This window comes from Streptomyces sp. NPDC058864 (genome assembly GCF_042742985.1).
GTDB lineage: Bacteria > Actinomycetota > Actinomycetes > Streptomycetales > Streptomycetaceae > Actinacidiphila.
Window position 1 is genome coordinate 1 of the sequence record NZ_JBHYMQ010000033.1, and the last position, 54360, is coordinate 54360.

The 54360-nt window shown below is 72.7% G+C and carries 56 protein-coding genes and 2 pseudogenes (1 of these 58 only partly in view); 28 read left to right on the forward strand and 30 right to left on the reverse strand.

Annotated elements, in window-relative coordinates; genetic code table 11:
* A partial coding sequence (locus tag ACFW3D_RS23800; protein WP_500506794.1) for a serine/threonine-protein kinase occupies positions 1-950 on the reverse strand: 950 nt, incomplete at its 3' end.
* 379 nt (positions 951-1329) lie between these two features.
* Between ACFW3D_RS23800 and ACFW3D_RS23805 the strand changes: the two genes are divergently transcribed.
* Positions 1330-2994, forward strand: coding sequence for an ABC-F family ATP-binding cassette domain-containing protein (locus ACFW3D_RS23805; RefSeq protein WP_500506796.1), 1665 nt, complete (start codon positions 1330-1332; stop codon positions 2992-2994).
* 48 nt (positions 2995-3042) lie between these two features.
* Here the strand turns inward: ACFW3D_RS23805 and ACFW3D_RS23810 are convergent, their stop codons facing one another.
* The 4 genes from ACFW3D_RS23810 to ACFW3D_RS23825 all read right to left on the reverse strand — a co-directional run bounded on the left by ACFW3D_RS23810 (position 3043) and on the right by ACFW3D_RS23825 (position 8057).
* On the reverse strand, positions 3043-4506 hold the full coding sequence (locus ACFW3D_RS23810) for an amidase family protein (protein ID WP_500506798.1): 1464 nt from the start codon (positions 4504-4506) through the stop codon (positions 3043-3045).
* A 220-nt stretch (positions 4507-4726) separates the two neighbouring features.
* Positions 4727-5944, reverse strand: coding sequence for a phospholipase D-like domain-containing protein (locus tag ACFW3D_RS23815; protein ID WP_500506800.1), 1218 nt, complete (start codon positions 5942-5944; stop codon positions 4727-4729).
* A gap of 105 nt (positions 5945-6049) precedes the next feature.
* A complete protein-coding gene (locus ACFW3D_RS23820; protein WP_500506802.1) occupies positions 6050-6577 on the reverse strand; it encodes a DoxX family protein in 528 nt (175 codons plus the stop codon).
* A 28-nt stretch (positions 6578-6605) separates the two neighbouring features.
* Positions 6606-8057: an amidohydrolase family protein gene (locus ACFW3D_RS23825; protein ID WP_500506804.1), complete on the reverse strand. Its 1452-nt coding sequence runs from the start codon at positions 8055-8057 to the stop codon at positions 6606-6608.
* Positions 8058-8313: 256 nt separating this feature from the next.
* On the opposite strand from ACFW3D_RS23825, the gene ACFW3D_RS23830 reads away from it, so the two are divergent.
* From ACFW3D_RS23830 to ACFW3D_RS23840, 3 genes are read left to right on the forward strand one after another with little or no spacing between them, the layout of a single operon-like run.
* The gene (locus tag ACFW3D_RS23830) at positions 8314-9504 is read left to right on the forward strand and encodes a CaiB/BaiF CoA transferase family protein (protein WP_500506806.1); all 1191 of its coding nucleotides are present in this window, start codon (positions 8314-8316) and stop codon (positions 9502-9504) included.
* Entirely contained in the window at positions 9497-10324 is an 828-nt protein-coding gene (locus ACFW3D_RS23835; RefSeq protein WP_500506808.1) for a citryl-CoA lyase, read from the forward strand. Before ACFW3D_RS23830 ends, ACFW3D_RS23835 begins: the two co-directional genes overlap by 8 nt.
* Positions 10325-10326: 2 nt before the next feature.
* Positions 10327-11184 (forward strand): dioxygenase family protein, encoded by an 858-nt coding sequence (locus ACFW3D_RS23840; protein ID WP_500506810.1) that lies wholly within the window; start codon positions 10327-10329, stop codon positions 11182-11184.
* A 74-nt stretch (positions 11185-11258) separates the two neighbouring features.
* On the opposite strand, the gene ACFW3D_RS23845 is transcribed toward ACFW3D_RS23840, so the two are convergent.
* Complete coding sequence (locus ACFW3D_RS23845) at positions 11259-12098, reverse strand: IclR family transcriptional regulator domain-containing protein (protein WP_500506812.1); 840 nt, start codon at positions 12096-12098, stop codon at positions 11259-11261.
* A gap of 519 nt (positions 12099-12617) precedes the next feature.
* Between ACFW3D_RS23845 and ACFW3D_RS23850 the strand changes: the two genes are divergently transcribed.
* On the forward strand, positions 12618-13469 hold the full coding sequence (locus ACFW3D_RS23850) for a formate/nitrite transporter family protein (protein WP_500506814.1): 852 nt from the start codon (positions 12618-12620) through the stop codon (positions 13467-13469).
* Between the two features lie 56 nt (positions 13470-13525).
* Here the strand turns inward: ACFW3D_RS23850 and ACFW3D_RS23855 are convergent, their stop codons facing one another.
* Positions 13526-14452 (reverse strand): pirin family protein, encoded by a 927-nt coding sequence (locus tag ACFW3D_RS23855; RefSeq protein ID WP_500506816.1) that lies wholly within the window; start codon positions 14450-14452, stop codon positions 13526-13528.
* Between the two features lie 125 nt (positions 14453-14577).
* Between ACFW3D_RS23855 and ACFW3D_RS23860 the strand changes: the two genes are divergently transcribed.
* Entirely contained in the window at positions 14578-15066 is a 489-nt protein-coding gene (locus ACFW3D_RS23860) for a carboxymuconolactone decarboxylase family protein (protein WP_500506818.1), read from the forward strand.
* A gap of 74 nt (positions 15067-15140) precedes the next feature.
* Here the strand turns inward: ACFW3D_RS23860 and ACFW3D_RS23865 are convergent, their stop codons facing one another.
* Positions 15141-16163, reverse strand: a complete 1023-nt coding sequence (locus ACFW3D_RS23865) for an aldo/keto reductase (protein WP_500506820.1) — start codon at positions 16161-16163, stop codon at positions 15141-15143.
* Between the two features lie 176 nt (positions 16164-16339).
* Between ACFW3D_RS23865 and ACFW3D_RS23870 the strand changes: the two genes are divergently transcribed.
* The 3 genes from ACFW3D_RS23870 (at position 16340) to ACFW3D_RS23880 (ending at position 17822) form a co-directional block, all read left to right on the forward strand.
* Positions 16340-16966 (forward strand): TetR/AcrR family transcriptional regulator, encoded by a 627-nt coding sequence (locus ACFW3D_RS23870; RefSeq protein ID WP_500506822.1) that lies wholly within the window; start codon positions 16340-16342, stop codon positions 16964-16966.
* 130 nt (positions 16967-17096) lie between these two features.
* Positions 17097-17306 carry a DUF2180 family protein gene (locus ACFW3D_RS23875; protein ID WP_500506824.1) on the forward strand — a complete coding sequence of 70 codons (210 nt, stop codon included), beginning with the start codon at positions 17097-17099 and terminating at the stop codon, positions 17304-17306.
* Positions 17307-17384: 78 nt separating this feature from the next.
* A complete protein-coding gene (locus tag ACFW3D_RS23880; protein WP_500506945.1) occupies positions 17385-17822 on the forward strand; it encodes a Fur family transcriptional regulator in 438 nt (145 codons plus the stop codon).
* A gap of 88 nt (positions 17823-17910) precedes the next feature.
* Here the strand turns inward: ACFW3D_RS23880 and ACFW3D_RS23885 are convergent, their stop codons facing one another.
* Positions 17911-18669: a DeoR/GlpR family DNA-binding transcription regulator gene (locus ACFW3D_RS23885; protein ID WP_500506826.1), complete on the reverse strand. Its 759-nt coding sequence runs from the start codon at positions 18667-18669 to the stop codon at positions 17911-17913.
* Between the two features lie 73 nt (positions 18670-18742).
* Between ACFW3D_RS23885 and ACFW3D_RS23890 the strand changes: the two are divergent.
* Together ACFW3D_RS23890 and ACFW3D_RS23895 are read left to right on the forward strand one after the other, a co-directional pair.
* A pseudogene (locus tag ACFW3D_RS23890) lies at positions 18743-19929 on the forward strand (MFS transporter).
* Entirely contained in the window at positions 19926-20687 is a 762-nt protein-coding gene (locus ACFW3D_RS23895) for an alpha/beta hydrolase (protein ID WP_500506828.1), read from the forward strand. Before ACFW3D_RS23890 ends, ACFW3D_RS23895 begins: the two are co-directional and overlap by 4 nt.
* Positions 20688-20706: 19 nt before the next feature.
* On the opposite strand, the gene ACFW3D_RS23900 is transcribed toward ACFW3D_RS23895, so the two are convergent.
* Positions 20707-21687 carry a D-cysteine desulfhydrase family protein gene (locus ACFW3D_RS23900; RefSeq protein WP_500506830.1) on the reverse strand — a complete coding sequence of 327 codons (981 nt, stop codon included), beginning with the start codon at positions 21685-21687 and terminating at the stop codon, positions 20707-20709.
* 175 nt (positions 21688-21862) lie between these two features.
* On the opposite strand from ACFW3D_RS23900, the gene ACFW3D_RS23905 reads away from it, so the two are divergent.
* Positions 21863-22255, forward strand: a complete 393-nt coding sequence (locus tag ACFW3D_RS23905) for an SRPBCC family protein (protein ID WP_500506832.1) — start codon at positions 21863-21865, stop codon at positions 22253-22255.
* Positions 22256-22509: 254 nt separating this feature from the next.
* Entirely contained in the window at positions 22510-23349 is an 840-nt protein-coding gene (locus tag ACFW3D_RS23910) for a helix-turn-helix transcriptional regulator (RefSeq protein ID WP_500506834.1), read from the forward strand.
* Here the strand turns inward: ACFW3D_RS23910 and ACFW3D_RS23915 are convergent.
* The 4 genes from ACFW3D_RS23915 to ACFW3D_RS23930 form a co-directional block, all read right to left on the reverse strand.
* The gene (locus ACFW3D_RS23915) at positions 23339-23917 is read right to left on the reverse strand and encodes a chloramphenicol phosphotransferase CPT family protein (protein WP_500506836.1); all 579 of its coding nucleotides are present in this window, start codon (positions 23915-23917) and stop codon (positions 23339-23341) included. The genes ACFW3D_RS23910 and ACFW3D_RS23915 overlap by 11 nt on opposite strands.
* 48 nt (positions 23918-23965) lie before the next feature.
* On the reverse strand, positions 23966-24112 hold the full coding sequence (locus tag ACFW3D_RS23920; protein ID WP_500506838.1) for a hypothetical protein: 147 nt from the start codon (positions 24110-24112) through the stop codon (positions 23966-23968).
* Positions 24113-24322: 210 nt separating this feature from the next.
* On the reverse strand, positions 24323-24592 hold the full coding sequence (locus ACFW3D_RS23925) for a hypothetical protein (protein WP_500506840.1): 270 nt from the start codon (positions 24590-24592) through the stop codon (positions 24323-24325).
* A gap of 147 nt (positions 24593-24739) precedes the next feature.
* Positions 24740-25354: a TetR/AcrR family transcriptional regulator gene (locus tag ACFW3D_RS23930; RefSeq protein WP_500506842.1), complete on the reverse strand. Its 615-nt coding sequence runs from the start codon at positions 25352-25354 to the stop codon at positions 24740-24742.
* Positions 25355-25486: 132 nt separating this feature from the next.
* Here ACFW3D_RS23930 and ACFW3D_RS23935 point away from each other — a divergent pair, with 132 nt between their 5' ends.
* Positions 25487-26047 carry an ester cyclase gene (locus tag ACFW3D_RS23935; RefSeq protein ID WP_500506844.1) on the forward strand — a complete coding sequence of 187 codons (561 nt, stop codon included), beginning with the start codon at positions 25487-25489 and terminating at the stop codon, positions 26045-26047.
* 78 nt (positions 26048-26125) lie between these two features.
* On the opposite strand, the gene ACFW3D_RS23940 is transcribed toward ACFW3D_RS23935, so the two are convergent.
* Together ACFW3D_RS23940 and ACFW3D_RS23945 are read right to left on the reverse strand one after the other, a co-directional pair.
* Positions 26126-26695: a TetR/AcrR family transcriptional regulator gene (locus tag ACFW3D_RS23940; RefSeq protein WP_500506846.1), complete on the reverse strand. Its 570-nt coding sequence runs from the start codon at positions 26693-26695 to the stop codon at positions 26126-26128.
* A 5-nt stretch (positions 26696-26700) separates the two neighbouring features.
* Positions 26701-28107, reverse strand: a complete 1407-nt coding sequence (locus ACFW3D_RS23945) for an amidase (protein ID WP_500506848.1) — start codon at positions 28105-28107, stop codon at positions 26701-26703.
* A gap of 55 nt (positions 28108-28162) precedes the next feature.
* On the opposite strand from ACFW3D_RS23945, the gene ACFW3D_RS23950 reads away from it, so the two are divergent.
* A complete protein-coding gene (locus tag ACFW3D_RS23950) occupies positions 28163-28957 on the forward strand; it encodes an SDR family NAD(P)-dependent oxidoreductase (RefSeq protein ID WP_500506850.1) in 795 nt (264 codons plus the stop codon).
* A gap of 58 nt (positions 28958-29015) precedes the next feature.
* On the opposite strand, the gene ACFW3D_RS23955 is transcribed toward ACFW3D_RS23950, so the two are convergent.
* The 5 genes from ACFW3D_RS23955 to ACFW3D_RS23975 all read right to left on the reverse strand — a co-directional run bounded on the left by ACFW3D_RS23955 (position 29016) and on the right by ACFW3D_RS23975 (position 34037).
* Positions 29016-29993 (reverse strand): ABC transporter permease, encoded by a 978-nt coding sequence (locus ACFW3D_RS23955; protein ID WP_500506852.1) that lies wholly within the window; start codon positions 29991-29993, stop codon positions 29016-29018.
* A 175-nt stretch (positions 29994-30168) separates the two neighbouring features.
* Entirely contained in the window at positions 30169-31113 is a 945-nt protein-coding gene (locus tag ACFW3D_RS23960) for a MerR family transcriptional regulator (protein WP_500506854.1), read from the reverse strand.
* Between the two features lie 33 nt (positions 31114-31146).
* Entirely contained in the window at positions 31147-32796 is a 1650-nt protein-coding gene (locus tag ACFW3D_RS23965; protein ID WP_500506856.1) for an FAD-dependent oxidoreductase, read from the reverse strand.
* Positions 32793-33452 carry a DUF5987 family protein gene (locus tag ACFW3D_RS23970; protein WP_500506858.1) on the reverse strand — a complete coding sequence of 220 codons (660 nt, stop codon included), beginning with the start codon at positions 33450-33452 and terminating at the stop codon, positions 32793-32795. Before ACFW3D_RS23970 ends, ACFW3D_RS23965 begins: the two co-directional genes overlap by 4 nt.
* A 3-nt stretch (positions 33453-33455) precedes the next feature.
* Entirely contained in the window at positions 33456-34037 is a 582-nt protein-coding gene (locus ACFW3D_RS23975; RefSeq protein WP_500506860.1) for a hypothetical protein, read from the reverse strand.
* A 195-nt stretch (positions 34038-34232) separates the two neighbouring features.
* Between ACFW3D_RS23975 and ACFW3D_RS23980 the strand changes: the two genes are divergently transcribed.
* Positions 34233-34925: a FadR/GntR family transcriptional regulator gene (locus ACFW3D_RS23980; protein ID WP_500506862.1), complete on the forward strand. Its 693-nt coding sequence runs from the start codon at positions 34233-34235 to the stop codon at positions 34923-34925.
* A gap of 94 nt (positions 34926-35019) precedes the next feature.
* On the opposite strand, the gene ACFW3D_RS23985 is transcribed toward ACFW3D_RS23980, so the two are convergent.
* The gene (locus tag ACFW3D_RS23985; protein WP_500506864.1) at positions 35020-35757 is read right to left on the reverse strand and encodes an SDR family NAD(P)-dependent oxidoreductase; all 738 of its coding nucleotides are present in this window, start codon (positions 35755-35757) and stop codon (positions 35020-35022) included.
* 135 nt (positions 35758-35892) lie between these two features.
* On the opposite strand from ACFW3D_RS23985, the gene ACFW3D_RS23990 reads away from it, so the two are divergent.
* The 5 genes from ACFW3D_RS23990 to ACFW3D_RS24010 all read left to right on the forward strand — a co-directional run bounded on the left by ACFW3D_RS23990 (position 35893) and on the right by ACFW3D_RS24010 (position 41132).
* Positions 35893-36534, forward strand: a complete 642-nt coding sequence (locus ACFW3D_RS23990) for a TetR/AcrR family transcriptional regulator (RefSeq protein ID WP_500506866.1) — start codon at positions 35893-35895, stop codon at positions 36532-36534.
* A gap of 158 nt (positions 36535-36692) precedes the next feature.
* A complete protein-coding gene (locus ACFW3D_RS23995; RefSeq protein WP_500506868.1) occupies positions 36693-37214 on the forward strand; it encodes an SRPBCC family protein in 522 nt (173 codons plus the stop codon).
* Positions 37215-37264: 50 nt separating this feature from the next.
* Complete coding sequence (locus tag ACFW3D_RS24000; RefSeq protein ID WP_500506870.1) at positions 37265-37783, forward strand: YrhB domain-containing protein; 519 nt, start codon at positions 37265-37267, stop codon at positions 37781-37783.
* Between the two features lie 269 nt (positions 37784-38052).
* Positions 38053-38796, forward strand: coding sequence for an HAD family hydrolase (locus ACFW3D_RS24005; RefSeq protein ID WP_500506872.1), 744 nt, complete (start codon positions 38053-38055; stop codon positions 38794-38796).
* Positions 38793-41132, forward strand: a complete 2340-nt coding sequence (locus tag ACFW3D_RS24010; RefSeq protein ID WP_500506874.1) for a glycoside hydrolase family 65 protein — start codon at positions 38793-38795, stop codon at positions 41130-41132. The genes ACFW3D_RS24005 and ACFW3D_RS24010 overlap by 4 nt, the downstream gene beginning before the upstream one ends.
* A 76-nt stretch (positions 41133-41208) precedes the next feature.
* On the opposite strand, the gene ACFW3D_RS24015 is transcribed toward ACFW3D_RS24010, so the two are convergent.
* Entirely contained in the window at positions 41209-42210 is a 1002-nt protein-coding gene (locus ACFW3D_RS24015) for an LLM class oxidoreductase (protein ID WP_500506877.1), read from the reverse strand.
* 80 nt (positions 42211-42290) lie between these two features.
* Positions 42291-43505: an MFS transporter gene (locus ACFW3D_RS24020; protein WP_500506879.1), complete on the reverse strand. Its 1215-nt coding sequence runs from the start codon at positions 43503-43505 to the stop codon at positions 42291-42293.
* Positions 43506-43671: 166 nt separating this feature from the next.
* Here ACFW3D_RS24020 and ACFW3D_RS24025 point away from each other — a divergent pair, with 166 nt between their 5' ends.
* Positions 43672-44142 carry a MarR family winged helix-turn-helix transcriptional regulator gene (locus ACFW3D_RS24025; RefSeq protein WP_500506881.1) on the forward strand — a complete coding sequence of 157 codons (471 nt, stop codon included), beginning with the start codon at positions 43672-43674 and terminating at the stop codon, positions 44140-44142.
* Between the two features lie 168 nt (positions 44143-44310).
* Entirely contained in the window at positions 44311-45138 is an 828-nt protein-coding gene (locus ACFW3D_RS24030) for an aldo/keto reductase (protein ID WP_500506883.1), read from the forward strand.
* Positions 45139-45249: 111 nt separating this feature from the next.
* Here the strand turns inward: ACFW3D_RS24030 and ACFW3D_RS24035 are convergent, their stop codons facing one another.
* Positions 45250-46113: an alpha/beta fold hydrolase gene (locus ACFW3D_RS24035; RefSeq protein ID WP_500506885.1), complete on the reverse strand. Its 864-nt coding sequence runs from the start codon at positions 46111-46113 to the stop codon at positions 45250-45252.
* A gap of 39 nt (positions 46114-46152) precedes the next feature.
* The gene (locus ACFW3D_RS24040) at positions 46153-46545 is read right to left on the reverse strand and encodes a hypothetical protein (protein ID WP_500506887.1); all 393 of its coding nucleotides are present in this window, start codon (positions 46543-46545) and stop codon (positions 46153-46155) included.
* A 157-nt stretch (positions 46546-46702) separates the two neighbouring features.
* Here ACFW3D_RS24040 and ACFW3D_RS24045 point away from each other — a divergent pair.
* Positions 46703-47010 (forward strand): annotated as a pseudogene (locus tag ACFW3D_RS24045) (SDR family NAD(P)-dependent oxidoreductase); the annotation flags it as partial.
* A gap of 13 nt (positions 47011-47023) precedes the next feature.
* Here ACFW3D_RS24045 and ACFW3D_RS24050 read toward each other — a convergent pair.
* The gene (locus ACFW3D_RS24050; RefSeq protein ID WP_500506889.1) at positions 47024-47362 is read right to left on the reverse strand and encodes a putative quinol monooxygenase; all 339 of its coding nucleotides are present in this window, start codon (positions 47360-47362) and stop codon (positions 47024-47026) included.
* Between the two features lie 142 nt (positions 47363-47504).
* On the opposite strand from ACFW3D_RS24050, the gene ACFW3D_RS24055 reads away from it, so the two are divergent.
* A complete protein-coding gene (locus tag ACFW3D_RS24055; RefSeq protein ID WP_500506892.1) occupies positions 47505-49847 on the forward strand; it encodes an FdhF/YdeP family oxidoreductase in 2343 nt (780 codons plus the stop codon).
* A 72-nt stretch (positions 49848-49919) separates the two neighbouring features.
* On the opposite strand, the gene ACFW3D_RS24060 is transcribed toward ACFW3D_RS24055, so the two are convergent.
* Together ACFW3D_RS24060 and ACFW3D_RS24065 are read right to left on the reverse strand one after the other, a co-directional pair.
* Positions 49920-50339 (reverse strand): SRPBCC family protein, encoded by a 420-nt coding sequence (locus ACFW3D_RS24060; RefSeq protein ID WP_500506894.1) that lies wholly within the window; start codon positions 50337-50339, stop codon positions 49920-49922.
* 42 nt (positions 50340-50381) lie between these two features.
* Positions 50382-51392, reverse strand: coding sequence for an aldo/keto reductase (locus tag ACFW3D_RS24065; protein WP_500506896.1), 1011 nt, complete (start codon positions 51390-51392; stop codon positions 50382-50384).
* A 333-nt stretch (positions 51393-51725) separates the two neighbouring features.
* Here ACFW3D_RS24065 and ACFW3D_RS24070 point away from each other — a divergent pair, with 333 nt between their 5' ends.
* Together ACFW3D_RS24070 and ACFW3D_RS24075 are read left to right on the forward strand one after the other, a co-directional pair.
* Positions 51726-52829, forward strand: coding sequence for an NADH:flavin oxidoreductase/NADH oxidase (locus ACFW3D_RS24070; protein WP_500506897.1), 1104 nt, complete (start codon positions 51726-51728; stop codon positions 52827-52829).
* 142 nt (positions 52830-52971) lie between these two features.
* A complete protein-coding gene (locus ACFW3D_RS24075) occupies positions 52972-53550 on the forward strand; it encodes a GNAT family N-acetyltransferase (RefSeq protein WP_500506899.1) in 579 nt (192 codons plus the stop codon).
* Between the two features lie 24 nt (positions 53551-53574).
* Here the strand turns inward: ACFW3D_RS24075 and ACFW3D_RS24080 are convergent, their stop codons facing one another.
* Entirely contained in the window at positions 53575-54171 is a 597-nt protein-coding gene (locus tag ACFW3D_RS24080; protein WP_500506900.1) for an SMI1/KNR4 family protein, read from the reverse strand.
* Positions 54172-54303: 132 nt separating this feature from the next.
* On the opposite strand from ACFW3D_RS24080, the gene ACFW3D_RS24085 reads away from it, so the two are divergent.
* Positions 54304-54360: the beginning of a hypothetical protein gene (locus tag ACFW3D_RS24085; protein ID WP_500506901.1), read on the forward strand. It continues 462 nt past the right edge of the window; only the first 57 of its 519 coding nucleotides appear in the window; it begins with the start codon at positions 54304-54306; its stop codon lies off the right edge, out of view.

The window sequence follows — 54360 nt, forward strand, 5'->3', positions numbered from 1 at the left end:
GCCCGGGGCGTCACCCGGGTCACCTGGTCGTCCGGGGTGCTCCCCCGCGCGTCCGCCTCGTCCCGCTCGGTCGCGGCGGCCCGCAGGGCACCCACGAACTCCAGACAGGAGTCGTGACGGTCCTCGGGGACCTTCGCGAGCGCCTTGGCCATGACGTCGTCCATGGCCGCAGGGATGTCCGGCCGCCGCTCGGTGAGGGGTGGCGGCTGGTCGTACTGGTGCGCCCACAGCAGCGCCATGTCCTCCTCGCGCTCGAAGGGCAGGCCCCCTGTCAGGCTCTCGTAGACGACGCAGGCGAGGCTGTAGAGATCGCAGCGGCCGTCCACCGGGCGCCCGGAGATCTGCTCCGGCGCCACGTAGTCCAGGGTGCCGACGAACTCACCGACGGTGGTGAACCCGGTCAGTGACAGCGATTTCTTCGTCAGCCCGAAATCCGTCAGGTAGACGTGCTCGGGGTGGTCGCTGTCGGTGCCCTTGGCGACGAGCACGTTCCCCGGTTTCACGTCGCGGTGCACCAGGTCGTGCTCGTGCGCCGCGTCCAGCGCGGAGGCAACCTGGCCGGCGATGCGCAGGGCCGTCGTGACGGGCAGTGGACCGTCACGGTCGAACAGCGCCCGCAGGTCGAGGCCCGAGACGTAACGCATCGCGATGTAGAGGACACCGTCGGTCTCCCCGGCCTCGAATATCGGCACGATGTGGGGGTGGTCGATCGCGGCCGCCACCCGTGACTCGTGGGTGAAGCGGCGGCGGAAGGTGTCGTTGCGGGCCAGCTCGGGGGCGAGCAGTTTCAGCGCAACCGTGCGGTCGAGCCGGAGGTCCCGGGCGCAGTACACCACGGCCATGCCGCCGCGGCCGATCTCCCGCTCCACGCGGTAACCGGCGATCTGGGCCCCGATGAGCCCGGAGGACCGCCCGGCGTACACGCTCACGTCATGCGGAATCGAATTCATCGCGTACCACCGCCACGCGGCCGGACGTCGGAGAACTTTCCCCGCTCCTTTTCTGCAGTCTATCGACCGGGCCCCGGCACTTCGCGGCCACGCGTTTCCCCGGCGGGCTGAGGTACAGTTCCCGGGTCCTGTCGTCTCCGATAGAGGTGGACGTTGCTCATCTGAGGTCCGCGATCATCGCGCGCACGGCCCCGCCGCCGTACGCCGGTCACGCCGCAGCCGGCCTTTCCGCCGCCCGTGACCCCGCGCGCATGCGACCTCGGTGCACGAGCCGTCCCCGTTCCCGGTGGACCGCACCCTTCCCCGTCCCGGCACGGTCGCCGCGTGGTGCTCGCACACGAAGCCCGCCATCCCTGCGCCTGCGACTGCGAGGACCATCATGTCCACCCCCATCACCGTGACCGGCCCGTCCCTGGGCTGCTCCGCCCTGTCCTTCCGGTGGCCGGACGGCACACCCGTGGTCGACGGGCTCTCGCTGACCGTCGGCCGCGGCCGCACCGGGCTGGTCGGTGCCAACGGCACCGGCAAGTCCACCCTGCTGAAGCTGCTGGCCGGCCGGCTGCGGCCCACCCGGGGGTCGGTGACCGTCGGCGGCAGCCTCGCCTACCTGCCCCAGGACGTCACCCTGGACACCGCGCTCCGCGTCGACCAGGCCCTCGGCATCGCGGAGCGGCGCGCCGCCCTGCGGGCCATCGAGGCGGGGGACGTCGGCGAGGAGCACTTCGAGACCGTCGGCGACGACTGGGACGTCGAGGAACGCGCCCTGGCGACGCTTGGCTCCCTGGGGCTCGGCGGCCTCGGACTGGACCGCACCGTCGGCCGGATGTCCGGCGGCGAGACGGTCCTGCTGCGGCTCGCCGCACTGCTGCTGCGCCGCCCCGACGTCCTCCTGCTCGACGAACCCACCAACAACCTCGACCTCTTCGCCCGGCGCCGCCTCCACGAGACCGTCGGTTCCTGGCGCTCCGGCGTCCTGGTCGTGGTCAGCCACGACCGTGAGCTGCTGGAACGCGTGGACCGCGTCGCCGAACTGCACGCGGGCTCCGTGACCTGGTACGGCGGCGGGTGGTCGGACTACGAGGAGGCCGTGGCGGCCCAGCAGGAGACGGCCGGGCGCGCGCTGCGCGCCGCCGAGGCCGACGTGCGCCGACAGCGGCGCGAACTGGAGGAGGCGCGGATCGCGTCGGACCGCCGCCAGAGGCACAGCCGGAAGATGGACGCCCAGCGGCGCGCCTCGCGCATCGTCGCGGGCGAGCGCAAGCGCTCCGCGCAGGAGTCCGCCGACCGGCTCCGCGGTGTGCAGGAGGACCGGCTCGCCGAGGCGCGCGAACGCCGCGAGGCGGCGGCGGACGCGCTCCGCGACGAGGCGGAGATCCGGGTCGACCTGCCGCGGACCGCGGTCCCGGCCGGTCGCACCGTACTGACCCTGCGGGGACTGCGGCCGCGCTTCGGCAGGCTGCGCGAGGGCGACCTCCACGTCCACGGGCCGGAACGCGTGGCGCTGGTCGGCCGCAACGGTGCCGGCAAGACGACGCTGTTGCGCACCCTCACCGGGGAACTCGCGCCGCTGTCGGGCGAGGCGAGGACGCACGTGCCGCTGCGGTTCCTGCCGCAGCGCCTCGACGTCCTCGACGAGGAGCTGAGCGTGGCCGCCAACGTCGCCCGGGTGGCCCCCGGGGTCTCCGAGAACGAGATCCGCGCCCGGCTCGCGCGGTTCCTGTTCCGCGGGACCCGCGCCGAACAGCCCGCGGGCACCCTCTCCGGCGGAGAGCGCTTCCGCGCCGCCCTGGCGGCGTCGCTGCTCGCCGCGCCGGCCCCGCAACTGCTGATCCTGGACGAGCCCACCAACAACCTCGACGTGGCCGGTGTCCGTCAGTTGACGACCGCCCTCGCGTCCTTCCGGGGCGCACTCGTCATCGCCGGCCACGACCTGCCGTTCCTGGAGTCGGTCGGCATCACGCGCTGGCTGCTCGTGGGCGAGGAGCTCCGGGAGACCACCGCCGAGGAGGTGCGGGACCTGCTGCGGGACCGCGGCGAGGGCTGATCGCGGGAACGCCCCGCCGCCCCGGGGCGGTCCCGCGAGCCGCCGCCGTCAGCGTTCCGCGTCCGCCGTCCTCTGCGCCGGTACGGCGAGCGAACGGCGGCGCAGCAGGGTGGGGTTGACGGTGGACGGCGGCCTGCGCAACCGGGTCGCCCGCTCGTAGTCGTGGGCGTAGCCGAGGAGCAGCGGCTCGCTCCACGCCCGGCCCAGGAAGGTGATGTTGAACGGGCGGCGGTTGGCGGCGAGGTAGCCGGCGGGGACGGTGACCGAGGGGTAGCCGGCCTTGGCTCCGATGGACGAACTGCCGCTGTTCACGAACAGCAGGGCGGTGACGTCGTGTTCGGCCATGAGGGCGTCGATGCGGTCCTTGCTCTCCGCCAGGTCACGGGCGCGGGCCGCCTCGTACTCGACGGTGTCCGCGCTGTCCGGCCCGAGGTCCCTGGCCTGTGCGGCGACGGCGAGCGTCTGCCCGAACTTCAGGGCCACGTCCGCCTGGGCCTCGTTGCCGGCGATCACGTCGGCGAGCGTGCGCACCGGCGCGCCCTCGGGCAGCCGCGCGAGGTAGGCGTTGAGGTCGCGCTTGAACTCGTGGCTCAGCACCGGCGAGGCGACGTCGTACCGGCGGCGCGCCTCGATGCCGAGGTCGACGAGTTCGGCGCCGCGGCGCGCCAGAGCCTCCAGGGCCGCGTCCCACAGCGCCCGTTCGTCCGTGCCGTCCTGCGGGGTCTGTTCCGCGACGACGCCGATGCGCGCGCCGCGCAGGGCGTCCGGGGACAGGTCGGCGGTGAAGTCGTGGCCTTCCAGGGGGTTGCCCGCGGTGGCCGGGTCCTCGGGATCGGTGCCGGTGACGACGGTGAGCAGGGCGGCGGCGTCCGCGACGGTCCGGGTCATCGGGCCCGCGGTGTCCTGGCTGGAGGCGATGGGCACGATGCCGGTACGGCTGACGAGGCCGAGGGTGGGCTTCACCCCGACGCCCGACGTGGCCGACGCCGGGCTGAGGATGGACCCGTCGGTCTCCGTGCCGATGGTGACGGCGGCCAGTCCTGCCGCCGCGGCGACCCCGGAACCGGCGCTGGAACCGCTCGGGGTCTCGCTCAGGTCGTACGGGTTGAGCACCTGACCGGCCAGTGAGCTGTAACCGCTGGGCATGCCGACGGTGAGGTAGTTGGCGAACTCGGTGAGGTTCGCCTTGCCGAGGATCACCGCCCCCGCCTCGCGCAGCCGGGTCACCAGCGGGGCGTCCTGGGCGGGGTGGGAGCCGGCGAGCACCACCGAGCAGGCGGTGGTCGGCATGCCGAGGACGTCGATGTTGTCCTTCACGAGCACCGGTATGCCGAGCAGCGGCCCGCCGGGGTCGCCGCCGGCCCTGCGTGCGTCGGCCGCCGCGGCCTCCTCCAGCGCGGCGGGATTGACGCAGCGCACCGCGTTCAGGGCCGGTCCGCCGACGTCGAGGTCCTCGATGCGGCGCAGGTAGGCGCGGGTGAGGGAGACGCTGGTGATGCGCCCCGAGGCCATCAGCGCGGTCAGTTCGGCGACCGTCGCGACCTCCAGGTCGGCGGGGAACGCCTCGTGCTGCGCCGGGTCGGCGGCGTCGGTCCTGCTGCCTGCCGCAGCCGGTTCGGGGCCGGTGTTGACGTTGATGTCGCCCTCCAGGGTGAGCGGTGCGCTGACGCGACCGGGGTCCGTACGCCCCGCTCGGCCGTCCCGCGGGGCGGCACCATCATCCCCGTCGTCCTCACAGGAAGCGGCGGATGGGCGCGGTTGCCACTTCCTGGGCCCGCTCCATTACCGGCCGGCCGCGCCAGCGGGTGCCGTCGACGGGGTCGCTGCGCAGCAGGTCCTCGTCGAAGTGGGCGTCGAGGACCGAGGTGAACGACTCGTCGAGCACCGCCAGCATGACCTCCTCGTCGTGGTCGAGGGAGCGGCGGTTGAAGTTGGTCGAGCCGATGAGGGTGGCGACCCCGTCCATGGTGATGACCTTGGCGTGCATCATCGTCGGCCGGTAGTGCCAGATCCGCACGCCGCAATCGAGGAGCCGCTGGTAGTAGCGCTGCCCGGCGAGCTGGCAGACGCGCTTGTCGGTGTGCGGGCCGGGCAGCAGGATCTCGACCTCCACGCCGCGGGCAGCCGCGTGGCAGAGCAGGCCCACGAAGTACGGATCGGGCGCGAAGTACGCGGTCGCGAGCCGGATGCGCTGCTCTGCGGAGGCGATCACCACGCGGAGCAGGGTGCGCATGTCCTGCCAGCCGACGCTCGCCGAGCCGCGTACGACCTGGACGATCGCGCCGCCGCTCTGCTCGTGCTCGCCGAAGCGGTCGCGTGCGTCGAAGAGCCCGTTCTGCCGGCACTCGGCCCAGTTCTGCGCGAAGGCCGCCGCCAGCCCGTCCACGGCGGGGCCGGTGACCCTGACGTGGGTGTCCCGCCATTCGCCGGGGTGCCGGGCGTCGCCGCACCACTCCTCGGCTATGCCGACGCCGCCGGTGAAGGCCACCTCGGCGTCGACCACCAGGACCTTGCGGTGGCAGCGGTGGTTCTGCTTGAACGGCGAGAGCCGTACGGGCTTGCGGAACCAGGCGACGTCGACTCCGGCCCGGTCGAGGCCGTCCAGCAGTTCCTGCTCGATCAGCCGGCCGCCGAAGCCGTCCAGCAGGAGCCGGACCCGCACCCCCTCCTCCGCCTTCGCGGCCAGCGCGTGCGCGAAGTCGCGGGCGATCTGGCCGCGCCAGTAGACGAAGGTGGTCATGTCGACGGTGTGCTTCGCCGCGCGGATCGCGTCCAGCATCGCGGGGAAGATCTCGTCCCCGTTCCGCAGGGCCTGGAGGCAGTTGCCCTCGGTCGCGGCGATGCCGATCAGCCGTTCCAGGCGACGGCGCAGCTCCTGCTTGCGGTCGGCGGCGGAGCGCTCCGGCCGGCCTCCGTCCGTACGGTCGGTCTCCTCCAGCGAAGCGCCCATGCCGTCGTGCCCCCCGGTTCCGGTGCCGCCGCGGCCCGTCCGGCCGCGGCGTCGCGTGGCGTACTCCAGCCGTATGCCCGGCCGGCGGCGGCTTATCCGGAGTGACTACGCGTTCCCGTGGGGCTCGGGGGACTCCTTCCTGCTCCGCAGCACCTTGGCGCGGCCGGCCAGCGGCACCGTCGCCGCGAGGAGCCCGGCCGCGAGCGCGGCCGCGCCCCAGGCGGGGGCGGGCCGCCAGCTCAAGCCGAGGACGTGGTCGAGCGACCACGCACCCGGCCCGGTGAAGCCGAGGCACGCGGCGACCGCGCCGTAGAGGAACGGCACCTCGCAGCCGCCCTTCAGCGCCCAGAAGCCGTTCGGCGCGGTCGAGGCGGCGGCCACCGTCATCGTGCCGACGACGACCGCGCAGCCGCCGGGCGTCAGCAGTCCGGCCGCGACCGACGCCGCTCCGGTCAGCTCGGCCACCCCGGCGACCAGCGCCATCCGCGGACCGGGCACGACCCCGTAGCCCTCGAAGACGGCACCGGTGCGGGCCAGGCCGGCCCCGCCGAACCAGCCGCGCAGTTTCTGCGTGGCATGGCCGAAGAGCAGTGCGGCGAGCAGCAGTCGGAGCAGCAGCAGCCCCAGGTTCATCTCTCGGTTCTCCTTCGTGTCACCCGTGTCACTGGCCGTGCGTCGAGGCGCTGCGGTAGTCGGTGTACGTGTAGGGGTTGTCGAGCACCTTCGTCTCGGGGACGTCGGGGTTCATCCCCTTGCGCCACTCCTCCTCGCCCATGGCCGACCGCAGGTGCTCGACGGTCGCCTCGACCTCGCGCCGGACCGCGGCCAGGTCGACGCCCACCAGACGGTGCTCGTGCTTGACGACCCGTCCGTTGACGAGCACGGTGTGCACGTCGCCTCGCTGCGCCTGGAAGGCCACCTGCCCGTACGGGTTGAGCAGCGGGAAGGAGACCGGCGAGTGGTCGTTCTTCAGCAGGACGATGTCGGCCTTCTTGCCGGCCTCCAGGCTGCCCAGGTCCTCCTCGCGGCCGAGGGCGCGGGCCCCGCCGAGGGTGGCCCACTCCACCACCTGGTCGGCGCGCAGCGCGCAGTGGGTGACGGTCTCGCCCTTGGCGTGCGCCTCCAGGTGCGCGCGGGCGCGGTCGGCACCGAGCGTGGTGCGCATGGCGGAGAACAGGTCGCCGCTCCACCACACGCTGGTGTCCATCGACAGCGAGACGGGGATGTCGTGCGAGCGGAGGGCCCAGGTCGTCGGGTAGCCCTGGCCGGCGCTCTGCTCGCTCTCGGTCGACACGGAGACCGAGCCGCCGGTGGCCGCGATCCGGTGGTAGGAGTCGGCACTGAGCGTCGAGGCGTGGACGTACACCGTCTCCGGGGTCATGAAGCCGTTCTCGTACATCAGGCGGATGCCGTCGTCGTTGGTGGCACCCCACACCCCGGCGTGGGTGGTGACGGCGACGCCGAGTTCGCGGGCCACCTCGAAGGCGGGCCTCTCGGGGAAGGCGGGGTCTCCCGTGACGTCGAAGGCGAGCTGGAAGCCGAGCATGTCGTCGCCGTCGACACGGCGGCGGACGAAGTCGCGGAACTCCGGCGCGGCGGTCCATTCCGCGGGCGCCTGCTGGATGTTGCCGTAGGCCAGGACGAAGCGTCCGGGCACGGACCGCAGGGCGTCCACGGCGGCGTCGGCGTGGTCCACGCTCTGCAGGCCGTGGGACCAGTCGACGACGGTGGTGACACCGGCGTCGAGGGCCTCCACGGCGGCGAGCCGGTTGCCGGCGTGCACGTCCTCGGGGCGGAACTTCCTGCCGTGCTCCAGGTAGTACCAGACGAAGTACTGCGTGAGGGTCCAGTCTGCGCCGTATCCGCGCATCGCCGTCTGCCACATGTGACGGTGGGTGTCGATCATGCCCGGCATGACGATGCCGCCCGTGGCGTCGACCTCGGCCGTCCCGTCCGGCACGGTCAGCCGCGGACCGACCGCCGCGATCCGGTCGTCGACGACGAGCACGTCGGTGTCCGCGAGGACCTCGCGCTCACGGTTGACGGGCAGCACGGTTCCGCCACGCAGAACAACGGGCCGCCCCGGGGTGAATGCCTCGACCTTATCCATCATTGAACTCCCTTGGCCGCTTGACGGACACAGGTACGCTATTCGGCCAGCGGACCGAGCGCTAGCCTCGCGACGCAGTTCGGAAGGCACGGCTCACCGGGTGCTTCCCGAGCGTGTAGCAAAACGAGACACCACTGCGACGGCAAGGCCCTGACCGGCCAGGGCGCGGACGATCACCCTTGACGCCCCCGGCTTTCCGCAACAGAATCACGTGTACGGACGGCTGTCCGTCCTGCGGTCAGATGAAAGGTGACACCGGATGTCAGAGAGCACCGCGCCTGCACCACCGGGCCGGGCCGGCCCGCTGTCCGGGCTGCTGGTGGCCGACTTCTCCCGGATCCTCGCCGGACCCTACGCCACGATGCTGCTCGCCGATCTCGGCGCGGACGTCGTCAAGGTCGAGGGTCCGCGCGGTGACGACACCCGCAGCTGGACGCCCCCGGTACGCGGAGAGGTGTCCACCTACTACCTCGGCATCAACCGCGGGAAGCGATCCATCGCACTCGACCTGCACGACGAGGCGGACCTTGCGGCGGCGCGCGAACTCGCGCGCCGGGCGGACGTCGTCATCGAGAACTTCCGGCCCGGCGGCCTGGTCAAGTACGGCCTGGACTACACCTCGGTGCGCACCGGGAACCCGGCCGTCGTCTACGCGTCCATCAGCGGCTTCGGCACCGGCGCCGGGCGCGACGTGCCCGGCTACGACCTGATGGTGCAGGCCGTCTCCGGGCTGATGAGCCTCACCGGCGAGCCCGGCGGCCCGCCGTACCGGGCCGGGATCTCGGTCTTCGACGTCATGGCCGGCAACCACGCCGCCATCGGCATCCTCGCCGCGCTGCGGCACCGCGACGCCACCGGCGAGGGCCAGCACGTCGAGGTCAACCTGCTGTCGTCGGCGCTGACCGGGCTGGTCAACCACAGCTCGGCCTACGTGGCCGGAGGCGAGGTCCCGTACCGCATGGGCAACGCGCACCCGAGCGTGTTCCCGTACGAGCCCCTTCCCACGGCTGACAACGACCTGATCGTGGCCGCCGCCAACGACGGCCAGTTCCGCAAGCTGTGCGAGGTCCTCGGCATCCCCGGGGTCCCCGACGACCCGCGGTTCGCGCGCAACGCCGACCGGACCGCGAACCGGGAGGAGCTGCGGCCGATTCTCGTGGAGCAGCTGGTCAAGCGGGGTGCGGACGAATGGTTCGGGCTGCTGGTCGAGGCGGGTGTGCCGAGCGGGCCGATCAACACCATCGACGGCGGCTTCGCCATGGCCGAGCGCTTCGGGCTCGACCCCGTCGTCACCGTCGGCGAGGGCGAGCGCGCGGTTCCCACGACCCGCCACCCGGTCACCTTCTCGGCCACTCCCGCCGTGTACCGGCTGCCGCCGCCGGAGCTCGACGAGCACGGCGCAGAACTGCGGGCCTGGCTGGCCCAGGACGCGGAGGACACCCGTGACTGACCCGTCCCCGTCCGGCTACCCCACCGCGCTGGGTGCCTCGGACCGCAAGAGCATCACCCTGCTCGGCCAGGACCTCGCCGAGGACATCATGGGCACGGTCGGCTTCGGCGAACTCGCCTTCTGGCTGGCGACGCAGCGCCGGCCGAGCCGCGGCGAGACCCGGGTCTTCGAGGCCGTGCTCGCGGCCCTGGCCGACCACGGCTTCACCCCCACGGCCATCGTCACCCGGCTGACGTACCTGTCCGCGCCGGACTCCGTCCAGGGCGCGCTCGCCGCGGGCCTGCTCGGCGGCGGCTCGCGCTTCCTCGGCGTCACCGAGGACACCGGGGCCTTCCTGCACGAGGCCCTCGCCGCACACGGCGAACCGCCCCGCGACGATGCCGGATGGGACGAGCTGGCGCTGCGTCTGGTCCGCGAGCAGCGGGCGGCCGGCCGCTTCGTCCCGGGCCTGGGCCACCACGTGCACAAGGACGGCGACCCGCGCACGCCCCGGTTGATGGGCATCGCCGCCGAGGAGGGCCAGTTCGGCCCGCACCTCTCGCTGTTCGCGGCCATCGGCCGTGTGCACCCGCAGGTCCTCGGCAGGACCCTGCCGCTCAACGGCGCCGGTGTCTGCGGGGCGGCACTCGCCGACCTCGGGCTGCCGCTGCCGCTGCTGCGCGGGTTCGCCCTGCTCGCCCGCACCGCCGGGCTCATCGGCCAGCTCGCCGAGGAGATGCGCAGCCCGGTGGCGAACGACATCTTCCTCTCCGTCGACCTGAACAACCGGCCCGTCCCGCCCCAGCCGGACACCGCGTCCGCGGGGAACACCAAGGAGTGACCATGTTCGTCAACGAGGACAACCTCACCGAGCTGGCGGCCCGGCGCTGGGCGACCGCGCACGACCCGCGCCAGGCGGAGCTGCTGTCCGCCCTGGTCCGCCACCTCCACGCCTTCGCCCGCGAGGTGGAACTCGGTGAGGACGAATGGATGGCCGCGATCCAGTGGCTGACCGAGGCGGGCCGGATCAGCGACGCCAAGCGTCAGGAACTGATCCTCGCCTCCGACGTGTTCGGGCTGAGCACCCTCGTGGTGCAGCTGAACAACAGGTTCGCGCCGCGGGCCACCCCGGCCACCGTCCTCGGCCCCTTCCACATCGACGGATCGCCCACCGCCCCGTATGGCTTCGACATGTCCGACGGCATCCCCGGAACGCCGCTGTTCATCACCGGCAAGGTCACCGACCTGGAGGGCAAGCCCGTCCCCGGGGCCGTCCTCGACGTGTGGCAGGCGGACGCCGACGGCGCCTACGAGGCGCAGCTCCCCGAGATCGACGAAGCCCGGCTGCGCGCGAAGTACCAGGCGCGGGAGGACGGCACCTACTGCGTCCGCACCATCGCCCCGCGCGGCTACGCCATCCCCATGGACGGACCGGTCGGCGACCTGATCGGCTCCACCGACATCAGCCACTTCCGGCCCGCGCACGTCCATTTCCTGATCAACGAGCCCGGGTACGAGAGGCTGATCACCCACCTGTTCCAGGAGGGCAGCGAGTACCTGGACAGCGACGTCGTGTTCGGCACGAAGGAGGCGCTGGTGGTGCGGTTCACCCAACGGCAGGCGGGAACCGCCCCCGACGGCACGGCGCTCGAGGTGCCGTACCTGCACGCCGAGTTCGACTTCGTCCTGCAGTCCGCCTGACCGGCTGACTGCCTGACCGCCTGACCGCCTGACCGGCGACCCGGCCACGGCACCCGTACCGGTCGCCGGACGCGTCAGCCCGCGGTGCTGCCGCCGGGGGCTGACGCCGCGGCCGGCCGGACCTCGCCGTGCGGACGGCTCTGCCACAGCGCCCAGTCCGCCGAGACGTCCCCGGCCGCGCGCAGCAGCAGGGGGAGGTAGGTACCGGTGAGCACGTCCACAGCGGTCTCGGCTGCGTGCACGGTGACGTTCATCGCCGCGCGCACCACCCCGTCGCCGTCCCGCACGGGGACGGCGACCGAGCGTACGCCGGGCGCGAGTTCCTCGTCGGCCAGCGCCCAGCCGCGGGCCCGGACCGTGCGCAGCTCCGCGGCGAACTCCTCGGCCGTCCGCCGCGGGAGGGCCGGCAGCCCGGAGCGGCTGGGCTCGGCCAGGACGGCCTCCAGCTCCGCCGGGCCCAGGGCGGCCAGCAGCACCTTGCCCTGGGAGGTCTGCGCGGCGGGGAAGCGGGTGCCGATGTCCACCCGCAGCGCGATGATCTTCGGTACGGAGACCCGGGCCACGTAGACGATGTCCGAGCCGTCCAGCTGCGCCATCGAGGACGACTCCCCGGTCTGCGCGACCAGTGCCTCCATGTGCGGGCGGGCCACGTCCCACAGCCCGAGGGAGCCGACGTAGGACATGCCCAGGCGCAGCACGCGCGGGGTGAGGGTGAACGCGCCCTGGTCGGTGCGGACGTAGCCGAGCTCCTCCAGCGTCAGCAGCAGACGGCGCGCGGTCGGCCGCGCCAGTCCCGTGGCGGCGGCGATCTCGCTGAGCGTCAGCCGGCGGTGCCGGGCGTCGAAGCAGCCGAGCACGTCCAGCCCGCGGGCCAGTGCCTCCACGAAGTCCGGACCGCTTCCGCGCCCTGCCATCCGATGCCTCCCGCGTCCACGTCGGCGATGCCCGCTCCACCGGTGACCGCAGGGCGGACCGTTCGCAGACGGCGTCGCGCCTGCGTCCGTTCCCCTCGTCGGCCCCCTACCGCACGGACATCCTCTCGTCGGCCATTATACGGACGATCGTCCGCGCCCGCCGCGCTCCGGGGACACCCGGCCCCACCCTCCCCTTCCCGCATTCCACGGAAGGGCATCACCGAGCGATAGTTTCCAGCGCCATCCATAAGGCGCCAAAAAAACACCCGGCATTCGATGACCCATTCCACGGAAACCCGGGGACCGCTCCGACCTGCGACTCCATCCGTCACGCAGTGCAACTTTACCGATCGCCGGATTCTCGTTGACCCGGTCTTGCGTCGCGGATTACCCGTCGATGAGAGAACCCCGCTTTCCCATTGTGACGTGCAACTCCTTTTCCTTCGCGGCGCCTACACGGACCTAGCATCGGGAATTGCAGGACGGACATTCCGGTACATCCAGTGAAGAGGTGACACCATGCCGATCCCCGTGTCCCAGGCCCTCGACGAGCAGGGGCAGACGGCGGCCGACAAGGCCGCCGGCCTGCGCACGTCGGGCCGCTACCTGGTCAGCTCCCTGCTGGCCGGCGCGTTCGTCGGGGTCGCGGCGGTGCTGCTGCTCACGGTCACCGGACCGCTGTCGGCCGCGGGATCGCCGTTCACCAAACTCGTCCAGGGCCTGCTGTTCGGCGTGGCGCTCACCCTGGTGGTCTTCGCCGGCGCCGAACTCACCACCGGCAACATGATGACGACCGTCCAGGGCGTCCTCCTGCGCAGCATCAGCGGCGCCAACGCGGCCGCCCTGATAGTCGGTTCGTTCGTGGGCAACCTCCTCGGGTCCGCCCTCTTCGCGCTGGTGGTGCACGGCAGCGGGGTCATCACCTCGGGTGCCGCGCCCGGGCACACCGCGCCGGCCCTCGCCCTGCTGACCACGCTGCTCAAGACGAAGGCCGCGGAGTCCGGCGGGGCGCTGTTCTTCCGCGGCGTGCTCTGCAACTTCCTGGTCTGCCTGGGCGTGTGGATGGCCGCACGGACCAGGTCGGACGGCGCCAAGATCGCGCTCATCTTCTGGGCCCTGCTGGCGTTCGTCGGCTCCGGGTTCGAGCACGTCGTGGCCAACATGACGTACTACTCGCTCGGGATGTTCGAGCACGTGCCGGACGCGACGGCCGCCGGATTCGCGCGCAACCTGCTGTTCGTGGGTCTCGGCAACCTCGTGGGCGGCGGACTGCTGGTCGGCGCGGCGTACGCGTTCGTGGGCCGCGGCAGGCCGGGGCGGCCCGCCGGCGGGCCCGCCCCCGTCGAGGCTCCGGAGTCGGTCCCGGTCTGAGCGACGCGGACGGCGGACCGGCGGCGGACCGGACGGCCACCGCCGGACCGCGCCGGTCAGTGCGTGTTCCCTCGCGACTTCAGGGGCACGCTCGGCAGTTCCGGGGCGGGCAGCGCATCTCCGTCGTAGCCCTTGACCTCACCGAACCGGGTACCGGTCATCCAGTCGGCGCGGGCCCGCTCGATGTCCTCCTGCGTGCGGCCGATGAAGTTCCACCACATGATGATCCGCTCGCCGAGGGGCGGTCCTCCGAGCAGCACCGCCCGGGCGGGCACGTCGGCGTGGTTGGTCAGGGTCAGGCTGTCGCCGTCGGGGGCCAGGTAGCCGAGCTCTGCCGGGCTCAGGCGCGTGCCGGCCATCTCGACGTCGCCGCTGTCGACGAGCAGGCCGTGCTCGTGGGCCGGGTCGACCGCCAGGGTCACGGTCGCGCCGGGATCGAGGGCGAGTTCGGCGCCGAGCAGCGGGGTGAAGGTCGTCACCGGCGAGGTGTCGCCGGCCAGGGAGCCGAGGAACACCCGCACCACGCCGCCATCGAGCACCACGGGCTCCGGGACGTAGTGCTCGAAGGCGGGAGCGGTGTCACGGTGACGCTCGGGGAGCACGACCCACAGCTGGACGCCGTGCAGGACCGTGGTGCCCTCGGTGGAGACCTCCGAGTGGCTGATGCCGTGCCCGCCGGTCATGAGGTTGAGTTCGCCGGGCCGCACGTAGGCGTGCGTCCCGAGGCTGTCGCGGTGCTCGATCTCGCCGCTGAAGAGCCAGCTCACCGTCTGGAGCCCGGTGTGCGGGTGGGGCGCGACGTCCATGCCCCCGGTGTCGGAGACGTCGTCCGGACCGTAGTGGTCGGCGAAGCACCAGGCGCCGATCAGCGAGCGGTTCCGCTGCGGCAGGGTGCGCCGCACCGTCATCGCACGGGGTCCGCCGAGCGGGACGTCGCGGGCGGACAGGATCTCCACGGTGGGCTCTGCCTGGGACTCGCTCATGTCGCGCTTCTCACACAACGACTGCTTCGAATTTCAACAATCATGGGCTTGATGATACGGCGATGCCCGCGACACACGACGGTGCATCCCACGGCGGCCGGAGACGGCCCGGCGAAGGAGTGCTGGTGAGCGACACCACGGCGGTTCGGCCGAGCAGGCGGATCTTCATCGACAAGCAGAGCCCGCGGGCCTACAAGGCGATGGTGGCGGCCGCCGAGACCGTGCGGGCCGTGGCCGCCGAGACCGGCCTCGAACGCGACCTGGTGGAGCTGGTCAACATACGCGTGTCCCAGCTCAACGGCTGCGCCTTCTGCCTCGACCGGCACACCAGGACCGCCCTCAACGCGGGCGAGACTCCGCAGCGGCTGACCGTACTCCCGGCCTGGCGCGACACCGAGCTGTTCACCGCGCGCGAGCGCGCCGCGCTCGCGGTGGCCGAGGTGACCACGGACCCCACGGACGCCGCCGCCCAGGAGCAGGCCTACCAGGCCGCGCGCGAGGTGTTCAGCGACGACGAGCTCTCCGCCCTGATCTGGGTGGCGATCACCATCAACTCCTTCAACCGGGTCTCCATCCTGAGCAAGCACCCGGTCCGCCCCGGCCCGAAGCAGTGAGGCACGACCGTATGGGAAGGGGCGCGGCCCGCCGCAGGTGACGCCGCGCCCCCGCCCCTCCCGGTACGCCGGGGTCAGCCGATCGGCTCCCGCTGGGCACCCGGGCCGCTCTGCACCCGCTCGATGTACTCCGGGGCGAGCCTGCTGACCTCGTCGAGCACGGCGAGGTCGTCCCCGGTGAGCGTGAGCTCGGCCGCCGCGAGGTTGTTCCGCAGCTGGTCCATGCGGGTCGCGCCGACCAGCACGCTGCTGACCCCGGGCTGCTGCATCACCCAGGCGAGGGCCACCTGGGCGACCGTCGCGCCGTGCCGCGCGGCGATCTCGTCGAGGCGGTCGACGACGTCGTAGCCGCGCGCCTCGTCGACCGGGGGGTTCGAGGCCTTGCCCCAGCGCGTCGACAGGTCGCGCTCCGCGCCACGGCGGAACTTGCCGCTCAGGAAGCCGCCCGCGAGAGGGCTGTAGACCAGCAGTCCCAGCCCCTGGTCGCGCACGGCGGGGAGGATCTCGCGCTCGATGTCCCGGCCGACGAGCGAGTAGTAGGCCTGCAGCGATACGAAGTGCTCCAGGTCGTGCAGGGCGGAGACGCCCAGCGCCTTCATCAGCTGCCAGGCCGCGAGGTTGGAGGCGCCGATGTAGCGCACCTTGCCCTGGCGGACCGCGTCGTCGAGCGTGCGGAGGGTCTCCTCGATCGGCGTATGCGGGTCGAAGCTGTGGATCTGGTGGAGGTCGATCCGGTCGGTGCCCAGCCGCCGCAGGCTCGCCTCCAGCTCACGCATGACGTGCACGCGGGACAGGCCCATGTCGTTGGGGCCGGCGCCCATCCTCGCGAAGACCTTCGTGGCGAGGACGACGTCGTCGCGCCGCCCGCCGAGTATCCGCCCGAGCACTTCCTCCGACTCCCCGTCGGAGTAGACGTTCGCGGTGTCGATCAGGTTCACGCCCGCGTCGAGCGCGGCGTCCAGCATCTTCCCCGACTCGGTGTCGCCGAGGCCGCCGAGCCTCTTCCAGAAGTCGTGGTCGCCCCCGCCGAAGGACATGGTGCCCAGGCCGAGCCGGGACACCAGGAGTCCGGTGTTGCCAAGTCGCGTGTAGCGCATGTCGTCGTCTGCCTTGCCTTCTACGTGTCACTGCCTCGCGGACCGGACAGCGGTGCGCCGTTCACCGGGCACATCGGACAGTATGCACGACACCATGTCGGACACACTGTCCGAAGCAGTACGGTGAACCAGCGGCCGCCGGGAATGGGCGTCCGGTCAACCAGGGAGCAGCACGCATGGCATCGATCACCCGCCCGACCCGCCGGACCGGACGCCGCGCGGATTCCGAGGCGGCGGTGCTCGCCGCCACCGAGCGGCTCCTCCAGGCCGGTGCCTCCTTCACCGAGCTCGGCGTCCAGCGCATCGCCGCGGAGGCGGGCGTGGCGCGGTCGACCTTCTACCTGTGCTTCCGCGACAAGACCGACCTGCTGATCCGGCTCACCGCACACATGAAGGAAGGGCTGTTCCGGATCGGCGGCGACTGGCGGCCCACCGGTCCCGACGGCGGCCCCGACACCCTGGCGGCGATCTACGCCGAGCAGCTGCGCTACTACCGCGAGCGCGGTCCGCTGCTCGCCGCCATCGCGGAAGTGGCGGCCTACGACGCCGAGATGCGCGAGGCGATGCTGGGGGAGATCGACCGGTTCACCCGGCACATCGCCTCGCTCATCGAGGAGGAGCAGGAGGCCGGCCGCCTCCACCGGGGGGTCGACGTGCAGGCTGCCGCCCAGGTGCTGGCCTGGGGCGGCGAGCAGGTCATCGCACGCCAGGTGGCGATCGGCGACCCGGCCCGGGACGAGGCGGTGGCCCGCGACCTCGCCGATTCGCAGTGGTACGGCACCCTCCGGCGGCCGCAGGCCTGAACCGTCCCGTACGGCGGAACGCACGCCGGAACGTCCAGTCGAGATTTGACTCGGTCAATTCTCGCCTCTACGTTCGAGGGGCGGGGCGACGAGAGCCGCGCCCCTCCCCCACCCCCCGGAGCGAACTCGCGTGAAGTGCTACGACTGCGTCCAGGAAGCGCGCCACGACAGCGAAGGCATCGGCGTCTGCACCCGCTGCGGCCTGTTCACCTGCGCGGACCACTCACGTGTCGTCCGCCTCCCCGTCCACCAGCCCAAGGGCCTCGGCAGGGCGACGAGCCGCCTGCACGCGCGCCGGGTCGTCTGCGCCACCTGCCACACGGCCGAGACCGCCGACTGAGCGCGGTCACGACCGCACTCGAATAGAATTGACTCCGTCAACTCTCGTGCACACCCGGGAAGGAGCGTGACGGCGGCCATGGAGCAGTCGGCGGGCGACCTGCTCAAGAGCAAGGGGCTGCGCAGCACGGCACAGCGCCGCGCCATCCTCACCGCCCTGCACGGCCATCCCCACTCCACCGCGTCCGAGCTCGAGGCGAGGATCGGCGTCGGTTCCCCGGGCGCGGGAGGACTGTCCAAGCAGGGCCTGTACAACGTGCTCGACGACCTCACCAGGGCACAGCTCATCCGCTGCATCGAGCCCGCGGGATCCGCCGCGCGCTACGAGCTGCGCGTCGGCGACAACCACCACCACCTGGTGTGCCGCCGCTGCGGCCGCATCGAGGACGTCGACTGCTCGGTCGGCGCGGCCCCCTGCCTGGACCCCGTGGCGAACAAGGGCTTCGCCGTCGACGAGGCCGAGATCACCTGGTGGGGTCTGTGCGCCGAGTGCCAGAAGGCAACCGCGGGCGCGTGAGCGCGGATGCCGCGCGGCCACCCCGCCCGGGCCCGGAGTCACACGGAGCAGCCGTTCCCCGCCCTCCCCGGGCTGTGCGGGCAGGCGGTCACACCTGCCGCACTGTGACGCCCGCCGAGGTCAGCGCGCCGACCGCGTCCTGCGGCGCGGAGCCGTCCGTGACGACGGCGTGCAGCGCGCCGGCGGGGGCGACGAAGGCGAGGGCGGTGCGGGTGAGCTTGGCGCCCTCCGTGACTGCGATGACGCGGCGGGCGGAGGCGATCGCGGCCCGTTTCACGGCGGCGTCGTCCAGGTCGTAGGCCGTGAGGCCGTTGGCCGCGTTCAGCCCGCAGCAGCCGATCACGGCGGTGTCGAAGCGCAGCGCGGCCAGCGAGGCCTCCGTCAGCGGACCGGTGAGGGCCAGTTCGCCGGGCCGCGGCCGCCCGCCGGGGACGAGCAGGGTCAGGTGCGGGGCCCCGGTCAGGGCGTTCACGGAGTGCAGGGACAGGGGCATCACCGTCAGCCGGCGCTGTTCGAGCGCCCGGGCCACCTCCAGGCAGGTCGTACCGCTGTCCAGGACGACGGCCTCACCGTCGGCGATCAGTCCCGCGACCTCGGCTGCGATGCGCCGCTTCGCCTCCTGGCCCTCCTGGGACCTGAGCCCGAAAGGCGGCTCCTCACCGCGCAGCAGCAGGCTCCGCGCCCCGCCCCGGTAGCGCTCCAGGACACCCTGGGCGGCCAGGACCTCCAGGTCGCGGCGGACGGTCATCTCCGAGGCGCCCGTGAGGGCGGCGAGTTCGGCGACGCCGAGGCGTCCGGCCTCCTGCACGGCCTCGGTGATCTGCCTGAGTCGGTCGGTACCAGCCATGATCTGCATTGAACAATGCAGACGTTCGAAAAGCAAGGTTTCGAAACCAATATCTGTTCGCTATGTTCGATCCGTGAACAGAACACCTCGGGCCGCGCGGATGGCCACCTTCGCCTACTTCGTGCTGAACGGCTTCGTGCTGGGGATGTGGATCGTGCACATCCCGGAGATCGAGCACCGCACCGGCATCGGCCACGCCACCCTCGGCTGGCTCCTGCTGCTGCTCGGCGCGGGGGCCTTCGCGGGCATGCAGGTCGTCGGCCCGCTCACCGACCGCCTCGGTGCCCGTACGGTCGTGCCGGTCGGCGCGGCACTGTGCAGCGCCACGCTCGTCCTGCCGGGTCTGGCCGGCGACGCCTGGGCCCTGGGGGCGGCCCTCCTGCTGCTGGGCATCGGCAACGGGAGTCTGGACGTCAGCATGAACGCCCACGCCGTCCAGGTCGAGCACGCCTACGGACGGCCCGTCATGTCGGCCTTCCACGCGGCCTTCTCCATCGGCGGCGTCCTGGCCGCACTGGTGGGCGCTCGCACCCTGACCGAGGGCTGGAACCCGGCCTGGACGCTGGGCGCCGTGGGGGCGCTGGGCGTCGTGGTCGCGGTCGCGGCGGCACCCGCCCTGCTGCGGCCCGCGGCCCGAGTCCAGGAGGCGGTGGACGCCGGCCCGACGGTCCGCCGGCGGACGCCGCAGCGCATCTGGGCCCTCGCCGTACTCGCACTGATGATCATGATGTGCGAGGGAGTGGCGAACGACTGGAGCACGCTGCACCTGAGCACGGTGCTGGACGCGCCGGCCGCCACCGCCGCACTCGCCTACGGGGCCTTCGCCACCGCCATGACGGTCGGCCGGTTCGTCGTGGACCGGCTGGCGGCGCGGGTCGGCCCGCCGCCGTCCTGCGGGGCGGCGCCTCGGTGGCCGCGGCCGGGCTGCTGGTGGCGGCCCTGTCGCCCTGGGTACCCCTGGCGGTGGCCGGCTGGGCCGTGTTCGGCGCCGGACTGTCCGGCTGCGTGCCCCAGTTGTTCAGCGCGGCCGGCCACACCGATCCCGCCGCGGCGGGCGCCAACGTGTCCCGCGTCGCCGGACTCGGCTACCTCGGCATGCTCGCGGGCCCGGCGGTCATCGGCCCGCTGACCCACCTGATGCCGCTCAACATCACCTTTCTGCTGCCCGTGGCATGCTGTGCCGTCGCGGCCGGGGCGGCGGGCATCCTGCGCCCGCCCGCCCGCACCGCCCCGACGCACCAGGAGGTCCCGACGGCATGACCGGCACCGACCGCACCGCCTCGGGCCCCGTCGCGACCGAGCCGTTCACCGCGAACTGCGACGGCGAGTGGCTCGCTTGCACGACGGCGCGCCCGCTCACCGCGCACCGGGACCCGGAAGGACCGCTGACGGCCGTCGTCCTGCACGGCGGGGGAAACAGTGACAGGCAGCGGCTCACCGGACTCCTCACCGACGTCGCCGACCGGGGGCACCACGCGCTCTCCCTCGACTTCTCGGGGCACGGCGACAGCACCGGCCTGCTCGCACGCTCCAGCCTGCGCCGGCGGTTCCTCCAGGCCCGGGCGGTCATCGACGGGCACGTCCCGACCCGGCACCGCCTGGCCGTGATCGGCTTCAGCATGAGCGGGCAGACCGTCGCCGACCTGACGCGGCACTACGGCGCCCGGGTGGCTTCCGTCGGCCTGTGCGCACCGGCCGTGTACGCGGCCGAGGCGTGGACCGTGCCGTTCGGGGAGGGCTTCACCGAGATCATCCGGACACCGGAGAGCTGGCGCAGCTCGCCCGCCCTCGATGTCCTCCGCTCCCTGTCGTGCCGGGCGGTGCTGGCGACGCCGGCCGCCGACGCGGTGATCCCACCGGCCGTCACCGAGGCGGTCGCCGCCGCGCTCGGGGCCTCCCGCGCGCGCTTCACCCGGCTCACCTACCCGGACGCGGATCACCGGCTCGCCCTGTGGTTCACCGGCAACCCGGAGCCGCGCGGCCGCTTCGTCGACGCCGTCCTGCACGACGGGACGTGAACGTGAACGTCCGGGCCCGTCAGCCGCGTTCGTACGGCCGCAGCGCGGCCACCGAGCGGCGGACGGCCTCGGCGTGCCCGAACAGCCCGGGCAGGCCGCCGGTGTGCAGGAAGACCGTGCGCTGTCCGCGGCGGATGTCGCCGTCGCGCACGGCGGCTGCGAGGCCGGCCATGGCGCGCCCGGTGTAGGTGGGGTCCAGGGCGACGCCCTCCGTGGCCGCCGCCGTCCGCATCGCGTCCAGGACCGGTTCGTGGAGCGTCGCGTAGCCGGCGCCGACCTGGTCCGTGCGGATGCGCAGCGCCTCCGGGGCGACCGGGCGGCGGGTGACCGCCCCCGTCAGGTCCGCGACGATCGCGGCGGGATCGGTCACGGCGCCGCAGTGGACGCCGAGCACCCGCTCCTCGCCCAGCGCGGCGACGAGACCGGCCATGGTGCCGCCGGAACCGAGTGCCACCACCACATGGGCGACGTCGGGCAGTTGGGCGCGGAGCTCCTCGCCGCCCTCGACGTAACCGCGGGCGCCGACCGGGCTGGAACCACCGAAGGGGATGAGGTGGGGCAGCGCGCCCTCGCCGCGCAGTCGACCACAGACGTCCTCGGCGACGTCCGCGAGGCCGGCGGGCTCGGCGTCGCCGGCCCAGACGACCCGGGCGCCGAAGAGCCCGTCGAGAACGAGGTTGCCGGTGCCGGCCCCGGCCTCGGGTTCCTTCCCGGGGAAGACGAGGACGACGTCGAGGCCGAGGCGCGCACCGGCCGCGGCGGTCAGGCGCGCGTGGTTGCTCTGCGCCGCGCCGACCGTCACCAGGGTGTCCGCGCCCGCGTCGAGCGCCTCGCCGACCGTCCACTCCAGCTTGCGGACCTTGTTGCCGCCGCCGCCCAGCCCGGTGAGGTCGTCGCGCTTGATCCACAGGTCGTCCGCGTCCAGGCCGAGTGCGGCGGCCAGCCGCGGCACCGGCTCGACGGGGGTGGGCCAGGCGGACAGCGTGATCTTGCCGGGCATCGGCTGCGCTCCAGGGTGTGACGGCGGCGGTGACCGGCGCTCCGGGACGCCGGTGGACCCATTGTGGTCGCTTCCGGCGGACACGCCGCTCCGGGAGGGAGGACGGGGGGCGCGGTGGCTGCCGTCACGGGGTGGAGGGACACTCGAAGTCTCCCCCTGAGGAGGTGGGATCGCCGTGAGTGAGTTCGAGCGCTCCATGAACATGACGGCCTCAGCGGACCGTGTCTTCGACCGGGCGGAGGACCTCGGCAGCATCGAGTCCTGGCTCCCCGACGAACTGCACGTCCGGGCCGCCGAACCGCCCGCCGTCACCGTGCACGACGACGACACGGGCCGGGACGCGGCCGCGCTCTTCCGGGCCGACCGCGCGCACAAGCGCCTCGAGTGGGGCACCCGTGAGGACGACCGCTACGCGGGGTGGCTGCAGGTGGACCGTACCGATGAGCGGACCAGCGAGGTGACGATCCATCTGACGTTCTCCGACGAGACCCTGGCGCCCCCGGAGGGCGTCGTCGACCGGGCACTGGACGACAGCCTGCACCGTCTGTCGCGCATGGTCACCGCGTGAGTCCGGCGGGGCGGCCGTGCGCCGGGGCCAACAGTCGGCGCGGACCGCTCCGCCGGTGCGGGGGGCGGCTGCCGGGCGAACGCTCGTCCCAGCGGACCCCGAGGCCCGTCCCTCGCTCCTCACCAACGTAGATCTCAGTTTGGACTGAGTCAAATCTTGACTGCGGCCGGGGCCTGCTCCGGACCACCGCGAACCGGGTTGCCTGGGACTGGGGGTACCAGGCACCCCCGCGTCCGGCGCAGCACACTGGGAGGATGGCGGCGACGGAATTCGGCAGAGCGGTGCGGCGGTGGCGTGAACGGGTGGCCCCCGAGGCGGCCGGGCTACCGGTCGGCGGGCACCGGCGCGCCCCTGGCCTGCGCCGGGAGGAACTGGCCCAGCTCGCGGGGATCTCCGTCGACTACGTGACCCGGCTCGAACAGGGCCGGGCCTCCCACCCCTCGGCCCAGGTCGTGGAGGCCCTGACCAGGGCGCTGCGGCTGTCCCCGGAGGAGCGCGGGCACCTGTTCCAGCTGGCCGGCCTGGCGCCCCCGGGACCGGACACCGTCCCCGCGTACATCACCCCCAGCGTCCAGCGGCTGCTCGACCGGTTGACCGGGACCCCGGTCGCCGTCTACGACGCCTCCTGGACGCTGCTGGTCGCCAATCCCCCGTACGCGGCGCTGATGGGCGATCCGTCAGGGTGGCGCGGCAACCAGCGCAACGGGGTGTGGAACCACTTCGTCGGCGGCGCCGGGCGGGTCCGGCGCACCCCCGAGTACCTGCCCGCCTTCGAATCGGCGCTCGTCGCCGACCTCCGCACGGCCGCCGACCGCTACCCGGCCGACCAGCAGGTGCGCCGGCTCGTCGCCGACCTGCGCGCGCACAGCGAGCGCTTCGCCGAGTTGTGGGACGCCGGCGCGGTCGGCCGGCACGAAGCCGCCCGCAAGACCGTCGACCACCCGCGCGTGGGCCCGCTGACGCTCGACTGCGACGTGCTCACCGTGACCGGCAGCGACCTGCGCATCATGGTGTACACGGCCGAACCCGGCTCCGAGGACGCCGACCGCCTGGCGCTGCTCACCGTCCTCGGCACCCAGGCACTCACCGGCTGACGGCGGCCAGCGACTCGAACGCGGTCGGGAACGGCCTGCGGGGCAGGAAGTCACGGATGCGCCGGGCGCACTCCGCCGCGGAGGCCTCGGTCGTATCGCACTCGAGGTCGTAGCGGCCGTGGGCGTGGACGAGGCCGAACTGGCGGGCCGCCAGGCCCTCGGGACGGTCCCCGCGCTCCCGTTCGCGCCGCCGGAGTTCCGCGAGCGAGCAGTGCACCCCGACCAGGACGACGTTCCTGTGCGGGAACAGCGCGAGGCAGTCCCGCAGGCGCCACGGCTCGCTGAGCACATGGTCGACCACGACGTTGTTGCCTCCGGCCGCCATGCCGGCGACCGCCCGGTGGAAGCCCCGCCAGGTGCGCCGCAGCACGCCCGGCAACTCCTCCGGGGCCACCTCGCGACGGGACCGCATGGCGTGGAAGGCGTCCACGGGCATGTGGAAGTACGTCCCGTCCAGGGTGAGCAGCAGTTCCCCGGCGATGCTCGACTTCCCCGAGCTGGACGTCCCGTTGAGGAAGACGATGAGGCCGCCGGACCCGGCGTCGGTGGCTGTGCCGGTTTCGGGCAACGCGCCTCCTCCGCCGCCGGACCGCCCGGGCCGTGGTGGGCGGTCGCCCTACGGCGTGTGCGTGCCGGGCGCGTTGGGGCTCGCCAACGGCTGGGGGGTGGGGGGAGGACCCACGATCCGGTCCTCCACTGCGGACAGGACGAGCATCAGCCCGAGCAGGAACACCGGCAGCCCGAGCACCAACGCGGCGATCATCGCAGATCCTCCGCGTACGGCAGGGGCGTTCGCCGGCAGCGGGCGAGCGGATCGGACGGACGGCGGCGGTCGTGGACACGGTGGGACACGGGGGACATGGGCACCTCCACTTCGGCGTCGAATGCCCGCCTTCCCCGCTTCGGGCGTTGTATGGGGGCGCCCGGGAACCCCCGCTCTCGCGTGCCGGTCCCGGGCGCGACGCCCGTCGGGTCAGTAGCGGAAGGCGTCGGGGCCGTCGAGCCGTCCGAAGCGCCGCGGGTGCGGGATCTGCTCCGGCCGCTGGGCCCAGCGGACACGGCGGCGCCGGGCACCTCCGTGCTCACCCCAGTAGAGGACCGCGACGACCCCGGCCGTCGCGCACAGCAACGCACCGACGGCGACGCTGTAGAGGGTGCCCGCCGAGATCGCCCCGACCACGGCGCCCAGCACGACTCCCAGCATTCCCGCACCGAAAACGAGCCTGCGAATCTTCAAATCCATGAAGAATCACTCCCTTTCGCAAGAACGCATTCCCCGGTGAACGTCCGTCAATCCAGGGATCGCCTTAACGAGTGACGCCCGGCCCGGGTTTGTGACGTCTCGTCCGCCATTCCCACCGAATTCCGCCACGACCGGGGAGCCGCGGGGTCAGCCGAGGGCGGACACGGCCGTGCGGTACAGGACTTCCTCGGCCCGGTCCCATGACCAGCCGTTCTCCACCACGAGCGTGCGCCAGCCGGTCGGGCCGAACCAGAACCAGAGCAGGTCGGCGGTCTCCTCGGGCGAGTAGCGCCGGGCGGGTGCGCTGACTTCCAGGAAATGCCGCGCGACCGCGCACAGCGCCTGCCGGTAGTCGGCGGTCGCCCTTTCCCACAGCGCCTCGCCGTTCTCGTGCACGGGCAGCGCCTTGTGAATCGCCTCGTGCGCCTTGAACTGACTCTCGTTGCCCGCCCGGGTGCCGCGGGCGAGCGCCTGGAGGACGCCCTCGGGCGTCCGCACGTCCAGGATGCGCGCGACGGCCTCCTCGTATCCGGAGCGGACGACGGCCTTGTCGACGATCCGGTCCAGGATGTCCGACTTGCTGCCGACGCTGGCGAAGACGGTCTTCGACGCGACGCCCGCCGCCGCCGCGATGTCCGCGACGGTCACCCGCCCGTAGCCGCGCTCGGCGAAGAGCAGCTCCGCGTGTTCCAGGATCAGCGCGCGCGTCCGCGCCGCGGCCTGTTCTCGGAGCGGGGAGACGTAAGCGCGCTTGGTGGACATGGCGGCATCCTACGCGATATCCATGCCGCTTTGACCTATCCAATCGGTCCTCTATAACCTCAATATCGGATGCGCGGCGCGCGCGTCCGGGTGAGACCGGCCCGCGGGACGGGCGGGCGAAAGGTGGGAACGATGGCGATGGACGCCAAGGACCTGGCCGAGGGGCTTTTCCGGATCCTCGAGACGGGCGACGCGGCACTGGCCGCCGAGGTCGTGGGCCCCGACAACCACAACCGCGAGGCGGCCGTCTCGCCCGCGGCCTGTTCGATACCCGGCCCTGCGGGCACGCTCGCCTCGGGCGCCTGGCTCCGCTCGGCCTTCAGCGACCTGCGCTTCCCGGTGCTGGGCATCGCCCGGAACGACGACCAGGTCTGGATCCGGCTGCGCATGCAGGGACGGCACACCGGACCGTTCGTGCGCTTCCGTGACGGCGTCCTCGACCAGGCGATCCCTCCCACGGGACGCGAGGTCGACTTCGAGCAGGTGCACCTGCTCGACATCCGCGACGGCAAGGTCGTCCGGCACGAGGCGCTGCGCGACGACGTGACGATGCTGGGTCAGCTCGGCGTCTTCCCCCCGTCACCCGCCGTCGCCCTGAGCATGATCGCCTGGAAGGTCTCCGGACGCGCCAAGCGGGCGGCCGACGAGGTCACGAGGCTGGCCGCCGAGGCGGCCGGGCAGGCGCGCGGCTGAGGCCGCGGGCAAGAGGCGGCGGCCCTGGGTCGCCTGGTACGGGGTCGCCGCCTCTTGCCCGGGGTCGCCGCACCCGCCTCAGCGGGGGCCCGAGGCGCCCCTCGCGAGCAGGAGCAGCGCGTCGACCAGGCTCTCCGCGGAGCTGCCGGTGGCCAGGCGGCGCATCTGCATGCCGAACACCAGGGCCACGACCGTCGACGCCGCCTCCTCCGCGTCCGGTACTCCGAGAGCGGTCAGGACCGACGCGGCGAGTCGGTCGTAGGCGGCGAAGCACTCGGCCGCGGCCTCCCGCAGCGCGGGGTCGCGGCCGGCCTGGACGTACAGCTCGAAGGGCGCGAGGTGCGTGCTGTCGAAGCCCGTCCCCTCGGCGACCTGCCCGACCAGCGCGGCGGCGCCCTTGAGGTCGATGCCCTCCTGCCGGCCCCGCGCGGCCAGTTCGGTGAAGCGGCCGGTCTCCTCCTCCACGAAGTGCAGCAGGCTCTCGCGCAGCAGGTCGTGCTGCGTGGCGAAGTGGTAGGTGACCGAGCCGAGGGACACCCCGGCCTCCTGCGCGATGCGCCGGTTGGTGACCGCGGCGACACCGTCCTGACCGATGATCCGCAGGACGGCGCTGATGATGTTCTGGCGGGTGCCGGCGGGGTTGGGCATGTCCGTCATTCTGTCACCGCGGCGGGGGCACGCTGCTCGTACCAGCGCTGATCGCTCTCCAGTTGCGCGGCGAGCGAGATCAGCAGGGGTTCGCTGTGGGCGGGCCCGAGGAGCTGGGCGCCCACCGGGAGACCGTCCCCGAAGCCCGCCGGGACGCTGATGCCGGGCCAGCCGAGCACGTTCCAGGGCCAGGCGTACGGGCAGGCCGCGATCACCGCCTTGTCGGTCCGCCGGCCCGACAGCTCCGTCATGGCGCCGACGGCAGGGGGCGGGGTCGCGGTGGCGGGGGTGAGCAGCACGTCGAAGCGGGAGAACACCTCCCCGATCCGGTGGTGCTGGCGCCCCTCCGCACGGCGGGCGCGGCGCAGGGCGGCCCCGGCGAGCAGGCGCCCGTTCCGGGAGGCCGCCAGGGTGCGGGGGTCGAGGAGCGTACGGTCCGGTACGCGGTCGCTCCACTGGCTGATGCCGGCGAACGCACGGGGCAGGAAGCTCAGCCCGATCAGGCCGTACCGCGGCTCGGCCTCCTCCACGTCGTGGCCCAGCCGGGCGAGGGCGTCGGCCAGCTCCGCGACCGCGCGGCGCACGGCCGGGTGGAGCGGGGCGCGGGCGGCGACGAACGGGGGCCGCCAGGACACCGCGATCCGCAGCCGGCCGGGGTCGCGTCCGGCCGCCTCGACGGCGGCGATGCCCGGGGGCCGGTGGATGTCGCCCGGGTGCTGCCCGGCGGCCGCGTCCAGCAGGAGGGCGGCATCGCCCACGGTGCGGGCGAGCGGGCCGTTGACGGTCAGGCCGTGGAAGGACTCGGCGTCCGGCCAGGTGGAGACCCGGCCGCGCTGCGGCTTGATGCCCACCAGGCGCGTCCACGCCGCGGGGATGCGGACCGAGCCCGCCCCGTCCGAGCCGAGCGCCGCGGCCACCACTCCGGCGGCCACCGCCGCCGCGGCGCCGCCCGAGGAACCCCCGGGCGTGTGGCCGAGGTCCCACGGGTTGCGGGTGGCACCAAAGGCGGGCCCCTCGGTGAACGGCCACTGCCCCAGTTCGCACGTGTTGGTCTTGCCGACGACGATCGCGCCGGCCGCGCGCAGCCGCCGTACCGCCTCCCCGTCCTCGGACTTGGCCGTGAAGGAACCGGCGCAGCCGAACGCGGTGGGTTCGCCCGCCAGGTCCGTGTCGTCCTTGATCGCGACGGGGACCCCCAGCAGCGGCAGCCGCTCGCCGCGCCCCAGCCGCCGGTCGGCCTCCTCGGCCTCCGCCAGCGCCGCCTCGGCGCGAACCCGGCGGAAGGCGTTGACGGTCGGCTGGGTGGCTTCGATGCGTTCGAGCACGGCGCCCACCAGTTCCGCCGCGGTGACATCGCCCTCGCGCAGCGCGCGGGCCTGCGCCGCGAGGCCCTCGGTACGGGCAGTGGACACGGCCGCCCCCTCTCCCTATTGTTCGTTCGAACGAACGAGACGGGAGGTTAGACGGATGCGCATCGCCGGTGCAACCGTTCTGCTCACGGGTGCCACGGGTGGCCTCGGCCAGGACATGGCACGCGAACTCGCGGCCAGGGGCGCTCGGTTGACCCTCAGCGGGCGCCGCGCCGACGTCCTCCGGCCCCTGGCGAAGAGCCTGGACGCGCGGGCCGTCCCCGCCGACCTCGCGGACCGGGCCGACGTGGAGCGGCTGGCCGCCGACTGCGCCGGCGTCGACGTCCTCGTGGCGAACGCCGCCCTGCCGAGCAGCGGCGACCTGCTGGACTACTCCCCCGACGAGCTCGACCGCGCCCTGATGGTGAACCTGCGCGCACCGCTCCTGCTCGCGCGGCTGCTGGCACCGGCCATGGTCGCTGCCAGGCGGGGCCACATCGTCCTCATCGGCTCGCTGTCGGGGAAGGCCGCGTCACGCTCCACCTCCCTGTACAACGCGACCAAGTTCGGCCTGCGCGGCTTCGCCCACGGCTTCCGCGAGGACCTGCACGGCACCGGTGTCGGGGTGTCGCTGGTCCAGCCCGGATTCGTCAGGGACGCGGGCATGTTCGCCGACACGGGCGTCAAGGCGCCCGCCGGGGCCAGGACGGTGACGCCGCGCCGCGTCACGGCGGGGGTCGTACGGGCCGTCGAGCGCAACCTCGGGGAGGTGAACGTGGCCCCGCCCGAGCTGCGCCTGCTCACCGCCGTCGCCGGGCAGTTCCCGGTGTTCGCGGCCCGGGTCCAGCGCCTCAGCGGATCGGCGGACCGCACGACGCGCGACATCGTGACGGCCCAGCGGCACCGCCGCTGACCGGCCGCACGCCACTGGCCCGGCCACCGGGTGTCCACCGGCGGCGCGGCCGGACCGTTCACATCTCCGGGTACCGGCGGCGCCGCCAGGTCCACGCGACGGCGGCGGCGGCCACCGCCCAGCCGACGAGCACCAGGTACGGGAAGGCGTACTGGTTGCCCTCGAAGTAGATCGCGTTGTGCTGGGCGTTCACCGAGGCCCCGGGGGGCAGCCAGCGGCCGACGGCCCCCAGCGGCTGGGGCAGCAGCAGCCAGGAGACCGCTCCGCCCGAGGACGGGTTGCCCAGCAGCACCATGAGCAGCCACGTCGGAAGGATGGCCCATTTGCCGAACAGCATGTAGAACGCCGTGAAGACCAGCCCGGAGGTCACCATCGTCAGGGTGAGGATCCCCCAGGACTCCGGGAAGGGCAGCCGCAGCACGTGCAGGCCCCAGTCCACCACCGCGACGATGGAGAGACTGCCGAGCATGGAGTACACGACGATCGTCAGGAAACGCTCCAGCGGTCTCAGCTCCGAGGCGTGCACGGTCAGCTGCACCGCACCCAGGAAGCCCACGATGACCGCCGCCAGCGTGATGTAGAAGATCGCGAGCCCCTGCGGATCGCCGGGTTGCAGTGGCCTGAGGTCGCCCAGGCTGAGCCGCACACCGGCCTCCGCGGCGGCCGCCGGGGCGGCCGCCGCCAGGACGCGGGCCACCGAGGCCCCCGCGGCCGGCACCAGGTCGAACGAGACCGCACCGCCACCGGCCCTCGTCTGCACCACGGCGAACACATGCTGCCGGTCGACGGCGTCGACGGCTGCCGCGCGCGTGGCGAAGCGCCGCTGCACCAGCTGGGTGCTCAGGTCCGAGTCCATCCGCGCCACGAACTCGCGCAGCTGCGGGGAGTCGTCGACGACGCCGATCGGGACGTGATGCGGCGTCGGATGCGCCATGGCGAAGCTGTACGAACCGGCGAACAGCCCCGCTCCCACCGCCAGCAGCAGGACGATGACCACGGCCGGCCGGAAACGTGACAATCCGGAGGGGTGAGTCATCGGCATACCCTCATCGCGCCCTCCGAAAGGCCGGGCCCCCTCCCCGGCGGCGTCACGCCGGGGCCTGGGCTGCGGGGCGAACCCGCCGCCCAAGTTACTGCCGGTGATCCACCCCCGCGACCTGACGGGGGACGCCTCCCGGCGCACCGGCGTGGCGGGCGCGGGAGCCGTCCGGTCAGGCGGGGGCGGCCTCCAGGGCCCGGACGGCCCAGTCGAGTGCGGGCCCGCGGCTCTCGAGGACGGGCCAGCCGTTGATCACCGCGAGCAGCCGGGCGTACCGGTCCCGGCGCGGGTCGGACGCGGTCCGCAGCCGGGTCAGCAGCCGTCGCCGGAGCTCGGTGCCGTCCTCGGTGCCGAGGAGGTCCGCGTACTCCGCGGCGACGGCCGCGACGACCGGGCGTGCCCGGTCGGAGACGGGGTCGACGCCGGCGGCCACGGCGATTCCGGCCTGTTCGCCGGCCGAGGCGACGACGTCGCGGCGCGGCGTCGTCGTCCCGGCCCGCGCGCGGTCGGCGGCGTGCTCCTCGACCGCCCGGCGCATCACGGCCCGGAATCCGGGGTCGCGGGACAGTTCGGCCAGCTCCACCCAGGCCTGGACCTGGTCGGGGTGGGGCTCCTCGGGCAGCGCCGGGGTGAGGGTACGGCGCAGGCCCGCGAACGCGGGGGCGTCCGCGGGATCGCCGGGGGCGCCGAGGACGGCGTCGAGGAAGTCGTCGATGAGCCGGTCGCGTTCCTCCGCGGACAGCCTGGCCAGTTCGTGCATGAGCTCCGTCTCCTCCGGGGTGGACCCGCGCCGGGCCACGGCCGTCAGCACCGCGCGCCGCAGCCGCAGGGTGCGGATCTGCGCCTCCAGGGCCGCGGCGTGAGCTGCCGCGACCTCGGGAAGGGACAGCTCCCGGTCCACGACCCGCCGGATCGTGGCCAGGTCGAGTCCCAGGTCGCGCAGGGTCCGCACCGTTTCCAGCCGGACCAGGGCCGCGCCGTCGTAGCGGCGGTAGCCGGCCGGACTGCGCCCGGCCGGCGTCACGATCCCCCGGTCGGAGTAGAAGCGGATGGTCTTGACCGTCAGCCCGGTGCGCCGGGCCAGGTCTCCGATCGAGTAGTGCGCGTCGCCGTTCACACCCCCACTCTTCCGTCTCCCCCTGAGGGAGACTCAAGCTCCCGCGCGGACCGCGACGGCCCGTGCCGCCTCCGCGATCTCGCCCCGGCGGGTCGCGCCGGTGAGCGGATCGCTCGGCGCGTAGCGCACGGCGACGCCGTACTGCGCGCAGCGGGCGGCGATGGCGGGGCAGGCGCGTTCCGCGAGGGCCGCGATGGTCAGGGAGGGATTGACGGTGAGGGAGGTGGGGACGGCCGCACCGTCCGTCACGAAGAGGCCGGGGTGGGTGCGCAGCTCGTTGAGCTCGGTCAGCGCGGAGACCGCGGCGGAGTCGCCGAGCCGGCAGGAGGCGAGGGGGTGGGCGGTCACCGTGCCCGCCACATCCTCGCTCCACGGGCGGACGGTGGCGAGGCCGTCCCGTTCCAGCACCGCCCGCGCGTACGTGTCGGCCTCGGACCAGCCGCGCCGCGTGCCGGCCGTCGGTGCGAAACGCATGGTGCCGAGACCCAGCCCGTTGGCCAGGCGGGTGAAACTGCCGGTGAGAGGCGGCACGCCGAAGCTGCCCTCGGCCTCGTCCTCGGTCATGGCGAGCACGGTGAGCCAGGAGCGCCAGCGGGCCCGCATCTGCTTCTTGGCGACACCCGACCAGCGCCCCGCGGCGGTCTGGGCCAGGGAGTTGGTGACGGTCGGGAAGTAGATCTGCTGGAGAGTGAAGCGGGAGAACTGCGGGGCGCTCGCGTCGAGACGGTCGAAGGACGCCGCGGTGATCGGCATCCCGATGTGCAGGGCCTCGTACGCCACGGACGCGCTGCGCGACAGCCCGAGCAGGGAACGGACCTTGCCCTCGTCCATCTCCGCGACGCTGACCCGGTCGCCGTTGCCGGAGAAGTAGCCGCCGACGGCGGGCGGGACTCCCCCCAGCGCGAGCGCCGAACGCTGCAGCAGGACCGGTGTGCCGACCGCGCCCGCGGCCAGCACCAGGACCTTGGTGTGGAGGGTGCCCGCGCCGGTGGGGCAGGTGTAGTCCGCCGGGTCCACGGTGGTGTAGTCCACGGCGTAGCGGTATCCGGGCACCGTGGACGGGCGGATCAGCTGCACCTCGTGCAGGGGGCGGATCTCGGCGCCGTGCGATTCCGCGGCGGGCAGGTAGTTGAGCAGCATGGAGCGCTTGGCGCCGAAACGGCAGCCCGAGAGCATCCAGTTGCAGTCGGTGCACCTGGCCCGGTCGACCGCGACCGGCACCGGGTTGCAGGTGTGCCCGGCGCGGTCACAGGCGGCGGCCAGCACCCCGCCCGCGTAGGAGACGTCGGGCCAGTCGAGCTTCGTCACCGGCAGCGCCTGCTCGACCTGCTCGTACCAGGGGTCGAGGGCGGCGCGGCTGAGGGAGGCGGGCCACAGCCGCCGTCCGGCCGCGTCGCGCCGGTCGAAGACGAAGGACGGCGCGCGCAGCGACGCGGCGAAGTAGACGACGCTGCCGCCGCCCACGCAGTTGCCCGCGACGACCGAGATGCCGTCGCCCTTGATCACGTCGACGATGCGGGGGTAGGCGCCGAGGCTGAGGTCGTGGGTGAACTCCTCGGTGGCAAGGCGCGGTCCGCGCTCGAGGACGGTCACCCGGGCGCCCGCGGCGGCGAGGTGGTAGGCGGGTATCGCGCCGCCGAAGCCGCTGCCGATGACGAGGACATCGGTGGTCTGGGGGCTCATGCGGGGCTCCCGGAGGGGGTGGTGGCGGGGTGCGGCTCGGCGAGCGCCGTGCCGTAGGAGTGGGCCGGGAAGCGCCAGAGGCCGTCGGCGTCGGGCGGCGGGAATCCGGTCCACACCAGGCCGGGGTGGCCCTCCGCGAGGGCCTGCGCGGTGTGGCGGTGGGCGGCGGTGTCGAAGGCCAGGCCGACGAGGAAGGCGAGCAGTTGCCAGACGGGGCGGTCGAGGTCGTCGGCCCGGAAGAGCCCGGCGACCAGGTTCGTGCGATGGTCGAAGGAGAGGCCGACGAAGGGCGGGCGGTCGATCGGGAGCAGGATGAGCCGGCTGACCGCGTAGGCGGTGGCGCGGGCGTCCAGCAGTGCCGCGATGCCCGGCAGGAGCGCGTTCAGCGGGAGGTCGGGCGAGGTCAGCAGGGCGATCGCGCCGGCCTGTACGGCGCCCGGGCCGGGTGCGGCGCCGGCGATGGCGTGGTCGGAGGACGAGCGCCGCTCCCCCGGCACGAGGGTGTCGGCGAAGGCCTCCAGGGTGGAGACCGGCCAGGAGCCGAGCGTGGCGGCCTCGGCGGGGGCCGCCGCCGTGCCCAGCGCGGGCAGGGCGGCGACGGCGGCGGCCAGGCCGCGCAGCACCGCGCGCCGGTCGATGCCGGGAGGGGGCTCCATCGGCTACCGCCCCGCACACAGGAGGCTGAAGGGCAGCGTGACGGCGAGTCCGCTCTCGCCGGCCTCGTCCCCGTACGCGTCAAGGACGTCGGCGACCTCGGGCAGTTGCGGACGCAGCGCGGCCACCAGGTCGCCGATACCCACGGTGACCCCGTTGAGCCGGAAGTTCGTCAGGAGCATCGCCGCTCGCCGGCCCCGCTTGTCGAACCAGTAGCGGCCGTCCCAGGAGACGTACGGGACGGCGCCGGTGGTGGACTGCACGCTCCAGTGGTCGCGCTGGTAGTAGCGGCACACGGGAAGGGCGAGCGCGAAGCGGGCGGGTTCGGCGAGCAGGAAGCGGACGGCGCCGCCGTTGTCGAGGGTGATGTCGCGCTTGGAGTACTCCACGCACACCGGGTCGGACAGCCAGAGCCACGGGTCGGGGGTCTCGCCCTCCCCGTACGTGTGCCAGTCGCAGGCGGCGGCGAACGGCGGCTCGGTGTACGGGTCGGGAGCGTCGGCCGAGGCGGGGGCGGTGACCGTCACCGCGAACAGGGCGGCCGCGGCCAGGGTCAGCAGGCGTGAGGAACGGCGGAAGCGGGGCATGGGCAGACTCCGGCGGTCGTGGGGACGGGGCGTACGGGGCCTGGGCACCACGCAGGATGCCGCTGACGGGACATCAGGGCAAGAGGTTGAACACAGACTCATTGAATGATTGGCTCATCCACTGCCTGAGTGTGTTGACGCGCCGCCCCGTTGCCGGGTGGGCTTGGGTCGGACCGCTTCGAGAGGACGACCACGGTGGAGCCACTGCCCCGCGAGACCATCGTCGACGTACTGGAACGCCGCCTGCAGGAGGACATCCTGGGCGGCACCCACCCCGCCGGCAGCCTGCTGCCGCCCGAACAGCGGCTGGCCGAGGGCTACGGCGTCACCCGCACCACGGTGAAGCACGCCTTCGGCCGGCTCACCCAGGCCGGACTCCTGGAGACCCGTCACGGCGTCGGCACCCGCGTCCGCGACTACCTGCGTGTCGGCGGCGCCGACCTGCTGCCCATGCTCGTACGGCACAACTCCGGATGGCTGGCCGACATCTTCGAAGTCCGCGCCGGCGTGGGCGCGTTGATCGCCGAACGGGCGGCCGCCAAGGCCACTCCCCCACAGCGGACCGGACTGCGCACCCTCCTGGCGGCCGTCGCTGCGGCCGCCGATCCCGACGCCGCCCAACTGGCCGACGCCGAGGTCCACCGCGCCCTCGCCCAGGCCACCGGCAACCGCGTCTACGTGCTCCTCACGAACACCCTCTTCGCCGCCTACCTGCCCCTGCGCACCCGCCTCGTCGCCCCCTTCCGCGACCCCGCCGAGGCCGCGGCCCGCCTGGAACCCCTCGTCACGGCGGTCGCCGACGGCGACCCGGCCGCGGCCCGCACGGCGGCCCAGGCGTACCTCGCCGAGACGCAGCGCATCATGCTGGAGGCCCTGGGACCGGCCTGAGGCACGACGGGCCCGGCGAGGGGGTCCGGCGAGGAAGCGGCCGCCCCCGGTCCGCGCCGGGCGGCGCGGGCCGGGGGCGGGCCCGAGTGTGGGGTCAGCGGGCCTGGTCGGTGGGGCGGATCAGGATCTCGTTGACCGCGACGTGATCGGGCTGGGTGACCGCGTACAGGACGGCGGCGGCGATGTCCTCGGGCTGGAGGGTCCGCATGGACTCGGCCATGCTCTTCGCCATGGCCTGGATGGCCGGGTTGGTGATGTGGCTGGTCAACTCGGTGGACACAAAGCCGGGTTCGACGACGATAACCCGGACCCCCTGCTCGGTGACCTCCTGCCGGAGCGACTCCGCGAAGGCGGTGACGCCGAACTTGGTGGCCGAGTACGCGCCGCTCGCGGCCGTCGCCGTACGCCCCGAGGTCGAGGAGACCTGCACCACGGCCCCCTTGCGCTCGAGCAGATGGGGCAGGGCGGCGTGGACCGCGTACATGGAGCCGAGCAGGTTGGTCTCGACCATGCGCGTCCACTCCGCGGTGTCCGCACCGAGAATCGGGCCGCTGAGCATGACGCCCGCGTTGTTGACCAGGATGTCGAGGCCGCCGAAGCGCTCGACGGTCGCCACCACCGCGTCCCGCACCGACTGGTGGTCGGTGACATCCAGATCGAGGGCGAGCATCTCGCCGGGGGCGTCCTGCACGAGGTCCTTCAGCCGATCGGCCCGCCGGGCCCCGGCCGCGACCCGGGCGCCGGCCTTCGACAGGGCGATGGCCGTGGCCCGGCCGATGCCCGAGGACGCGCCGGTGACGAGGACGACCTTGCCTTCCAGGGTGCCGCTCACGTTGTTCTCCCAGGAGTTCGTGTTCGTGGTTCATGACCCGGACGGAAGATGACCGCCGGGTCATGTTGACCCTAACAGCTAACCTGACCGCCTGGTCACATTGGTGATAGGCTCCACACCTGGGAGGAGGCAGGGATGAGCGGGACGACGGCCACTCCGGGCCAGCGGGCGGACATGGTGCGCAATCGACGCCTGCTGCTCGAGGCGGCGACGGCCGCGTTCGCAGAGCACGGCGTGGACGTGCCGATCGGTGAGATCGCCCAGCGGGCCGGCCTCGCCAAGGGCACGGTGTTCCGGCACTTCGCCTCGAAGGAGGACCTCCTCGCGGCGATCATGCTCCAGATGCTCGACCAGCTCATCGGCTTGGCCGACCGCCTCCTCGGGGCCGACGACTCGGCGGCGGCACTGCGGGAGTTCATGTCCGACGGCGTCGAGGTGCTCGCCGCCGACCGGGCGTTCTGCGAGGTGATCGGCCGCCCTTCGCTGCAGCACGCGGAGGTCCGGGACCGCATCGCACTGCTCTGCGACGCAGCCGAGGCACTGACCGCCCGGGCGCGCGAGCAAGGTGCCGTGCGCGACGACATCACGGGCACCGACGTCGTCCTCCTGCTCGGCGGCATCCATCAGACGGCTGCACCCCTTCTGCCCTCGCACCCGCAGGCGTGGCGCCGCTACCTCGCGCTGGCCCTCGACGGGCTGGTCGCCACCGGCGCCGGACCACTGCCGGAACCACCCCCCGCCCGCCTGGAGATCAGCGAGCCCACGACGCCGTCGTAGGGCGCACCCCCCGCCCGGCTGCAGCCCTCTCCCCGCCCCCCATCCCCACTCCGGGGAACGCCGGGGCAACCGACGCATGCCCTCGAACGGGTCTTGACCGCACCCATGCCAAAGAGAGAGCATTGCTCTCGTTGGTAAGCGATGCTCTCCATGGGGGGATGACGATGAAACTGTTCTATGCGGGCCCACCGCTGCGGGAACTGCACGAGGAGTACGCCAAGAAGGGCAGGCTCGACGAGCGGGCGCCGGTCAGGTCGACGAGCTCGGTCACCGTGGACGCACCGGTCGCCGCGGTGTGGAAGCTGATCAGCGACATGCGCGCCTGGGACACGTGGCGCTCCGACGCGCGCGTCGTCGAGCTCGGGTCGCTGGAGCCGGACGCACGCTTCCGCTGGAAGCTGAGGGGGACGCGGATCGCGTCCACCTTCGCCGTGGTGGCGCCCGAGCGGGAGCTGTCGTGGACCGGGGTGGCGATGGGCTGGATGAGGGCGATCGACCGGATGCGGATGACGCCCGCCGACAACGGCCGGACGGTGGTCACGATCGAGGAGTCGCTCTCCGGGCCGCTGCTCACGCTCTTCTACGACAGCACGCGGCTCCGCCGGGGCCACGAGGAGATACTCCGCATGCTGAAGGCCGCCGCCGAGCGGGGACGGGGCGTGGACCAGGCCGGGACCTAGGACAAAAGGACCACTGGCCCTGTCCGGGCCGGTTGCGGGATGCTCACCGCATGATCGAGCGCGAGGAGGCGGTCCGGAGGGTCCAGGAGTACCTGGACCTGCACTTCCCCGGACGCATGGCGGTGGTGGAGGCCGAGGAGCACGAGCTGGCCTGGGTCGTCCTGTACCAGTCGGCGGAGTACGCCCGGACCGGCGACTCGCGGTACCTCCTGGCCGGCAACGGGCCGTACCTCGTGGACCGCGCCGACGGACGCCTGCACACGATCGGTCCCGTGGACTACGTCATGGGCGGATGGGAGGACGAGTACCGGGCCCGTGTCCGGGGGCTGCCCGTGCGGAGCGCGGTGGACGAGCTGGACGACCGGCTGCGCGCGTCGGCGGCCGCCCGCGGCCGCGTGTTCGCCATGGTCGAGCTGCGGGAACGGATACCGGCTCTCACCTCCGGCGACGCCCTGGCCTACGTGACGGCCCTTCAGGCCGGAGCCGAAACTCCGCCGCGTCCGCTCGCCGTCGTCACCGAGGCGCTCGTGCCGTACCGGGAGCCCGTGCTCAAAGCCGTCTCCGACTGAACGGGAAGACGCCGGCCAGGACGGGGGAAACCTGGCCGGCGCCGGTCGACGGTGCGGGGCCGCGGTGGCGGTCGCCCCCGGCAGGGGGCTCCGTGGGGCTTCAGCCGGACGATCGTCCCCACGGGCGAATCGATGAGGCCCGGGGTCACTGGCCCACTCACGGCACCCGCATCTGGTGGAACCGTGCCGCGGCCCGGATTGTTCCCGCGTCCCGGTGGTCCGGAGCCGTGCGAGGCATGCCGGTGGCCCGCTGCGGGGAAGCGCGTTGCATGACGAAGACCGGTCTCCCGGAGGGCATCCGGGCCTGCCTGTTCGATCTCGACGGAGTGCTGACCAAGACCGCGGTCGTGCACGCCGCCGCCTGGAAGGAGGTGTTCGACGACTTCCTGCGCCGCCGGGAGGGCGCGGACTTCCGCCCCTTCGACAAGGTGGCCGACTACGACGAGTACGTCGACGGCCGCCCACGCGCGGACGGCGTGCGGGCCTTCCTGGCCTCGCGCGGCATCGAGCTGCCCGAGGGTTCCGCGGACGACCCGCCCGAGCGCGACACGGTGCACGGGGTGGGCAACCGCAAGAACGAGATCCTGCTGGCGAAGATCCGTTCCGAGGGCGTCGAGGCCTATCCGGGCTCCGTGCGCTACGTGAAGGCCGTACGGGCCGCCGGCCTGCGGACGGCCGTGGTGTCGTCGAGTGCCAACTGCCGCGACGTGCTGGTCTCGGTCGGCATCGAGGACCTCTTCGACGTGCGCATCGACGGCGTCGTCGCCGCCGAGCGCAAGCTCCCCGGCAAGCCGAATCCGGACACCTTCCTGGAGGCGGCGCGCGAATTCGGGCTGGAGGCGAAGGCCGCGGTGGTCTTCGAGGACGCGCTGGCCGGCATGGACGCCGGCCGCTCCGGCCACTTCGGCTACGTCGTGGGGGTGGACCGGGTGGGCCAGGCCGACGCGCTGCGCGCGCACGGCGCCGACATCGTCGTGCGCGACCTCGCCGAGCTGCTGGAGGCGGACGCATGATCAGCCACTCCTCCTACGTGGTCGAGCCGTGGTGCGTGCGGGAGACGGAGCTGGACCTCGAGGTGCTCGCCCAGAGCGAGTCGGTGTTCGCCCTGTCCAACGGCCACGTGGGCTGGCGCGGCAACCTCGACGAGGGCGAGCCGCACGGGCTGCCCGGCTCCTATCTGAACGGTGTCCACGAGCGGCACCCGCTGCCGTACGCGGAGGCGGGCTACGGCTACCCGGAGGCCGGCCAGACCGTCATCAACGTCACCAACGGCAAGATCATCCGGCTACTGGTCAACGACGAGCCCTTCGACGTGCGCTACGGACGGCTCGTCTCGCACGAGCGCGTCCTCGACCTGCGCGCCGGGCACCTGCGCCGCACCTGCGAATGGACCTCACCGGCCGGCTGCACCGTCCGGGTGACGTCGACCCGTCTGATCTCGCTCACCCAGCGGTCCATCGCCGCGGTCGTGTACGAGGTCGAGGCCGTGGACGACGTACGGCTGGTCGTCCAGTCCGAGCTGGTGGCCAACGAGCAGCTGCCGAGGACGTCGGGCGACCCCCGGGTCTCCGCCGTGCTGGACTCGCCTCTGCAGCCGGAGGAGAACCAGGCGCTGAACAACCGTCTGCGCCTGGTGCACTCGACCTCGGTCACCGGGCTGCGGGTCGCCGTGGCGGCCGACCACGCCGTGGAGGGGCCGCCGTCGACGCGGAGCTTCAGCGAGAGCGGGGACGACACCAGCCGGCTCACCGTCACCAGCTCCCTGGCGGCCGGGGAGAAGCTGCGCCTGGAGAAGATGGTCTCCTACGGCTGGTCCCAGGTCCGTTCGCTGCCCGCCGTGCGCGACCAGGTGGAGGCGGCGCTCGCGGGTGCCCGCAGCACCGGCTGGCAGGGGCTGTGCGACGAGCAGCGCGACTACCTCGACGCGTTCTGGGCGAGGGCGGACGTGGAGATCGACGGCGACGCCGAGATCCAGCAGGCGGTCCGCTTCGCCATGTTCCACGTCCTGCAGGCCGGCGCGCGCGCCGAGCAGCGCGCGATCCCGTCGAAGGGCCTGACGGGATCGGGCTACGACGGGCACTCCTTCTGGGACACGGAGACCTTCGTCCTGCCGCTGCTGACCCTGACCTCGCCGGAGTCCGTCGCGGAGGCCCTGCGCTGGCGCCAGACCACGCTGCCCGCCGCCCGGGAGCGAGCCCACCAGCTCGGCCTCGAGGGCGCCGCCTTCCCGTGGCGCACCATCGACGGCTCGGAGGGCTCCGGTTACTGGCCGGCGGGAACGGCCGCGTTCCACATCAACGCGGACATCGCCGACGCCGTCATCCGCTACGTCTCCCTCACGGGCGACGAGGAATTCGAGCGCGAGACGGGAGTGGAGATCCTGGTGGAGACCGCCCGCATGTGGCACTCCCTCGGTCACCACGACCCGCACGGGAACTTCCACATCGACGGGGTCACCGGGCCCGACGAGTACAGCGCCATCGCGGACGACAACGTCTACACCAACCTGATGGCCCAGGCGAACCTGCGCGCCGCCGCCGACATCGTCGAACGCCACACCAAGGAGGGCGCGGCCCTCGGCGTCGACGACGAGGAGACGGCGGCGTGGCGGGACGCGGCGGCGGCCATGACCGTGCCCTACGACAGCGCGATCGGCGTCCACGAGCAGTCCGCGGGCTTCACCCGGCACCAGGCGTGGGACTTCGCCACCACACAGCCCGACCAGTACCCGCTGATGCTGCACTTCCCCTACTTCGACCTGTACCGCAGGCAGGTCGTCAAGCAGGCGGACCTGGTGCTGGCGATGGTCAAGCAGCCGCAGGCCTTCGACGAGGAGCAGAAGGCCCGCAACTTCGCCTACTACGAGCCGCTGACGGTGCGGGACTCGTCCCTGTCGGCGTCGACGCAGGCGATCATGGCCGCCGAGGTCGGCCATCTGCGCCTCGCCTACGACTACCTTGGCGAGGCGGCGCTGATGGATCTGCACGATCTGGAGAACAACACCCGCGACGGCCTGCACATCGCCTCCCTGGCCGGTACGTGGGCCGCCCTGGTCGGCGGCTTCGGCGGCATGCGCTACCGGGACGGGTGCGCCGCCTTCGCACCCCGGCTGCCGGAGAAGCTGCGGCGGCTCGCCTTCACGGTGCAGGTGCGAGGACGGCGGCTGAGGGTGGAGATCACCGGCGCGGCCGCGACGTACACGCTGCTGGAAGGCGAGCCGCTGGAGCTGCGGCACTACGACGACCTGTTCACCGTCACCGTGGAACGCCCGCAGACGCGCAAGGTGCCGACCCTCCCCGGTCGTCCGGCGCCGGAGCAGCCGCCGGGCCGCAGCCCCCGGCATCGCTGACCTGGTGCCGCCCGTCCGCTGCGCCGGCGCCCCGGTCCCCCGGCCGGGGCCCGGCGCCGGCGGCCGAGCGGCCGGTTCAGCTGCCGGTTCGGCGGCCGGGGAAATGCGGCAGGACCTCTTCGGCGAGCTCGTGCAGCACCTCCGCGACCGGGCGGTCCCCCGGACGAAGGTTGAGGGGGACGTGGGCGACGCCCAGGTCCGCCATCGCCCCCAGGTGGTCCAGGAGGGCGGCGCGGCCGGTGCGCAGGCCGAGGCGGATCGGCTCGGGCGGGGCCGCGGGGTCCGCGAGCAGGTCGAGCAGCATGGGCGTGACGTAGGGCTTGTCCCGTCCGCCGGTGAGTTCCCGCCACCGGCAGACGGTGTCCCGCAGGGCGTCGAGCGGGCGCGGATAGTTCAGGCTCGCGTCCGCGTGCTCGGCGATCCACTCCGGGCTCTGACGGGCGCTGCCCGCCACCGCGACCGGGATGTCACCGCCCATGGGCTTCGGCAGGACGTCGATCCGGCGTTCGGCCCGGAGCCCGGTACCGGGCAGGGTCAGCCCCTGACCGGGAGCGGGGGTGGCCCAGGCGGCGCGCAGGGTGCGCACGCCGTCGCGGAACGCCTGCCCACGGCCGTCGAAGTCGGCGCCGAACAGCGGGTACTCCACGGGACGGTCCCCGCTGGCCAGGCCCAGGACGAGCCGTCCCCCGGAGAGCACGTCGACGGTGGCGGCGGCCTTGGCGACGTGCAGGGGGCTGCGCAGCGGCAGGACGACGGCGGAGGTGCCGAGCACGACGTGATCCGTGAGCGCGGCGAGGTGGCCGAGGTAGGCGAAGACGTCGAAGACCGATCCGGCGTCGCCGAAGCCCAGCGGGTCGTACAGCGGGACGTCGCGCAGCCACAGGGCGGTGAAGCCGAGGCGGTCGGCGAGCCGGGCGAGGTCGGCGTGACCGCTCAGGTCGGGCACCCCGAAGGGGCGGCCGGCCTGCTGGTCGGCGGCGAGGCGGCCGGCTCCCCAGTCGTTGTCCAGCGGCAGCTCGAGTCCGAGGGTGAGCCGCCGGTGCGGACCGGTGAGGCGGGTGAGGGCGGTGCTGGTCATGGTGCGGGCCTTCGTCGGATGCGGAGTCGGGGCGGGGCCGGGACCGTGGGTTCCTGCTGTCCCGGCCCCGGCCCCCGCGGTCAGTGCCGGGAGGTGAGGACGGGCTCCTCGGCGGGCGCGGCCCCGGCGGCGACGCGGCTGCGGCGGCCGCCGCGGCCCCTCTCCAGCGCCGCCGAGACGATCGCGAGAACGAGGGCGGAGGCGGTCAGGACCGCCCCGACGAGGTTCGGCGAGGTGTAGCCGAAGCCCGCGGCGATCACGACCCCGCCCAGCCAGGCGGACAGGGCGTTGCCGAGGTTGAAGGCGCCGATGTTGACGGCCGAGGCCAGGGTGGGGGCGCCGGACGCCTGGTCCAGGACCCGCTTCTGCAGCGGCGGCACGGTCGCGAAGCCCAGTGCGCCGATCAGGAAGATCGTCGCACCGGCGGTGAACTCGTTGTGCGCGGTGAGGGCGAACAGCGCCAGTACGGCGGCCAGGGAGCCCAGCGCCGTGTAGAGCATCGGCATCAGGGCGCGGTCGGCGTACTTGCCGCCGACCAGGTTGCCGACGACCATGCCGACGCCGAACAGCACCAGCAGCCAGGTGATGGACGCGTCGGCAAAGCCGGTGACCTCGGTCATCATCGGCGCGATGTACGTGATGGCCGCGAAGACGCCGCCGAAGCCGAGCACGGTCATCGCCATGGCCAGCAGGACCTGGACGTTGCGGAAGGCTCCCAGTTCGTGGCGCAGGCGCACGCCCTGCGGCTTCGGCATCTCGGGCACCAGCTTGAGGACGCCGGCCAGGCCGACGACGCCGAGGCCGGCGACGACGAAGAAGGTCACGCGCCAGCCTGCGTTCTGCCCGATGAAGGTGCCCAGCGGCACACCGATCACGTTGGCCACGGTGAGGCCGGCGAACATCATGGAGATCGCGCGTGCCTTCTTCTCGGGGGCCACCAGGTCGGCGGCGACGACCGAGCCGATGCCGAAGAAGGCGCCGTGGGTGAAGGACGCGAGGATGCGCCCGGTCATCATCACACCGAAGGACGGTGCCAGGGCGGAGACCAGGTTGCCGAGCACGAACACGCCCATGAGCAGCATGAGCATGTTCTTGCGGGACGCCTTGGTGCCGAGCAGCGTCATGATCGGCGCGCCGATCATGACGCCGAGTCCGTAACCGGTCACGAGAAGGCCGGCGGTGGGGACCGAGACCCCGAAGTCGGTGGCGACCTCGGGCAGCAGGCCCATGATCACGAATTCGGTGGTTCCGATCCCGAAAGCCCCGATGGCGAGGGCCAGGAGCGCGAGAGGCATGGCGGCGACCTTCCAGATGTTGCAGTGGCACCTAACGAGCGTCAACAATAATTGCAGACGCGCTATAACGTCAAGCGCTGGACATCTTCGGGCGGCGGCTTACCATGGCCAGTGCGGGCGAACAGCCTTCACCCGCACCCGCAGCCGCCGCATGAAGGGGACTTCGATGACCGCCACCGATCCGGCACTGACCGCCCTCGCCCAGGGGTGGCACGCCCTGTCACTGCTGCACGGACGGATCGAGGGACGGATCGAGAAGCAGCTGCAGACCCATCACGACCTGAGCGTGCGCGAGTACTCGCTGCTCGACGTCCTCAGCCGTCAGCACGACGGCGAAGGCGGCCACCTGCAGATGCGCCAGGTCGCCGACGCCGTCGTACTCAGCCAGTCGGCGACGACCCGTCTGGTCACCCGACTGGAGGACCGTGGCCTGCTGGCCCGCTACCTCTGCCCCACCGACCGGCGCGGCATCTACACGGACGTGACCGAGTCCGGCCTGAAGCTGCTGGAGGAGGCCCGCCCGACGAACAACGCGGCACTGCGCGCGGCGATGGACGAGGCGGCACTCGTCCCGGAGCTCGCCCCCCTGGTCAAGGCGGTGGAGGACCTGCAGGGCGCGAAGGTCCCGGCGTCCTGACCCCGCAAATCCGCGCACGAAATTATTCAGCGTTTGCAATTAACAGCGTGCGCAACTAATCTGGTCGTGGAGCACGGGAAGGGCGCGCCCCGCCCCCTCCCGGGACGTTCACCCGTCCGCACTCGCACCGGCGCCCGTCGCCGGCCGCGACGCGAAAGGATCAGCACCATGACCACCCCCACCCCGGACATCACCCTCAACAACGGCGTCACCATGCCGCAGCTCGGCTTCGGCGTCTTCCAGGTGCCCGACGCCGAGACCGCGGCCGCCGTCACGTCGGCCCTGGAGAGCGGCTACCGCAGCATCGACACCGCGTCGATCTACGGCAACGAGGCCGGTGTCGGGCAGGCTCTCGCCGCCTCCGGCGTCGCCCGCGACGAACTGTTCGTCACCACCAAGCTGTGGAACGCCGACCAGGGCTATGACAGCACCCTCGCCGCCTTCGACGCCTCCCTCGCCAAGCTCGGCCTCGACCACGTGGACCTCTACCTGATCCACTGGCCGGTCCCGGCCCGGGACGCGTACCTGGACACCTGGCGGGCCTTCGAGAAGATCCACGCCGAGGGCCGGGCCCGTGCCATCGGCGTCTCGAACTTCCAGCCCGAGCACCTGCAGCGGCTGATCGACAACAGCGACGTCGTCCCCGCCGTCAACCAGGTGGAGCTGCACCCCCAGCTCCAGCAGGCCGAACTGCGCGCCTTCCACGCCCGGCACGGCATCGCCACGGAGGCGTGGAGCCCGCTCGCCCAGGGCGCCGTCCTGAAGGACCCGGTCGTCACCGGCATCGCCGGGCGTCTGGGCAGGACCCCGGCCCAGGTGATCCTGCGCTGGCACCTGCAGATCGGCAACGTGGTCATCCCCAAGTCGGTGACCCCCGAGCGGATCCGCCAGAACATCGATGTCTTCGACTTCGCGCTCTCCGACGCCGACGTCGCGGCGATCACCGCCCTCGACAACGGCACCCGCATCGGCCCGGACCCCGACACCTTCAACTGACCGTCTCGGGGCCGGGGGCCGTCCCGTCCGCCGGACCGCGGCCGCACCCCGCGGCCCGGCGGTCGGTCCACCGGCACACATGGCGCACATGGCTCGCGGGGCTCAACGGGCTCAGGTAGCGGTGCGCTCCTCGATGCGTCGCAGCGCCTGCTTGAGGTACCCGGCGAAGCGCGGGTAGTTCTCGCTCATCGGGAAGTGCCCGATCTCCTTCATCTCGATGAACTCGGCCCCACGGATCTGCTCCGCGGTGCGGGCTCCGTCCTCGGGAGTGGTCAGGTAGTCGTACTCGCCGGTGAGCATGACGACCGGGCAGCGCTCCCCGTCGATCTCCCCCAGCCTGCCCCGCAGGTCGTGGTCGACGGAGTAGAAGTACAGGTCGCCCTTGAACGCCTCGGAGCCCTGGCTGTAGTAGAACCAGGTCGCCCAGCGGTCCGCGTCGGGCGACTGCGGGGCCATCAGGTCCCACACGCCGCTGGCGCAGACCTGTGCCGCGTTGGCGTGCGGATGCTGCCACCAGTCGAGGTAGAAGCCCGGGGAATAGTCGGCGCCCTCCACCGGGATCACCGCCTTGAAGCGGTCCGGGTGCCGCAGCGCCAACTGCAGGGCCACGTTCCCGCCGAAGGAGGAACCCATGAAGATCGGGTCCTCCAGGCCGAGCGCGTCGCAGAACGCGGTGATGAAGGCGACGTAGTGGTCGGCGGTGAGCTTGTACTCCTCCTTCCACCACTCCTTGTTCAGCGGCGGGTCCGACTTGCCGTGGCGCGCGAGGTCGTAGGCGATGACGCGGTGGTTCGCGGTGATCTCCTCGTCCTCCAGGAGGCCGCGCCACTGGTGGTTGTGGCAGCCCGCCGTGTGCTGGCACACCAGCGGCTGTCCCTGGCCGTTCTCCAGGTAGAAGACCTTGTACTGGACGTCCTCCACGTCGATCGTGACGTAGTGGCCGGTCACCGGGGAGATGCGGGAGGCGGTGCCCATGAAGGGGTCCTTTCGGCGGTGCGTGGCCGGAGCGGTGGTTCAGCCCAGCGGGCCGGTGAGGCGGAGCAGTTCCAGCTGACGGGTAAGGCAACGCAGGTTCTGCATGAGCACCAGCAGGTCTCCCTCGAGCCGCATGTCCCGCTGGAAGCTCGCCGCCCAGATGCCGTGGTACATCGGCTTCGGCACCGGCGTGCAGAACTCCCGCCAGGTCGCGGCGCCCGCCCTGATGGCGAAGTCGTAGGCCGTGAGCGGCTCGGGGTCGACGACGAGGTCCTCCACCCGGCCGCGGTGCATGCGCACCAGGAAGGCGTGCCGTTCCATGTCCAGCAGGTAGGTGCAGCTGAAGTACGCCCCGTGAGCGCGCAGCTCCGCGTCGCCGTCACTGAGCCGCCGGAACTCCTCCGCGGGCCCCTGCGCCGTTGCCGTCGTCATGTCCACTCCTCGCTGACGCCGATCTTCGCTCACAGCTAATACGCCGTCAGGTGCGCGCCGGGCGCGGGCACGCCGGTACGTCCCCCGCACGGCGCGCCCACCGGGTACCGCGGCGCCGCCCGGGAAGGCTGAGAGTCGGACGGTCGCGCCCCGGCAGCTCGCCGCGGCCCGCCTCACGCGCGTCCACCTGCCCCGGACGCTCCAACGGGACCGAGGCCGCGTCCAGTACGTCGCCGGCGACTCGGCGGTCGCGACGCGGGCCGAAATGATCCACTACGGCATGTCCAAGACCGCGCTGCTCGCCCTCGGCGCGGCTTCGCCGAGCGGGCAGCGGGCAGCGGGGTCACCGTCAACTCGGTGATCGCCAACATGGTGGTGTACCTGAGCTCGGACCTCGCCCCGGCCACCACCACTAGCGGCGCCCTGCGGGTCGACAGCGGCTACGTGGACGCCATCGTCCCCTGACGCCTTACGGGGTTCAGGAGACCGTCATCACGACCACCTGGCGGTCCTGGAGCAGCGGGACGATCCGCTCCAGCGCGAGGCTCCGGAAGTGGACGCTGCCGCGGTGCGCGTCCAGGGCCTCCCGGTCGGTGTAGCGCTCGACCACCACGATGTCGCCCCGGTCGGTGCCGTCGGGGTGGAAGGCCCGGTACCCCAGGCAGCCCGGCTCGGCCCGGGATGCGCCGACCAGCTCGGCGAAGGCGGCGAGGACCGCATCGTGGTTGCCGGGGGCGGGGGTCCAGCGGGCGATCACGACGACCTGGCCGGGTCGCGCGCCGTCCAGCGGCCAGTTGTTCGCGGAGATGTGACCCATGGCTTCGCTCACCTCACCGTCCGGGGCGCCCGCGGGCCGGCGGCTGGCCGTCCCGCTGCACGTCCGGGAGGACAGCGCCCTTTCTACCCCCATAGGGTAGAGATCATCGTTTAATGTCACATTTACCCCGAAGGTGATCAGTATGAGCGTCCAGGGTGTGAACGAACCGGTGGCACCCGGCGACGGCCGGCCAGAGGTGCCGCCGACCGGCGGCGAGGGGCCGGCCGACGACAAGCGGCCGTCCCAGCACGGCTACCACCACCCGGCCGCCGGATGGGGCGCCGCCAAGAGCGTCACCCGGGTGCTGCTGCGGGAACACGCACTGGTCGACGGCCCCCGGGCGATCTTCAAGATGAACCACGAGAACGGCGGCTTCGACTGTCCCGGATGCGCGTGGCCCGACGACACCAAGGGGCTCAAGCTCGACATCTGCGAGAACGGCATCAAGCACGTGACCTGGGAGATGACACCCAAGCGCGTGACACGGGACTTCTTCGCCGCCCACACCGTCACCGAGCTGTCGACCTGGACCGACTTCGCCCTCGAGGACCAGGGCCGGCTCACCGAACCCATGGTGTACGACCCCGGCACGGACCACTACGTGCCCATCTCCTGGCAGGCCGCCTTCGATCTCGTCGGCCGTGAACTCCGCGCCCTGGACAGCCCCGACGAGGCCTCCTTCTACACCTCCGGCAGACTCGGCAACGAGGCCACCTTCCTCTACCAGTTGCTGGCCAGGGAGTTCGGCACGAACAACCTGCCGGACTGCTCCAACATGTGCCACGAGGCATCGGGCCGGGCGCTGCAGGCGTCCCTGGGCACCGGCAAGGGCACCGCCGACCTCAAGGACTGGGAGTCCGCCGAGGCCCTGTTCATCATGGGCGTCAACGCGGCCTCGAACGCGCCGCGGATGCTCACCGCCCTCGCCGACGCCTACCGGCGCGGCGCCCAGATCGTGCACGTCAACCCGCTGATCGAGGCGGCGGCCACCCGGACGATCGTGCCGCACGAGATCACGGACATGGCCCTGTTCAAGTCGACCCGGACCAGCACCCTCAACCTGCAGGTGCGCGCCGGCGGTGACATGGCGCTCATGCGGGGCATCGCCAAGGCCGTGCTGGAACAGTCGGCCGGCGACCCCAAGGCACTGGACCGGGAGTTCATCGAGCGGTACACCCACGGGTTCGAGGAGTACCGCGCCCTGTGCGAGGCCACGCCCTGGGAGGAACTGGAACTCCAGTCCGGGCTGACCCGCGCCGACATCCTCAAGGCCGCGGCCGTCTACTCACGCTCGGACCGCACCCTGATCAGCTGGTGCCTCGGGGTGAGCCAGCACGAGCACGGCGTGGACACCGTCCGCGAGATCGTCAACGTCCTGCTCCTCCGCGGCAACCTGGGACGCGAGGGCGCCGGACCCTCCCCCGTACGCGGCCACAGCAACGTCCAGGGCAACCGTACATGCGGCATCGACCACCGGCCGGCCGCGGCCTTCCTGGACCGGCTCGCCGCGGTCTGCGGCATCGACCCGCCCCGGGAGCACGGGCTGGACACGGTGGGCACCATCGCCGCCATGCACGAGGGCAAGGTCAAGGTGTTCGTCGGGATGGGCGGCAACTTCGCGCTCGCCGCGCCCGACACCCCGTACACCGCCCGGGGACTCGCCAAGTGCGCGCTGACCGTGCAGGTGAGCACCAAGCTCAACCGCAGCCACCTGGTCCACGGCGAGCGGGCCCTGATCCTGCCGTGCCTGGGCCGCACCGAGAAGGACGAGCAGCGGCGCGGGTTGCAGGCGACATCGGTCGAGGACTCCATGAGCATGGTGCACCTGTCCGTCGGCATGAAGCGGCCCGCGTCGTCCCACCTGCTGTCCGAGCCGGCCGTCATCGCCGGCATGGCCCGCGCCGCCCTCCCGGGCAGTTCCACGCCCTGGGAGCACTACGTCGAGGACTACGACCGCATCCGCGACACCATGGCCAAGGTCCTCGACGGGTTCGAGGACTTCAACCGCCGTGTCCGGCTGCCGCTGGGCTTCCGGATCCGCCAGCCCGCCCGTGAACTGGTCTTCTTCACCCCTTCCGGGCGCGCCGAGTTCTCCGCTGCGCCGCTGCCGGACGTGGTGCCCCGCGACGGGATGCTCGTCCTGCAGACGATGCGCTCCCACGACCAGTGGAACACCACGATCTACTCGGACGACGACCGGTACCGCGGCGTGCGGAACCTGCGCACCCTCGTCCTGATGAACCCGGCCGACATGCGCGCCCGGGACATCGAGCCCGGCGGTCTCGTGGACCTCACCGCGACGGCCAAGGACGGCAGCCGGCGGGCCCTCACCGGCTACCGCGCGCTGCCCTACGACATGCCCCGCGGCTGCGCGGCCGGCTACATGCCGGAGATGAACGTGCTCATCGCCGCCAACGACTACAGCAGCCAGAGCGACCAGCCGCTGATGAAGAACGTCAAGGTCACCATCGCCCCCACCCGCTGAGGCCGCTCCCGGCGCCACGACGCGCCGACGCTCCCCCGTCACCGGACACGACGGGGGAGCGTCCGCGCGGGTTCAGCCCGTGAGCGTGCCGTGGAGCGCTTCGAGGCCGTCGCGGTAGATGCCGGTGAACAGCTCGACCACCTCCGCCTCGTCGGCGCCGTCGGGGACGAACCGGCCGCTCCAGACGACCTCGGCGGCCTCCGGCTGCCCGGGCACGGCGTGGACCCGCAGGTCGGAGACGTATCCGGTCACGGGGAAGGGCGCTTCAACGATCGCGTACGCGTAGTGGCGCTCGGCTTCGCTGAAGGCCACCAAGCGCTCGACGATCACGTCGCCCTCGGGGGTGCGGAGCCTGCGCACCCGACCGCCCTCCAGCGGGGTGCTCTCGGGGATGAACGGGAGCCAGTCGGGCAGCGCGTCGAAGCCGCCGATCAGGTTCCAGACGCGTTCGGGCGATGCGGGTACCACTCGGCTGACCGACGTGGACGCCATGCTCTTGCTCCTTGACTTGCAGGTGGGCAGGGGCGGGGGTGGTCAGGCGCCGTTCGGGAGGGGCGCGGCGGGGCTGACGAGGCCGGAGGCACGGAGGTCGGCCCAGAACTCGGCCGGGACGTCCTCGTGGAGCGCGGCGATGTCCTCGGCGATGCGGCCCGGCTTGGTGGCGCCCGGGACGGCCGCGACGGCCACCGGGTGCGCGAGGGAGAACTGCAGGGCCGCCGCCTTGATGCTCACCCCGTGGCGGGCCGTGATCTCCTTGATGCGGCGGACGCGCTCGACGACCTCCGGGGGCGCGTCCTGGTACTCGAAGTGCGTGCCTCCGGCGAGCACCCCGGAGCTGTAGGGCCCGCCGACGACCATGCCGACGCCCTGCTCCTGCGCCTTCGGCAGCAGCCGCTGCAGCGGGCGCGCGTGGTCCAGCAGGGTGTAGCGGCCGGCGAGCAGGAAGCCGTCGGGCTGCGGCTCGTCCAGGTCGAGCGTCAGCTCGATGGGCTCGACCCGGTTCACACCGAGGCCCCAGGCCTTGATGACGCCCTCGTCACGGAGCCGGGACAGCACGCGGAAGGCGCCGGTGCGGGCCTCCTCGAACTTGCTCAGCCAGAGGTCGCCGTGGAAGTCCTGGGCGATGTCGTGCACCCAGACGATGTCCAGGCGGTCGACGCCCAGGCGCTTCAGGCTGCCCTCGATCGACCGCTCGGTGGCGTCGGCGGTCCACTCGTGGAGCATCGCGTTCGGGCGGCCGTGCTCGAACAGCCCGCCCTTCTCACCGAGGTCACGGGCACCCGGCTCGGGCTCGTCCAGGATGACGCGGCCGACCTTGCTCGCCAGCACGAACGCGTCGCGGGGCTTCTGCGAGAGCAGCTCGCCGAGCCGTAGCTCCGCGAGGCCCGCGCCGTAGAAGGGGGCCGTGTCGTAGAAGCGGATGCCCTGGTCCCAGGCGGCCTCCAGGGTCGCGCTCACCTCCTCCTCGGGGATGGCGCGGAACATGTTGCCGAGGGGGGCGGTACCGAAGCCGAGACGGCCGGGGATGAGTTCCTTGAGCGACATGATGATGCCTTTCGAGGGCCGTGTGCGGGGTGCGTGGTGCTCCACCGCGGGGGCCGGGTTGTGAGGGGTCGCCTCCGGGGTGCCGGGGGCCCGGCGTCCGCCGGAGTCGCGCTGGACGGCCCAGCGCCTTACGGAAACCGAAGATACTTGCAGGCGCGGACTAATGCAAGCGCCTCATATCCGCGTTGTCCAATTGTCGCGGGCCGGCCGCCGTGCGGGAATTAATCCGCGCGTGCAATTATTGATTGAGCCTGTAGGGCGCAGGCGCATGAACGCTGTACCGACTCGTCGCCGCGCGGCCCGGCCCCGACCGCCCCCAGAGGAGACTGCTTCGTGACCACCACCCTGTTCGAGCCCCTCACCCTCCGGTCGCTGACCGTCCCGAACCGGATCTGGATGGCCTCCATGTGCCAGTACAGCGCGGCACCGGACGGCGAGCAGGCGGGCGTGCCGAACGACTGGCACTTCACGCACCTCGCGGCGCGGGCCGCCGGCGGTACCGGACTGATCATCACCGAGGCCACCGCGGTCAGCCCCGAGGGCCGCATCAGCCCGTACGACCTCGGCATCTGGAACGACACCCAGGTAGAGGCCTTCCGGCGGATCACCGCGTTCCTGAAGTCCCAGGGCACCGTGCCCGGCATCCAGCTCGCCCACGCCGGGCGCAAGGCCTCCACCGAGCGGACCTGGGTCGACCGCGGCGCTCCCATTCCTCCGGGCGAGCAGCACGGCTGGACACCGGCCGGCCCCAGCGCCGTCCCGTTCGACACCGGCTCCACCATGCCGGAGGAGCTCAGCACCGAGCAGATCGGCCGGATCGTGGCGGACTTCGCCGACGCCGCCCGGCGTGCCCTCGACGCCGGGTTCCAGGTCGCCGAGATCCACGGGGCCCACGGATACCTCATCAATCAGTTCCTTTCCCCGCACAGCAACCGCCGCACCGACGGCTACGGCGGCGACTTCGCGGGACGCACCCGCTTCGCGCTGGAGGTCGTCGACGCCGTCCGCGCCGTGTGGCCGCAGGACCTGCCGGTCTTCTTCCGCATCTCGGCGACCGACTGGCTCAGCGAGAACGCCGACGACGACCGCGAGGGCTGGACCGGTGACGACACCGTCCGTCTCGCCAAGGAGCTGCAGGCCCGGGGCGTGGACCTGATGGACGTCTCCACGGGCGGCAACGCCCCGAACGCCAAGATCGTCGCGGCTCCCGACTACCAGGTGCCGTTCGCCGAGCGCGTCCGCGAAGAGACCGGTATGCCCGTCGCCGCCGTCGGTCTCATCACCGAGCCCGACCAGGCGCAGGCCATCGTCGGCTCCGGCAAGGCCGACGCCGTCCTCCTCGGCCGCGAGCTGCTGCGCGACCCGTACTGGGCGCGCCACGCGGCCTCGGCGCTGGGCGGGAAGGTCAACACCCCGGTTCAGTACCACCGCGCCTGACCGAAGTGACACGCCCCGTCCCCGCCGCACGAGGTGCGGCGGGGACGGGGCGCCGGGCGGCGAAATCACCTTGCGCCGTGCCGTCCGGCGCGGGGAGCATCACGTCCGTCATCCACCGACGGCACACGGGGTTTTCCGCGACATGACCTACACGCTGCGTGAGTACGCACCGGCGGACGAGGCCTCCTGGCTCCGCTGCAGGGTGCTCTCCTTCCTGGGCACCGCCTACTACGACGACGTCGACCGCGCCAAACCGCCGATCCCGGCCCCCGGCCTGGAACTCGTCGCCGTCGACGGGTCGGGCACGGTCGTCGCCATCATGGACACCGCCGTCGGCACCACCGACACCACGCTGGCGACGATCGACACTGTCGCCGTCCACCCCGACCACCAGCACCGCGGCCTCGGCCGCGCCCTGCTGCACCGCACCCGCGCCGAGGTCCGCGAGCGGGGCGCGACGACCCTCGACGCCTGGACCCGCGACGACCCGGGCACCCTCGCCTGGTACCGCGCCATGGGGTTCGCGGAGAGCGACCACTACCTGCACGTGTACGCCCATCAGTACACCGCCCCCGGCGAACCGGGCCGCGCGATCCTCACCCCCCGCCCCGGCCTGCGGCTCATGGGCGCCTTCCTGCACGCCGGGCTGGAGGACGAGGCCCGCATGCGCGCGGAGTTCAGCCGGGTGCACGTGTGCCGGCGCTTCTCGATGACGGCGTGACGCCCCGGCGGACGGCGACGGCGGTCAGCCCGGCTCGAAGCCCGGCGGGACCGGGCCGATCTCCCCGTCGGCGACGAGCTCGGCCGGATCCTCCGGCTCCAGGAACTCCAGGTCCTCCGGGTCGAGTCCGTGGAAGCGGTCCAGGGAGGCCAGACGCTCCACGAACGCGAGCACGAAGGCCGATAAGGAGCCGTCGAAGGTCTCGCACCCCACCTCGTGGACCATGGTGACGACCTTCCAGCGGTCGGGATCGGCGTCACAGGGCAGGAAGAAGTGCTCGTCGCCGCTGTAGTCGTAGCCCCAGGAGATCAGTCCGCCGGGTGCGGGGTGGAAGGCATACGGGTAGCGCTCCGGATCGCCCGACTCCGCCGCCGTGTCGCGGCGTTGTGCGAACCGCTGATGCGTCCTGGCCATGCGGTCCGGCAACGGTGTCGCCCCTCTCGGGTGGAAGACGACGAGCTCGCCGGAAACCACCCTGGTGCCGTACGCGTCGAGGAACGCCTTGAAGTCGCCGGGCAGGGCCGATCCCACGTACCGCTCCACCTCCGCCCAGTCCTCGGCATCCGGTTGCCTGAGGGCGGGTTCGCCCAGCAGGGCCCGCAACTCGTCCAGCGAGGACATGCGCTGCTCCGCGACGATGGGTGGAAGGGTCGGCGCCACGCTATCCGGGCCGACCGGGGCCCAGGCCACCGGGGCGCGCACCGTACGAAATTGCCGCGCCGACCAGCGGGGGTTCCCGCACGATGGTGGCCCGTGAGTGACGTCCTGCCCGGCCTGGCCGGCAATCCCTCGCTGCCGCGCGAGTTGGTC

Bases quoted from the DNA above. Each gene is read 5' to 3' on its own strand.
- ACFW3D_RS23805 (WP_500506796.1), top strand. From the start codon at position 1,330: ATGTCCACCCCCATCACCGTGACCGGCCCGTCCCTGGGCTGCTCCGCC.
- ACFW3D_RS23810 (WP_500506798.1), bottom strand. From the start codon at position 4,506: ATGGCCTCGGGGCGCATCACCAGCGTCTCCCTCACCCGCGCCTACCTG.
- ACFW3D_RS23815 (WP_500506800.1), bottom strand. From the start codon at position 5,944: ATGGGCGCTTCGCTGGAGGAGACCGACCGTACGGACGGAGGCCGGCCG.
- ACFW3D_RS23820 (WP_500506802.1), bottom strand. From the start codon at position 6,577: ATGAACCTGGGGCTGCTGCTGCTCCGACTGCTGCTCGCCGCACTGCTC.
- ACFW3D_RS23825 (WP_500506804.1), bottom strand. From the start codon at position 8,057: ATGATGGATAAGGTCGAGGCATTCACCCCGGGGCGGCCCGTTGTTCTG.
- ACFW3D_RS23830 (WP_500506806.1), top strand. From the start codon at position 8,314: ATGTCAGAGAGCACCGCGCCTGCACCACCGGGCCGGGCCGGCCCGCTG.
- ACFW3D_RS23840 (WP_500506810.1), top strand. From the start codon at position 10,327: ATGTTCGTCAACGAGGACAACCTCACCGAGCTGGCGGCCCGGCGCTGG.
- ACFW3D_RS23845 (WP_500506812.1), bottom strand. From the start codon at position 12,098: ATGGCAGGGCGCGGAAGCGGTCCGGACTTCGTGGAGGCACTGGCCCGC.
- ACFW3D_RS23850 (WP_500506814.1), top strand. From the start codon at position 12,618: ATGCCGATCCCCGTGTCCCAGGCCCTCGACGAGCAGGGGCAGACGGCG.
- ACFW3D_RS23855 (WP_500506816.1), bottom strand. From the start codon at position 14,452: ATGAGCGAGTCCCAGGCAGAGCCCACCGTGGAGATCCTGTCCGCCCGC.
- ACFW3D_RS23865 (WP_500506820.1), bottom strand. From the start codon at position 16,163: ATGCGCTACACGCGACTTGGCAACACCGGACTCCTGGTGTCCCGGCTC.
- ACFW3D_RS23870 (WP_500506822.1), top strand. From the start codon at position 16,340: ATGGCATCGATCACCCGCCCGACCCGCCGGACCGGACGCCGCGCGGAT.
- ACFW3D_RS23880 (WP_500506945.1), top strand. From the start codon at position 17,385: ATGGAGCAGTCGGCGGGCGACCTGCTCAAGAGCAAGGGGCTGCGCAGC.
- ACFW3D_RS23885 (WP_500506826.1), bottom strand. From the start codon at position 18,669: ATGGCTGGTACCGACCGACTCAGGCAGATCACCGAGGCCGTGCAGGAG.
- ACFW3D_RS23895 (WP_500506828.1), top strand. From the start codon at position 19,926: ATGACCGGCACCGACCGCACCGCCTCGGGCCCCGTCGCGACCGAGCCG.
- ACFW3D_RS23900 (WP_500506830.1), bottom strand. From the start codon at position 21,687: ATGCCCGGCAAGATCACGCTGTCCGCCTGGCCCACCCCCGTCGAGCCG.
- ACFW3D_RS23910 (WP_500506834.1), top strand. From the start codon at position 22,510: ATGGCGGCGACGGAATTCGGCAGAGCGGTGCGGCGGTGGCGTGAACGG.
- ACFW3D_RS23920 (WP_500506838.1), bottom strand. From the start codon at position 24,112: ATGATCGCCGCGTTGGTGCTCGGGCTGCCGGTGTTCCTGCTCGGGCTG.
- ACFW3D_RS23925 (WP_500506840.1), bottom strand. From the start codon at position 24,592: ATGGATTTGAAGATTCGCAGGCTCGTTTTCGGTGCGGGAATGCTGGGA.
- ACFW3D_RS23930 (WP_500506842.1), bottom strand. From the start codon at position 25,354: ATGTCCACCAAGCGCGCTTACGTCTCCCCGCTCCGAGAACAGGCCGCG.
- ACFW3D_RS23935 (WP_500506844.1), top strand. From the start codon at position 25,487: ATGGCGATGGACGCCAAGGACCTGGCCGAGGGGCTTTTCCGGATCCTC.
- ACFW3D_RS23940 (WP_500506846.1), bottom strand. From the start codon at position 26,695: ATGCCCAACCCCGCCGGCACCCGCCAGAACATCATCAGCGCCGTCCTG.
- ACFW3D_RS23950 (WP_500506850.1), top strand. From the start codon at position 28,163: ATGCGCATCGCCGGTGCAACCGTTCTGCTCACGGGTGCCACGGGTGGC.
- ACFW3D_RS23955 (WP_500506852.1), bottom strand. From the start codon at position 29,993: ATGACTCACCCCTCCGGATTGTCACGTTTCCGGCCGGCCGTGGTCATC.
- ACFW3D_RS23965 (WP_500506856.1), bottom strand. From the start codon at position 32,796: ATGAGCCCCCAGACCACCGATGTCCTCGTCATCGGCAGCGGCTTCGGC.
- ACFW3D_RS23970 (WP_500506858.1), bottom strand. From the start codon at position 33,452: ATGGAGCCCCCTCCCGGCATCGACCGGCGCGCGGTGCTGCGCGGCCTG.
- ACFW3D_RS23975 (WP_500506860.1), bottom strand. From the start codon at position 34,037: ATGCCCCGCTTCCGCCGTTCCTCACGCCTGCTGACCCTGGCCGCGGCC.
- ACFW3D_RS23990 (WP_500506866.1), top strand. From the start codon at position 35,893: ATGAGCGGGACGACGGCCACTCCGGGCCAGCGGGCGGACATGGTGCGC.
- ACFW3D_RS23995 (WP_500506868.1), top strand. From the start codon at position 36,693: ATGACGATGAAACTGTTCTATGCGGGCCCACCGCTGCGGGAACTGCAC.
- ACFW3D_RS24000 (WP_500506870.1), top strand. From the start codon at position 37,265: ATGATCGAGCGCGAGGAGGCGGTCCGGAGGGTCCAGGAGTACCTGGAC.
- ACFW3D_RS24005 (WP_500506872.1), top strand. From the start codon at position 38,053: ATGACGAAGACCGGTCTCCCGGAGGGCATCCGGGCCTGCCTGTTCGAT.
- ACFW3D_RS24010 (WP_500506874.1), top strand. From the start codon at position 38,793: ATGATCAGCCACTCCTCCTACGTGGTCGAGCCGTGGTGCGTGCGGGAG.
- ACFW3D_RS24015 (WP_500506877.1), bottom strand. From the start codon at position 42,210: ATGACCAGCACCGCCCTCACCCGCCTCACCGGTCCGCACCGGCGGCTC.
- ACFW3D_RS24020 (WP_500506879.1), bottom strand. From the start codon at position 43,505: ATGCCTCTCGCGCTCCTGGCCCTCGCCATCGGGGCTTTCGGGATCGGA.
- ACFW3D_RS24025 (WP_500506881.1), top strand. From the start codon at position 43,672: ATGACCGCCACCGATCCGGCACTGACCGCCCTCGCCCAGGGGTGGCAC.
- ACFW3D_RS24030 (WP_500506883.1), top strand. From the start codon at position 44,311: ATGACCACCCCCACCCCGGACATCACCCTCAACAACGGCGTCACCATG.
- ACFW3D_RS24035 (WP_500506885.1), bottom strand. From the start codon at position 46,113: ATGGGCACCGCCTCCCGCATCTCCCCGGTGACCGGCCACTACGTCACG.
- ACFW3D_RS24040 (WP_500506887.1), bottom strand. From the start codon at position 46,545: ATGACGACGGCAACGGCGCAGGGGCCCGCGGAGGAGTTCCGGCGGCTC.
- ACFW3D_RS24050 (WP_500506889.1), bottom strand. From the start codon at position 47,362: ATGGGTCACATCTCCGCGAACAACTGGCCGCTGGACGGCGCGCGACCC.
- ACFW3D_RS24055 (WP_500506892.1), top strand. From the start codon at position 47,505: ATGAGCGTCCAGGGTGTGAACGAACCGGTGGCACCCGGCGACGGCCGG.
- ACFW3D_RS24060 (WP_500506894.1), bottom strand. From the start codon at position 50,339: ATGGCGTCCACGTCGGTCAGCCGAGTGGTACCCGCATCGCCCGAACGC.
- ACFW3D_RS24065 (WP_500506896.1), bottom strand. From the start codon at position 51,392: ATGTCGCTCAAGGAACTCATCCCCGGCCGTCTCGGCTTCGGTACCGCC.
- ACFW3D_RS24075 (WP_500506899.1), top strand. From the start codon at position 52,972: ATGACCTACACGCTGCGTGAGTACGCACCGGCGGACGAGGCCTCCTGG.
- ACFW3D_RS24080 (WP_500506900.1), bottom strand. From the start codon at position 54,171: ATGTCCTCGCTGGACGAGTTGCGGGCCCTGCTGGGCGAACCCGCCCTC.